The organism is Lysinibacillus sp. KU-BSD001 (assembly GCF_042920265.1).
GTDB lineage: Bacteria > Bacillota > Bacilli > Bacillales_A > Planococcaceae > Lysinibacillus_B.
Genome location: NZ_JBDQZI010000020.1, coordinates 1 through 43192 on the forward strand (window position 1 = coordinate 1; position 43192 = coordinate 43192).

Sequence of the window (43192 nt, forward strand, 5' to 3'; positions counted from 1 at the left end):
TTTTAATACGGATTCTTAAATGATCCCAGGGGCTGTTCGGCTTTCCTTCACTTCTACTATAAAAAAATAGTAGCACAAACCATGGCCGTGGTTTGTACTACTAATGTTAGTATGTTTTTTACGAAATTTTATGGCTATGGACAAAGAGGCAACAGCATCTCGGCCTATTTTAGTTGAGATGTTGCTTTGTAATGGTATCGACTTTTCTGATAATTCATATAGTATAAAAAGGATGGTGGCATGAAAGCATGGCAATGGCTAACTTCGCTTGCTCTATGTATTGTCATATATATCGGATTAAATAGTTCAAATGAATCTGTCAGGCAATTCATTACAAGCGTTGTGTATAGTACAGAGCACATGACAGTGATGCGAAATACAGTAAATGAATTATTTTCTGATGACGAAGTCGTGGAAGTTGCTTCGACGAATCAAAAAGTGCTTGTGAAATTCGTTGCCATTAAGCGATACGATCAAGGATTTAAGTTATCATATGAAGACCCAATTACCATTACGGCAACGCAGTCAGGTGTCATGGTTTACACTGGACATACAGCACGAACAGGAAAGGTCATTTCGATATCTTATGATGATGGGTATACTGTGACGTATGGTTTTATCGATGACTTCTATCATCTACCGTATAGTACAGTTGCACAAGGTGAAGTGATTGCGATGAAGGAACAGGGAGAACTATTTATTCAAATCGAAAAAAATGGTCGTGTACTAAGCTTAGAAGAGACGGTCGAGTGGATTAAGGATCATGGCTAAGATAAAAATTCATCCAGTATTTTTGATGATGTTATTGCTATGGGCGTTGAGTGGAAACATTGCACAATACTTCCTTGTCCTCGTGTCACTTCTTTGGCATGAGGCAGGGCATCTTCTCATTGCAAAATTAGTAGGCGCAAAAGTAAAGGATGTCACGCTATTACCGTTTGGGGCACGGATACAATTTTTTAAAGGACAGGCTATTTCTTATACAGCACTTATATGGATTGCGATCGGCGGTCCTATTTTTACATTGCTTGCCTATTTGATAAGCCCTTTTATCCCATCATTATTTCAAAAAGATTTTGCGACGATTCAATTAGTTCTGCTATGCGTTAATCTTTTACCAATATACCCGCTCGATGGTGGACAAATCCTTTGTAATAGTTTACTAAAATTTAAACCTAAAAAGGCAATTTATGAAGGGTATGTATCTATTTCTTTATGTTTAATCACAATAGCGGTGGGCGCAATGTTACTAATGCTACCACAATCTATTTTTTTCGTTATGTTAAGTCTTCTCCTGTGGAGTGAAATACTAGATGAATGGCGATTCCGAAAATATCGAACAGCATTTGAAAAAGTTATTATGAATCGGTTGACTTAACAATCAGGGCATGATAGTATTTTAATGTTATTGTTTGTAGCACCCGCTACAACCGCGCTGGTAAGGTGCCTAAGTATCACAGAAGGTGATCACCTTTCAATAACAGGCGAGTCTTAGTCTAAGAGGAGGTGCATTTTAATGTACGCAATTATCGAAACTGGTGGTAAACAAATCAAAGTTGAAGCAGGTCAAGAAATCTATGTTGAAAAACTAGGTGTGGCTGCTGACGAAATCGTAACGTTTGACAAAGTTTTATTCGTAGGTGGAGAAACAGTTAAAGTTGGTGCTCCAACTGTTGCTGGTGCAACTGTTACAGCGAAAGTTGTAAAAGAAGGTCGCGCTAAGAAAATCACTGTTTTCAAAATGAAAGCGAAGAAAAACTACCGTCGTAAACAAGGTCACCGTCAACCATACACTAAATTAGTTGTTGAAGCAATCAACGCTTAATTTTGAGGTGAACCGGATGATTACGGTAACTATTTATAGCGATGAAAATCGTAAATCGTATGGATTTGAAATCTCAGGTCATGCACTTTCCGATGTTTATGGGCGTGATTTAGTATGTGCTGGTGCATCTGCTGTTTCTTTTGGTGCAGTAAATGCGATTCATCATATTACAGGAATCGAACCACAGATTGAACAAGGTGCTGAAGGTGGTTACTTAAAAGTAATGCTACCAAATGACTTGGATACTGAAACAGACGACAAATTACAAGTAATTTTGAATACTATGGTTACACAATTTTACACGATGACTGCTAGTTATTCAGATTATATCGAATTAAAATACAAAACGGTGTAGGAGGTGGAACATAATGGAAATGTTATTAACATTAGATCTTCAGTTCTTCGCATCTAAAAAAGGTGTAGGTTCTACAAAAAACGGACGTGATTCTGAAGCAAAACGTCTTGGCGCAAAACGTGCTGATGGCCAATTCGTAACTGGTGGTTCAATTCTTTACCGTCAACGCGGTACAAAAATTTACCCAGGTACAAACGTAGGTCGTGGTGGTGACGATACTTTATTCGCGAAAGTTGATGGCGTTGTAAAATTCGAACGCATGGGCCGCGATAAAAAGAAAGTATCTGTATACCCAGTAGCTCAAGAAGCATAATCTTGCAAATAAAGAGCAATTCTTTAAAGTGTAGACAAAGTCACATGTTGACTTTGTCTACACGTATTTTTAGATCACTCTTGAACAGATTGCTCATGCTGTCTTGAAAACGCTTGCCATACAAGGGCGCGTAGCCAAGGGAAGACGCGAGGTTCATGAGCGGACAAACGAGGCAAGTATCAACAGCCTGAGGGGGGGTGTCCAGAAAGTGAAAACTTTCGGGACACCCCCTTCACTTCTTGATACATATGTACTAAAAAATATGGGTCCAGTAGTAGTCGTAAAGAAGTCACCTTAAAATATCTTTTCAGACGGCTTCTTTTCTTTCGAATGAAGATTGAACTGTTCTAAGTATTACGTTTTAAAGGAAATGTGGAATAAAAATTGTTATACTATGTAAGATAACTTTATTGGAGTGAATAAAATGACGGAACAATCTTTAACGGTACAACAAGTATTACGTTATGCAAACCATGATTTTTTAAATCACCTTCATTTAATTAAGATGAACCTTGACTTAGAGCGTATTGAGGAAGCAAAAGAACTTATTTATGACATTGTGGCCCAATGTCAAAATGTCTCTCAGTTAAATAAAATCGGTCTGCCCAAAATGATTGAATACTTACAGACGTTAAGATGGCGTTATCCTGAATTTCAAATGGAGTTCTCTACCAATATAACAAAAGCTTTAAACGAACAATGGGACGAGCTAATTGTTCAATACTTGGAAGAAACAATCCTTCATGTGTATGACCGGTTAGATCCTTTTTCGGAACAACAGCTACAAATCGATATTGTAGGTGCTGGGGATGAATTTGAAATTACTGTTCATTTTACAGGACAGTTTAACGAGGCACTACATTTTAATAAGGAATTAAATGCACTGCAAATCAAAACGTTGGAACAAACGACAACGTCTTGGAAGTTTGTTATGCAAAATTAGGGAGTGAACGGTATGTTTGTAGATCACGTCAAGATTTATGTAAAAGGTGGAGACGGCGGAGATGGTATGGTAGCCTTCCGTCGTGAAAAATATGTACCAAATGGTGGACCAGCTGGTGGAGATGGCGGTCACGGCGGTAATGTTGTGTTCGAGGTAGAAGAGGGCTTACGTACGTTAATGGACTTCCGCTACAAACGCCACTTTAAAGCTGAACGTGGTGAGCACGGTATGAGTAAAGGTATGCATGGTCGTAAAGCGGAAGATTTAATCGTCAAAGTGCCACCAGGAACGGTTGTAATCAATGCTGAAACAAAAGCTGTTATTGCAGATTTAGTTGAGCATGGTCAACGTGCAGTTATTGCGAAAGCAGGGCGAGGTGGCCGTGGTAACTCACGTTTTGCCACACCAGCAAATCCAGCACCAGAGCTTGCTGAAAAAGGCGAACCAGGTCAAGAATTAGATGTTATTTTAGAATTAAAGGTGTTAGCAGATGTTGGATTAGTCGGCTTCCCATCAGTTGGGAAATCAACACTTTTATCTGTTGTATCCGCTGCAAAGCCAAAAATTGGTGCATACCATTTCACAACAATCGTACCAAACTTAGGAATGGTTGAAACGGAAGATGGTCGCTCATTTGCTATGGCAGATTTACCAGGGTTAATCGAAGGCGCGCACCAAGGCGTAGGCCTAGGCATGCAATTTTTACGTCATATTGAGCGTACACGTGTTATCGTGCATGTTGTGGATATGAGCGGCATGGAAGGGCGCGATCCGTATGAAGATTACGTAACGATTAACAACGAATTAGAGCAATATAATTTACGTTTAACAGAGCGTCCACAACTAGTGGTAGCCAATAAAATGGATATGCCGAATGCGGAAGAAAATTTAGAAGAGTTCAAGAAAAAAGTTGGTCCGGATGTAAAAGTCTTCCCAATTTCAGCTGTGTCTCGTCAAGGGTTAAAACCACTATTATTTGAAATTGCAGATTTATTAGAAGTGACACCTGAATTCCAATTACATGAAGTGGAAGAGGAAGAATCAGACGCAACAGTTCTGTATAAACATGAATCGAAGAAAGACGGCTTTGAAATTACACGTGATGACGATGGTGCATGGATTCTTTCTGGTGGTTCAATTGAACGCCTATTTAAGATGACAGACTTTAGCCGTGAAGACGGTATTCGTCGTTTTGCGCGCCAATTACGTGCAATGGGTGTGGATGAGGCATTACGTGAACGTGGGGCCAAAGATGGCGATACAGTTCGCTTACTCGAATTTGAATTTGAATTTATTGACTAAGGCTTTGAAAAGTGCGGGGGGAAAATTATGAAAAACGTTGCAAATCAACGATATTATTTAGTGCGTGAAGACGTCCTAACAGATGCAATGCAAAAAACGTTAGAAGCAAAACAATTGCTTCAAAGTGGAAAAGTTGCTTCCATTTGGGACGCTGTGAAAGAAGTCGATTTATCACGGAGTGCCTTTTATAAATATCGCGATGCCGTTTTTCCTTTCCACTCCATTGTGAAAGAGCGTATTTTAACTGTGTTTATCCAATTACAGGATCGAAAAGGTGCATTAGCAAAGTTACTTGAAATGGTATCAGATGCACATTGTAATGTGTTAACGATTCATCAAACGATTCCGATTCAGGGGCGTGCAAACGTGACATTATCATTGGATGTAACGAGTATGACGGATGAATTAGATGAATTAATGCGAAGTTTAAAGCATTTAGATTTTGTAGAGGCTGCTGAGGTTATTAGCTCAGGTGCTTTATAACAGAGTAGAGCGCACTATTGCGCTCTCTCTTTTTACATAGCATTAACTGAAAATTTAGAAATGAAAGTGTTTGGAGGATTGGATATGACGGTAGGAGAGCAATGGGGAAAACGGATTGCCTATTTAGGACCAGAAGCATCATTTACATATTTAGCGGCAAAAGGATTATTTGAAAATGAATGGTTGATCCCATGCACAACGATTCCAGAATGTATTGAGGCTGTAGCAGAGGGGAAAGTGGATTTAGCTGTTGTACCAATTGAAAATGCGTTAGAAGGGTCCGTCCCGCTGACGGTAGATTATTTATTTCATGAGGCAACGCTTTTTGTCACGGCGGAAGTATTATCTAAAATACAGCAACACTTAATGGTACATAAAAATCAAGTGAATAATTGGCGCAATATTAACGGGGTTTATTCACATCCACATGCTCTTGCACAGTGTCATAAATACTTATTTTATAATTTCAGCAGTGTGCCATTACATCAATATTCTTCAACGGCAGCAGCGGCTAAACTTGTATCGGAATCACCAGATGAATGTATTGCGGCAATTGGTAACTCGTCTGCCGCGGAGAAATACGGATTAGCAATCGTAGAGAAAAATATTCACGATTTTCATTTTAATCATACACGCTTCTTCGTGTTATCGAAGCAAAATTTACGCTTACCGAAAGAAGAAGCGACAAGTGGTCCGAAAACAACCTTTATGATAACGTTACCGGAAGATGATGTTTCGGGGTCATTGCATCAAGTGCTTTCTGTTTTTGCTTGGCGCAAATTAAATTTAAGTAAAATCGAATCACGTCCATTAAAAACAGGACTGGGTGATTACTTCTTTATTATTGATGTGTCAGCAGATGAGCATGAACCGATGATGAAAGGTGCCGTAGAGGAGCTAAATGCCCTTGGTTGCTCTGTCAAATCACTTGGTACATACTATACGTATAACACACCAGAATGAGAGGATTAAATGCGCATTATTTTGTTTGATGGTGTATGTAATGTTTGTGATGCCAGTGTGCGGTTTATTTTAAAACGGGACGGAGGCATCTTTCATTTTGCTTCTTTGCAAAGTGAAGTAGGGCAGCAACTTGTGAAACAATATCACCTTCAAGGGATCGATAGTGTCGTGCTGATTGAGCATCATCAAGCGTACACAAAGTCAACAGCCGCCCTTCACATCGCCAAAAGTTTGCAAGGATTTTGGCGGTTTTTGTATATTGCCATCGTAGTGCCGCGTCCTATACGGGATAGGCTTTATGCGTTTGTTGCTAAAAACCGTTATAAGTGGTTTGGACAAAAAGAAGTATGCATGCTCCTTTCAAAAGAACAGCAGGCGCGATTTTTGTCGTGATATAATGGCTGTATTAACATAAAAGGTGGGTAATGTATGTGGCAAGAGCAATTAATGAATTATCAACCATTTAATGAGCAAGAAATGGCAGATAAGCAAATCATCATGAAATGCCTGACAACGTTTGATGAGATTTTAACGCGCGAAAATGAAGTAGCACATATGACATGTTCAGGGTTTGTGGTCAATAAAGCACGGACAAAAGTACTTATGGTACATCATAATATTTATAATTCATGGAGTTGGACAGGGGGGCATGCAGACGGGGAAACCGATTTTTTAGCGGTTGCGCTTCGAGAAGTGCAAGAAGAGACAGGGGTATCGAATTTACAACCAGTCACAACCGATATTTTTTCCCTCGATGTATTAACCGTTATTGGGCATGTGAAGAAGGGGAAATTTATTTCACCACATCTCCATTTAAATGTTACATATTTAATTGAAGCCGATGATGCACAAGCATTGACGATTGCAGAAGCAGAAAATAGCGGAGTAGCTTGGTTACCAATTAATCAGTTGGATGCATATTCAACTGAAGAACATATGAAGCCGATTTACCATAAAATAATTAACAAGATGAAAGCATAAAATAGGGCCGTCTCATATTTTTTGAGACGGCCCTATTTTTAGTTTTCGATTAAGTACCCCTTTTCACGAAGGCTTGCTTCTGCTTTATCAAGAAGTGCTTCACTTGGGGCCGAAATCACATGCAAGTGGGTACCATCTGTTAGAGCCGATAGGAAGCTTGCTTTTGTTTGTTCAAGCTTTTCTAAAAACAAATCGACCTCAACACGGTTGGACACTAAAATGGAGGCGGTAATCTCGCCATAAACAGGATGTTCAATAAGAACATTTTGAATCGTTACACCGCAGTCAACAATAGTATACATTTCATCGCGTGTTTCATCTGCAGTGTGCATGCATACAATTTTGCGTTCATAGGAAGCGGTGCTTTGTTCTTTCATATACAAGTAGCCCTGACTAGTCGCCACGATGGGCTCATTACGCGCCTTTAATAAATTCATATCATTGACAACAACTTGGCGGGATACATTTGCATGTTTAGCTAAATCTGTTCCTGTAATCGGTCCATTTTGTTGTTTTAATAGATTTAAAAGTTCGAGACGGCGCTCTTCTCCTAGCATTTTCTTCATCTAAATCACCTCTAAATGTCAAAAAACATTTGTTGTAAGCATAGTGTATCATGATAGCTGTCTTTCCGCGCGAAATTTGTGTCGTTTTTTATAGGTAGGCATATGCTATAGCGAGAAAAGGAGGCAATCGATGCGAGTTCATATTGTGCAAAAAGGTGATACATTATGGAAAATCGCGAAACAGTATGGCATTGGTTTTGATGAGTTAAAAAGACTCAATGCGCAACTAGCGAATCCTGATTATATCGTACCGGGAATGGAAATTTTCTTGCCAGACACTGCTATGGGGACTAAGAAAGAGGATGTCCACAGTGTGAAAACGAAGGTTATGCCAAGCGTTGAAGAAAAAGAAACAGAATGGAAACCGGTTAAAGAATTGCCGCTTGTAGAGGAGTCTATGGAGGCAGAAATGTACCAACCAACTTATAATCCAGCCGCAATGATGCCGCCACAATGGTGCGTGTCCTGTATGTCACCACAACAGCCGCCAATTTATCAACAAACGATTTATCAACAACCGATGTATCCACAAGTCATTTATCAACCACAGATGATGCCACAACTACCAATGATGCCGCAGTTCATGCCGGAACAACAAATGATGCCCCAACAGCCAATGCCCCAACAACCAGTAATGCCAGAGCAACACGTAAAGGACATGATGGATGAAGAATCCATGTATGACCAATCGATGGATGAGGAATCTGTACATGAACAGCCAATGTACCAGCAACCAATGCATGAACAGCCAATGTGGCAGCAACCAATGCATGAACAACCGATGTGGCAACAACCAATGCATGACCAATCGATGTGGCAACAACCAATGTACCAGCAACCAATGTGTTGGTCACCGATGATGCATCATCAATCAATGTGCTGTCAACCGATGCACCAACAACCAATGTGGCAACAACCAATGCATGACCCATCCATGTGGCAACCAATGTGGCAGCAGCCGATGCATGACCAGTCGATGTGGCAACAACCGATGTGGCAGCAGCCAATGCACCATCCGTCTATGTGGCAACCAGTCCCTTGTCAGCAACCCGTAGATGCTTGTGAACAGACTCGTCCACAATGTGAGGATAAAGAGCAGCAAGTACAAGGTTATTATCAAGATATGAGACAAATGGAACAACACACACAACCACCCTTCAACCCGTATTGTCATCCCCATCAACAGCCGCCTTGGCGTTAAGAGATGCAGCTAAAAGAAAATTGTTGGCGCTATGATACGGAAAAGGGTGCATTTTTCGTAAAATACTATGACGATGCATTTATTGCGGATAAGGTGCGCTTTATTCATAAAAAGCTAATGAAAAATCATTTTCCATATATTGCACCGATCACCTCTCAAAAGAGTACACCATATATCGTGCATCAATGGGTACATGGTAGACCTGCGAACTACGAAAAAACGGAAGATCGTACGAAATCATTAGAGATGTTAAAGGCTCTTCATGAAACGAATGTTCTATGGAAAGATGCTTTACTTCCAAGGCAAGATTTACTGAAAAAATGGGAAGTAAGATTTGCTCGTTTTAAAAATAACGAAAAAGAGCTACTCCCTTTAATGGGAAAGGATTTTTATACCATTTCGAATATGACGGAGCAGGCGCTTAGAAAAATAGAGGCTAGTAAAACTTCCAAGTTCACATTGCTTCATGGAGATGTCGTACATCATAATTTTTTGCTTGGTGATCAGCCTGCAATCATTGATTTTGATTTAGCGTGCCTAGGAGATCCTGCTGACGAAGTGATTTTATGGATGCATCGTGTATTACCTCACGTAAATTATGATATATATGCATTATTGAATGAACAACCGTATGCAGAAATAACCCGACAAAAAAGGAATTATTTATTATATCCAAATGAATTGCTACGGGAATGGCTTTATTTATTGCAAGTGAATGAGGCGCAGAAAGAACAGCTGTTGCAATATGTGCGACCATTCACAAATCAAGCATTACAAATGTGGCCAGTCTTAAGGAAACAAATTGATAAAATGTAAATAATGACATGAACCGTCAACTATTTGGCGGTTTTTTGTTTGTTTTATTGTTCGGGGAAAAGGCGAACAGTGTGCTATAATATACAGGTTGAATGTGAGGGGAATAGCAAATGTATGATTATGTAAAAGGACAAGTTACACGTATTACACCGGAATATATCGCGTTAGAGGTGCAGAACATCGGCTATCAATTGTTTACACCGAATCCTTATGCGTTTCGAGTAAATGAGCACATACAGCTAATTTATGTACATATGCATGTGAGAGAAGATGCTCATACATTATACGGTTTTACGAGTTTAGAGCAACGTGAATTATTCCGAAAACTGATTCAAGTATCAGGGATTGGACCAAAAGGCGCTTTAGCCATTTTAGCTTCGGGGGCACCAACGCATGTGATCCAAGCAATTGAGATGGAAGATGAAGCCTTTTTAGTGAAGTTTCCAGGGGTAGGCAAAAAAACAGCACGCCAAATGATTTTGGATTTAAAGGGCAAACTAGGGACATTAATGGATGTAGTAGAGCTACCAAGCACAGAGGACGAGCTACCGCTATTTGGAGTAAATCCGCATACGCACGAGCTAGAGGAAGCCATGTTAGCACTTATCGCTCTTGGTTACTCTGAAAAAGAGCTTGCGAAAGTAAAACCTCAGCTTGAGGAGGATGAAGCTTTAACGACAACTGATGCATATATGAAGCAGGCATTAAAAGTATTATTGAAAATGAAGTAGGAGGGAACGAGCGATGACAGATCGTTTATTATCAAGTGAATCGAACGCTTTTGATGAACAATTTGAATTATCACTACGACCTCAACGGCTTTCCCAATATATCGGTCAGCAGCAAGTAAAGGACAATTTAAAAGTTTTTATCGAAGCAGCGAAAATGCGAGAGGAAAGTCTTGACCATGTGTTATTATATGGTCCTCCGGGGTTAGGAAAAACAACGCTAGCGGCTGTTATCGCGAATGAGATGGGCGTCAATATTAAAATGACAAGTGGTCCTGCTATCGAGCGTCCAGGTGATTTAGCGGCCATTTTAAGTTCACTTGAGCCGGGTGATGTCCTTTTTATAGATGAAATTCACCGTCTGCCACGCGCCATCGAAGAAGTACTCTATCCCGCAATGGAAGACTTTTGCTTAGATATTGTGATTGGTAAAGGACCAGAAGCACGTTCTGTTCGACTGGATTTACCACCGTTTACATTAGTTGGTGCAACGACACGGGTAGGGGCGTTGTCGGCACCGCTTCGTGACCGTTTTGGTGTCCACCTACGCTTAGAATATTATGACGAGGAGTCGCTTGCTCACATTGTGGTCAGAAGTGGACACCTATTTAACGTAGAAATTGATGACCAAGCCGCTTACGAGATGGCACGTCGTTCTCGGGGGACACCGCGTATTGCCAATCGTCTGCTAAAACGTGTGCGCGATTATGCACAAGTGCTAGGGGACGGGACGATTACGCTTGCTTTATCCAAACAAGCACTTGAACTATTGCAAGTAGATCCTCGCGGTTTAGATCATATTGACCATAAATTAATGATTGCACTCATTGAACGCTTTACAGGTGGTCCGGTTGGCTTAGATACGATTTCTGCGTCCATTGGGGAAGAACGTATTACGATTGAGGAAGTGTATGAGCCTTATTTATTGCAAATTGGCTTTATGCAACGAACACCAAGAGGGCGCGTCGCAACAAATTTAGCGTATGAGCATTTTGGCTATGCGTACCCACAACAAAATTAAATGATAGGAAGTTACAAAGATGAAAGTAGAAGATTTTGATTTTTACTTACCGGAAGAATTGATTGCTCAAACGCCGCTTCTTGACCGAACAGCGAGTCGTTTAATGGTTGTCAATCCACATACAAAAGAAGTAGAGCACCATCAATTTGCTCATATTGTCCATGAATTACAGGCAGGCGATTGTCTCGTACTCAATGATACACGTGTACTACCAGCACGTCTTATGGGGGAAAAAGAAGATACGGGGGCCAATATTGAATTGCTTCTGTTGAAACAAACGAATGAAGATGAGTGGGAAACACTTGTCAAGCCTGCGAAGCGCGTCAAAGTAGGAACGGTTGTGACATTTGGCGACGGCTTATTAAAAGCGACATGTACGGGTATGCTAGAGCATGGAGGACGTACATTTACATTTGAATATGACGGCATTTTTTATGAGATTTTAGATCAGCTTGGTGAGATGCCACTCCCTCCGTATATTCGTGAAAAATTAGATGACCAAGACCGTTATCAAACGGTATATGCTCGTGAGCGCGGCTCAGCTGCAGCACCGACAGCAGGTCTTCATTTTACAGAAGACTTGCTCGAGCAAATTAAAGCAAAAGGTGTTGAAGTCGTGTTCGTGACATTGCACGTTGGACTTGGCACATTCCGCCCTGTCAGTGTAGATTCAATCGAAGAACATGATATGCATTCTGAATTTTATAGTGTAACGGAAGAAGCCGCACAAACGATTAACCGAGTAAAACAAGCAGGTGGTCGTGTTATTTCAGTTGGGACAACTTCGACGCGTACGCTTGAAACGATTGCGAGTAAATATAACGGTGAAATTCGAGCAGAGCAAGGCTGGACAAATATTTTCATTTATCCTGGTTATGAATACAAAGCGATTGACGGACTCATTACAAACTTCCATTTGCCAAAGTCTACGCTTGTAATGCTTGTGAGTGCATTAGCTGGAAAGGAAACGATTTTATCGGCATATGAGGAGGCAGTCAAGAAACGTTACCGCTTCTTTAGTTTTGGCGATGCGATGTTTATTCGTCCGAAGAAATAGTTTGCAAAACGTTGTCAGACAACCTAAAATTAAGACTTATGTGCTTGTTATCAATATGTAGCAGGCCATTAAATTCGAAGTACTGTTTTTACTTTAGAAATGAGAGGACTTTTATTTATGACACAACCACCAATTCGTTATGAATTAATTAAAACTTGTGCCCAAACAGGTGCGCGCCTTGGGATTGTGCACACACCACACGGATCGTTTGAAACGCCAACATTTATGCCAGTTGGGACACAAGCAACCGTAAAAGCGATGAGCCCAGAAGAATTAAAGGAAATGAATGCCGGCATTATCCTGTCCAATACGTATCACTTATGGTTACGTCCAGGCAATGATATCGTCAAAGAAGCAGGCGGATTGCATCAATTTATGAACTGGGATCGTCCCATTTTAACAGATTCAGGTGGCTTCCAAGTGTTTTCACTTAGCCAATTCCGTAAAATTGAAGAGGAAGGCGTTCATTTCCGTAATCACTTAAATGGCGATAAATTATTTTTATCTCCTGAAAAAGCGATGGAAATTCAAAATGACCTTGGCTCAGATATTATGATGGCGTTTGATGAATGTCCACCGTTTCCAGCGACGTATGAGTATATGCTAGCGTCTGTAGATCGTACAACACGCTGGGCAAAACGTTGTAAAGAAGCACATCAGCGTCCAGATGAGCAAGGCTTATTTGGGATTATTCAAGGGGGAGAATATGAAGACTTGCGTCGTCGTTCAGCAGAAGCGTTAATAGAGCTAGACTTCCCAGGCTATGCAATCGGTGGTTTATCCGTTGGGGAGCCAAAAGACATTATGAATAAAGTATTAGACTTTACAGCACCATTAATGCCAGCAGACAAGCCGCGTTATTTAATGGGGGTTGGTTCACCTGATTCGCTGATTGATGGTTCTATCCGTGGGATTGATATGTTTGACTGTGTATTACCAACGCGAATTGCCCGTAACGGTACATTAATGACATCAGAAGGACGTATGGTCATTAAAAATGCGAAATATGCACGTGATTTCCGTCCGATTGATGAAACATGTGATTGCTACACATGTAAAAACTATACACGTGCTTATGTGCGTCATTTATTACGTACGGAAGAAACATTCGGTCTACGCTTAACGTCGTATCATAATCTACGCTTCTTAATTAAGCTCATGGAAGATGTGCGTCAAGCGATTCGAGAAGATCGTCTTGGGGATTTTAAAGAAGAATTTTTCGAAAAATACGGTTATAATAAACCGAATGCGAAGAATTTCTAATCGTTTTTGTAGAAATTCCTTTCTTATGATAGAAAAATTCAAGAATTCGATAGAAAATCTCGCCATATAATGAGAATTTATACTATACTAGTAAAGATAAGATTTTCGAAAGGAGTCTATATAATATGGATGCAGCATATGGACAATTGATTATGATTGCTTTGATGTTTGTTGCGATGTGGTTTATTTTAATCCGTCCAGCACAAAAGCGACAAAAAGCAACAGTTGCGATGCAAAACGATCTAAAAAAAGGTGACAAAGTCATTACAATTGGTGGCTTACATGGCGAAATTGATGCAATTGAAGATACAGCGATTTATTTAAAAATTGCTAATAATACAACTGTAAAATTTGAACGCCAAGCAATCGGCAGAGTTGTAGAATAATAAAAAGGAGGGTGGTGGCATGTTGATGCGACCACCCCATGAGCAATATTTCGTAATGGATATTGACAAGGGGATGTTCAGAAAGTAAAAGCTTTCTGGACATCCTCTTCCTTTTTTCTGTATAATGCCTAACTTGTTCGCCCACACTGAAATGAAAAAGGGGTGTGGGAAATGGCTGAGTTTTGGATCATTGCTTTTCGTACGATTGTGTTATATATTATCGTGCTCCTTGTTTTTCGCTTGATGGGAAAACGAGAAGTAGGAGAACTAAGCTTGCTTGATTTTGCTGTATACGTCCTCATTGCTGAAGTAGCGTCATTAGCAATCGATAATTTAGATCGGTCATTAGTGTTAGCTGTTGTACCGATTGTTTTACTATTTACCATTCAGTATTTAAACGCCCTTTTTATTTTAAAAAATAAGAAAATGCGCGATACGATTGATGGTGATCCGACAATTATCATTCGGGACGGTGTGATTGTAGAAGCTGAAATGCGTAAACAGCGCTATAATTTAGATGATTTATTTCAACAGTTACGTGAACAAGGTATTTCATCTGTACAAAGTATTGCTTATGCTTTTCTAGAACCGTCTGGTAAACTATCAGTTTTTAAAAAAGGCGATGAACCGTTCATCCTGCCAATCGTCATAGATGGATATGTCGATGACAAACATTTGAAATTTATCGGTAAGGATCGAAAATGGTTAGAAGATCAGTTACGTGACGAAGGTGTGCATACTACGGATGAGGTGTTTTATTGTTGTTATGAAGGTGGGAAGATTCATTATCAGTTAAAGGCGCGAAAAAAGTAAACGGACGTAACGGAAATCAGACAGGTTAATTTGTTTTGTTAAGGCAAGTAAAATGGTTAATAAAGCAAATGTTATTACGATACTTGTAATCATGGAATTGTAAGAAATCATGGATTGCACAATACATGTGACGACAAAGCAACCATAGGATGCAGCAAATAAACGGAAGCCCACTTCAATTTTTGGGTTGTTACGAACGGATGCAATATGTAAAAACGAAGTAAGTAAAACACCAAACCCGATCGCAATAATAGCGCCGTACTGTTGTAGCATTGGCTGTGCCGCCAACACGAGCATTAATAACAGCTTCCCAATTCCACCATAAATCGAATTCATCATCGCCACGCGGGCTTGGTCCAATGCCTGTAAAATGGACAGGAGCGGACTTTGAATATAATAAAAATAAAAAATAGGTGCCAGTATTTTCATGTAGTTTGTTTCATCTTTTAAGTGAAATAGTTCTACTGCAAGAAAATCACCGTATAACAAGAAAAACGTCGCGGCATAACACCCTATTAGTGAGCAAAGGCGCAATGAAATCGTAATCCGTTGATTGAGTAATCGAACGTTTTGAACAGCTGCGGCATTACTAATCGCAGGAATGAGAATAATCGCGAGTGCTGCCGGTATAAATGCTGGGAAGAGCAGGAGGGGGATATGTACCCCTGAAATCACCCCATATAAAGTAGTCGCCGCTGTTGCCGTTAAACCTGAAATTGTGAGTGCTTTTAAAAACACAATAGGCTCTAAAAACCACGTAAATGTACCGAATAGCTTGCTGCCTGCTGAAGGTAATGCAATACGAAACAGTGGTCCACTGCGGTAAGTACTTACCTTTTTATCTGTTCGTATTTTCACGAAATGATAGTGGATCAGTAAGTAAATAAAGGCAGCACATTCACCAAGCGCGGTCATGCCCATTGCAAATGCAGCATTTGTCGTACTGGAATCGGTTAATAAGTACGGCAGAGCAAAGGAAATAGCAGCAATGCGAATCGTTTGCTCTATTAAGGAAGACCAGGCAGTAGGTGTTGTTTTCCCTAACCCGAGCAAATAAGCTTTAATAATCCCCGCATACACCACGATGGGTACAGTATAAATCGCGACTATTAGTGGATAGCGTGTCCCCTCACTTTGTAATAAAGTTTCCGCAATCGTTGGTGTAATAAACCAAAGAACCGGTAATAAAACTAAAATGGAAACGGTAGAAATACGTAGGCACGTTTTTAGGACGCTTTTTGTATCTGTAATTTTCCCTTTGGCATACAGTTCTGCTACCACTTTTGTTAAAGCAATTGGTAAGCCGAGTTGCACTAAAGAGATAAAGAAAATAAAAGCAGGGTAGGCCGTCATATAAATACCGACAACTTCTTCTCCCGCAATGCGCATAAATTGCATGCGATAAACAAAACCAAATAGTTTAGATAAAAAAATAACGACGGTCAACAGAAGCGTGCCTTTAACAAAAGAAGCCATGAGCAGTGCAATCCCTTCTCTTTTTTTTATGTTTCATATACAATATTGGTATGCGAATACACCGACCATTAAAACTAACGATTAGGGGTGGATTGTCGTGGCAGTTCCTTATGAGTCGCTTTATCGTAAAATGCAATTAGTTTTACAAAGCAAACTGGAAGAGTTTGAACTTTATGAATATGATGCCATTACAATGGAACAGTTATGGCAATATTGTGTTGAAAAGAAATGGCGCAAAAAAGTAGTAGAGGAACTTCCCTTACATGTAGTAGTATCAACGATTTTTTCAATCACCCCATCAGAACTGTTAAACCATGTACAAATAAAAGAACTACAGTTCAATGATGGAATCATTGACTTAAATGCAGAAGAGCTGGAAGCATTACTAGGACCTAAGAAAAAAGAATAACATTTTAGTAAAAAAATGCTTATTTATGGAATGTTCATTTGACAGCGAACGCGACCTATTTCATAATAAGCTTATTGCACGTTTCTTTTACAAATTTTTCTGTTAATCAACACCGCTATTCTTATTTTTGGAATAGTGAGGTGAAGGGAAAAGTATAGCTTAGCAGTAATATTTGCTACATAAGTAAAAGAAAGAGCGCAAATCATTTTGCGCTCTTTCTCGTGTGCGTCAGCATGCATTTTGAGGAGGATTTACAGATGAAATTAGCAAACCGTATCCTGACCTTTATACTTGTCGTAGGGCTACTATTCGCAGGTATGGGTACAACGGTACAAGGTATTTTAAAAGACGTAAAACTAGGCCTAGATTTACAAGGCGGCTTTGAAGTACTTTATGAAGTCGATACACTGGACGGACAGGATGTTACAGAAAAAATATTGACTGATACGACAACCGCTTTAGGTGATCGTATTAACCGATTTGGTGTGAGTGAGCCAAGCATTCAAGTAGAGGGAGAAGACCGTATCCGGGTACAACTTGCCGGCTTAGATGATCAGTCATCCGCTCGTGAGCTATTATCAAGTACGGCGGAGTTAACGTTCCGTGATGTGAACGATAACGTATTACTTGATGGGACAGATTTAAAAGAGGGCGGTGCTGCTTCGGCATTTGACCAGCAAAATCAACCAATCGTAACATTAAAATTAAAAGATGCAAATAAATTTGCTAAAGTAACACGTGAACTTGCTTCACGTCCTGCTGGCGAAAATTTATTAGTTGTATGGTTAGACTTTGAAGAAGGTGTAGATTCATACGCAGCTGAAGTGGAAAAAATGTCTCAAGGCATTGAACCAAAGTATGCATCAGCAGCTACGGTTTCACAAGTCATTGATTCAACAGATGTTCAAATTTCAGGAAACTTTACTGTAGAAGAAACGAAAACGCTAGAAAGTATTTTAAACTCAGGTTCATTACCTGTTAAATTAACAGAAATTTACTCTACCTCAGTCGGTGCACAGTTCGGGAAAGATGCACTCAATGATACAGTATTTGCAGGAATTGTCGGTGTCTTAATCATTTTTGTATTTATGTTATTGTACTACCGATTACCAGGTTTTATTTCGATTATTACATTAGCAGTCTTTACGTATTTAGTATTAGCTGTATTTAATGGCATTAATGCCGTACTAACATTGCCAGGGATTGCTGCCATCGTACTTGGTATTGGGATGGCTGTAGATGCCAACATTTTAACAGCAGAACGTATTCGCGAAGAATTACGTGTAGGACGTACAGTAAAAGAGGCTTATCAACTTGGCTCAAAACAATCGTTATCAGCTATTATTGATGCACAGTTAACGACGTTATTAGCAGCTGTTGTGTTATTCGTATTTGGTACAAGCTCGGTTAAAGGGTTCGCAACGATGTTAATCATTACGATTTTATTATCATTCGTTACGGCGGTATGGGGTTCTCGTATCCTACAAGGCTTGCTCGTAAATAGCGGTTATTTCAATAATCCTGCTTGGTTTGGTATTGCGAAATCGAAGCAACATAAGCCAGAAGAAAATATCAATACACTCGATTTAACAACGAAATTTGATCGCCTTGATTTTGTGAAGAACCGTAAAAAATTCTACGCATTCTCGTTGATTATTTTATTAGTTGGTTCTGCTATTATCGGGATGTATCGTTTAAATCTAGGCATTGATTTCTCAAGTGGTACTCGAGTAGATATTGAAACAAATCAAGCTGTCACAAAAGAAGAGATGGTTACTTATTTAGATTCAATCGGTCACCCAACTGAAGATGTAGTCATTTCAGGTGAGGAACAAAATGTGGCTGTGGCACGTTATAAAACAGACTTTACACAAAAAGAAATTTTAGATTTCAAAGCACAAGTGCTAGAAGATCATGGTCATGAGCCAAATGTCAGCACCGTATCGCCAACAGTAGGGAAGGAGCTTGTAAAAAATGCAATTAAGGCATTATTGATTGCTGCAGTGGGTATTATTATCTATGTAGCGGTTCGCTTTGAATGGCGTATGGGTCTAGGGGCTGTTGTTTCCTTACTACATGATGTCTTCTTCATTGTCGCAGTTTTCAGTTTCTTACGTTTAGAAGTAGACATTACATTTATCGCTGCTGTTTTAACGATTGTCGGTTACTCCATTAATGACACAATTGTAACGTTTGACCGTATTCGTGAAAATGTCAATCGTTCAGAAAAAATTACGACGAAAGAGGATTTAGCGTTAATTGTTAATAAATCACTTCGTCAAACAATGGGGCGTTCTGTGAATACCGTATTAACGGTTATTATCGTTGTTATTGCGTTAATTGCATTAGGTGCTCCGTCTATTCAAAACTTCTCGATTGCGTTATTAATTGGTTTAGTGACAGGTATGTATTCATCAATTTGTATCGCTGCTCAAATTTGGTACACATTAAAATCACGTGAAATGAGCAAAAAAGGTACAGCAGTTGTGAAAAAAGAGAAAAAACAATGGGGTTCAGACGAGCCAGTTGTATAATACGTAGTAAAGTGTGTCAGGATTGTTTCCTGGCACACTTTTTTCTTTTTATCATTACATATTGAGTGAATAGATATGCATATAGATGAAGGAGGGGAGCGTTTTTATGAAGATACAATGGACCATATTAGCGGGACTTCTTTTTGCTCTTATAATTGCCGTATTTGCTTACGTTAATATAGAAAAGGTATCTGTGAATTATGTATTTGGGAAAGCAGAGTGGCCATTAATTTTTATTGTATTAGGTTCAGCATTGATCGGGATGTTGATGTCAGCCTGTTTTTCAGCTGTTCGTCTGTTCGCAATGAAGTATAAACTGAATCAGCTAAAAAACGAGCTACACACAATGGATCGCAAATTAACAGAAAAAAATGCCGAGTATATTAGCTTAAAATTACAAATGACAAAGATGCAAGAGCAATTGGACCGTGATTATCACAACCCGTTTTTAAAGTGAAATCGTGTAGATAGAAGATTATACGGTGCGGTAAAATCTAGTTTATAGGATTTTACCGCTTTTTTTATGATTGAAAAGGTTATATACATACTTATAACGAGCAAATTCTAAAATATATATTCCCCTCTGAGTAACCGTTGCTTTCCGCTCCGGCACTCGCTTTCCACGGGCGAGATCAAGCCTCCTCGTCGCTCATGCTTCGCTCCTGCGGGGTCTTGATTGTCTCGCTTTTCCCGTAGGAGTCTCGTGTCTGCGCTACAAGCAACTATTGTTCAATATAATAATTAGCTGCTCAAAAATAATGAAAAATTCTCATTGACGAAAGTAAAGGTTGGGCGATTATACGTGCAAACGGAAAGAAAATGATTTCTTTTAAAGAAGAGAAATATTTTTCTAGCATATCGAGAAGCATTGACTTTTGCCGTAGCGCGCCATAGCCACAGGAGCCGTAACAGGAGATCCAAACAGGCCACGCCTGTTTTAGCTCCTGTGTAGGCTGTGGCAAAGCGCGGAGGCTACGATTATACTTTCGTTTAATATCTTTTACTATTTACCAGGTATTTTTAGGATTCATTTTTGCTCATTACGAGTACATATTTTAAAAAGCGCTAAATCCATCTACAACAATTTTAAGGTGAGGGATGTTTTTCTAATCACAATCTATTCATATTTCCCCTATTTAAAATAAAAAACCGCTATAATGGACATCATAAAGGAAGTGAAAGAATGATAGAATCAGCAAAAAAATGGATTGTGCAACGTCCGAACGCACATGTAGTGCAACAGTTACAAAAAAATCTAGGGATTTCAGCAATTGCAGCAAAAATTTTAGTAGCTCGTGGCTGTACATCAGAGGAGCAAGCAGTATCACTGCTTCAAACCGATGAACGTCATTTTCACGACCCGTTTGCCATGCATGGGATGGAACAGGCAGTAGCACGTATCAATCAAGCGCTTGAAGAAGGCGAAAAAATAGTAGTATATGGTGACTATGATAGCGATGGCATCACAAGTACGACGGTTATGCTTAATGTATTATTGGATTTAGGCGCAGATGTCGATTTTATGATTCCGAATCGTTTCACACACGGATATGGTCCACATGAAGAATTATTCCGCCAGGCGTATGAAAATGGCGTAAAGTTAATTATTACAGTCGATAATGGGATTAGCGGGATTGAACCGATTCGTGTAGCGAAAGAGCTTGGAATGGATGTGATTGTGACCGATCATCATGAGGCAGGCGATGTGTTGCCACCAGCAGACGTCATTTTGCATCCTCGTGTACCAGAAGGGCATTATCCATTCGGAGAGCTTGCTGGTGTAGGGGTTGCGTTTAAGCTTGCTCATGCTTTATATGGTGAAGTACCGGATCAGTTATTTGAATTGGTTGCCATTGGGACGATTGCCGACTTAGTACCGTTAAAAGGGGAAAATCGATATTTCGTCAAGCGCGGCATTGAAGCACTGCACACTTCACAAAGTCCGTGGGTAAAAGCAATATGTGAGGCGTCAGGTGTAAAGCAAAAAGAAATCAATGAGGAGTCGATTGGCTTTTATTTTGGACCACGTCTCAATGCCATTGGTCGCCTAGGTGACGCAATGCCTGGAGTTCAGTTTTTAATGAGTGAAACAAAACAACAAGCAGACGCATTAGCGAAATTACTCAATCAGAAAAACGATGAGCGAAAAGAAATCGTGAGTACGATGACAGAAGAGGCCATGGTGATGATTGAATGTGACGAAGCCATTAAAAATAGCCTTGTATTAGTCGTAGCAAAAGAGGGATGGAACGCCGGTGTTGTAGGAATTGTTGCATCCAAGCTTGTGGGGAAATACTATAAGCCAACGATTGTACTTTCACTTGATCAAGAAAAAGGAACAGCGAAAGGTTCTGCTCGTAGTATCGAAGGTTTTCATTTATATGATGAGCTAGCGAAAAACCGTGATATTTTACCGCATTTTGGTGGGCATCCGATGGCGGCTGGTATGACGTTGCCACTTGAGCATGTCGATGAATTGCGTACACGTCTTCATCAACAGGCAACAGCGGTGTTAACGGAAGAGCAGCTTGTACCAAAACTTTATATTGATGTACCCGTTGATTTAAGTGAAGTGTCCATCGAAGCAATTGAAGAAGTTCGTAAGCTCGGCCCATTTGGTACAGAGTTTGCAAAGCCAGTATTTGCGTTAGAAAAAATGAATGTGGCGTCAATGCGTCGGATTGGTACGCAAGAAAACCATTTAAAAATGGAACTTGAAGATGCGTATGGGAAAGTGGATGCTATTGGATTTGGCAAAGGGTATTTGTTTAATGAAATTTCCTATGATGTACAAGTCTCGTTTGTCGGAGATTTGCAAATAAACGAATGGCAAGGCATCAAAAAGCCGCAATTTATGATCGAGGATGTGCAGACGGAAGAATGGCAATTATATGATTATCGAGGGAAAAGTCAAGCGGCCAATTGGTTATCGAAGTTACCAGTTGAGCAAGTTGATTTTGTCGCGTTCCAACAGCAGACAATCAGTCAGTATGAAGCTGTAATCCAGCATGCCATTCACTTAATCGAAAATGAAACAGCGTATCAACAGCTTGGTCCTTATATTGTGATTCTTGATTTACCCGTAAATGTAGAATTACTAGAAAACATGTTGAAAGAAAAGCAATTCAAACGCATTTATGTCCATTTTTATACAGCGAATTCACAGTATTTCAATGGGATGCCTACTCGACAGCACTTTAGTTGGTATTATGCATTTTTGAAAAAACGTCCGACATTTAACTTAAAAGCGCATATTGAACAATTATCGCAACATATTGGACTAAATATTGATGTAATTAAGTTTATGACAAAGGTGTTTTTTGAGCTGGGATTTGTTAAAATAGAGGATGGTTTGACGACTGTTGTCGAAAATGCACCAAAACAAGCATTAGAAGAGGCACCGTCATATAAAATGCGTTCAGCACAATTAGAATTAGAGCAAAAGCTTTTATATGCTACATATACAGAGCTGAAAAATTGGTTCAATGAACGAATGAAGGGCTAAACCCTCAAGGAGGAAAAATAATGGATTTAAAGCAATATGTAACAACAGTTGATAACTGGCCAAAGGAAGGCATCAGCTTCAAAGATATTACAACGATTATGGATAACGGTCCCGCTTACAAATACGCAACCGATCAAATCGTTGCTTATGCAAAAGAAGTAGGTGCAGAAATTATTGTTGGTCCAGAAGCACGTGGTTTCATTATCGGCTGTCCTGTTGCTTATGCACTTGAAATTGGCTTTGCTCCAGTACGTAAGCCAGGAAAATTGCCACGTGAAGTCATTACGGCTGATTACGGCTTAGAATATGGAACGGACACATTAACGATGCATAAAGATGCTGTAAAACCAGGTCAAAAAGTGTTAATCTGTGATGATTTGCTTGCAACAGGTGGCACAGTAGAAGCAACGATTCGCTTAATTGAGCAATTAGGCGGAGAAGTGGTAGGGTGTGCATTTTTAATTGAATTATTAGAGCTACAAGGTCGCGAAAAAATCGGCAAATACCCAGTGAAAACATTAATCCAATACTAATCGCAAAAGCAGTCTCTTTCAGGTTGAGACTGCTTTTTTAATAAAAAACTCTTAATGAGCGAAAATACACCCTAAAAGTACCAGTTAAATAGTAAAAGATATTAAATGAAAGCGTAATCGTAGCCTCCGCGCTTTGCCACAGCCTACACAGGAGCTAAAACAGGCCTGGCCTGTTTGGATCTCCTGTTCCGGCTCCTGTGGCTATGGCGCGCTACGGCGAAAAAGTCACTACTTCTTAATGTTTTGAAAATGGATTTTACTTATTATCTTAAGGGAATTTTCAATAAAATATGTAATTAATTGCACATACCTTTACGGATGGACACTTACCCTGAGCTTGGCTTCAGCTCAGGGTAACATGATGTTGCTCACAAAGGCATCGGACTCGTGAAGTAGCGGCCTTATCTTTTGTTCTTATATCCCGTAGGAAGCTATATGCTCTACGGCGAAAAGTAGATGTTATTACTTACACTTACCGCCCTTCACTCCATGCGCTTTTAGAGCTCTGTCTTTTAATCAACAACATATTTTGGTATTGCACCTCTTAAAGAAATCATTTTCTTTCAATTTGTGTATATCATCGCCCGGTCTCTACCGTAATTAATGAGAATCTTTCATTATTTTTGAGCAACCGATTATTTTATGTAACACTAGTTGCTTGTAGCGGAGGCACGAGACTCCTACGGGAAAAGCGAGACAAGCAAGACCCCGCAGGAGCGAAGGATGAGCGACGAGGAGGCTTGATGCTCGCCCGTGGAAAGCGAGTGCCGGAGCGGAAAGCAACGGTTATTTAGATGGTGATATATGTTTAATGATTTGCTCATTATAAATAAACAAGAAAATTCCATAAAAATGTTTCAATTTCACTGAATTTCCATATATTATTATTGCAGTGAAGTATACACTAGTATGTCTTTACAATTTGTACGACTATTTTATACAATTAAAGTTATGATACTTAATAGAGAAAAAAATCGGGATAAGGTGGACAAATTATGGCGAAAGAACAAATTTTAGCGCCCGAAGATGTTTTCGAGCTCGTTAAATCGTATATGAATGATGAGCACGTTGCTTTTGTTGTAAAAGCATATGAAGTAGCGAAGGAAGCACATAAAGAGCAATTCCGTAGTTCGGGAGAGCCTTATATTATACATCCTGTGCAAGTAGCAGGGATTTTAGCGGATTTACAAATGGATCCGGAAACGGTTGCTGCTGGATTTTTGCATGATGTAGTAGAGGATACAGCGGTAACACGTGAAGATTTAGTAAGTGCATTCAATGAAGAAGTCGCGATGCTCGTTGATGGTGTAACGAAGCTCGGGAAAATTAAATATATGTCGAAAGAAGAGCAACAAGCCGAAAATCACCGAAAAATGTTTGTGGCCATGGCACAAGATATACGCGTTATTTTAATTAAACTGGCAGACCGTCTGCACAATATGCGGACGCTAAAGCATTTACCAGCAGAAAAACAACGTCGTATTTCAAAAGAGACGCTCGAAATTTTCGCACCACTTGCGCATCGTTTAGGGATTAGTACGGTAAAGTGGGAGCTTGAAGATACAGCGCTCCGCTATTTAAATCCACAACAATATTACCGTATCGTTAGTCTAATGAAAAAAAAGCGCAATGAGCGTGAGGCGTATTTAGATAATGTCATCGATGAAATTAAATCGCAGCTTGCGGATGTTGAAATCGATGCAGATATTTACGGACGACCAAAGCATATTTACTCGATTTATCGTAAAATGGCGTTGCAAAGAAAGCAGTTTAATGAGATTTATGATTTGCTAGCAGTCCGTATTTTAGTTGATAGCATTAAAGATTGCTACGCTGTCATTGGCATTGTTCATACGCTCTGGAAGCCGATGCCTGGTCGTTTTAAAGATTATATTGCGATGCCGAAGCAAAATCTTTATCAGTCCTTGCATACAACAGTCATTGGTCCATATGGTGATCCGCTAGAGGTACAAATTCGTACAAAGGAAATGCATAAAATTGCTGAGTATGGGATTGCAGCACACTGGGCTTATAAAGAAGGCAAAAACGTTGAAAACAAACGTGAAAGCATTGACCAAAAATTAACGTGGTTCCGTGAAATTTTAGAGTTTCAAAATGAATCATCCAATGCAGAAGAATTCATGGAATCTTTAAAATTTGATTTATTCTCCGATATGGTCTATGTTTTTACGCCAAAAGGTGACGTCGTTGAACTGCCAGCTGGTTCAGTACCGATCGATTTTGCGTACCGTGTACACTCAGAGGTCGGGAACAAGACAATTGGTGCGAAGGTAAACGGCAAAATGGTTCCACTTGATACACCGCTTAAAACAGGCGATATTGTAGAAGTACTAACATCCAAACAATCATTCGGTCCAAGCCGTGATTGGATTAAAATTGCTCAAAGCTCACAAGCGAAACATAAAATTAAGCAGTTCTTCAAGAAAAACTTACGTGAAGAAAATGTCGTTAAAGGTCGCGACTTAGTTGAAAAAGAAATTAAAGCTCAAGAGTTTGATTTAAAAGAAGTATTAACGACAGAAAATATTAAACGGGTCATTGAAAAACTCAATTATACACATGAAGATGATTTATACGCTGCCGTGGGAGTGGGCGGTATTACAGCGCAACAAATTGTGAATCGTTTGGCTGAAAAAATGCGTAGAGAGCGTGAACATGAGGAAGCGCTTGAAAAGATTGCAAAAGAAATGGCGAAACCAGTTCAGCAAAAACGAACAGAAACAGGCGTTGTCGTGAAAGGCATTGATAATTTATTAATTCGCTTATCACGCTGTTGTACACCGGTTCCTGGGGATGACATTGTTGGTTTTATCACAAAAGGTCGCGGTGTTTCTGTACACCGAGCAGATTGTCCAAATATTCAAGAAGATGAAAATGCCGACCGCTTAATTGAAGTGGAATGGGAAAATGGTAGAGCAGAGCGCAAAGAATATCCAGTAGATATTGAAATTTCTGCATTCGATCGACCAGGCATTTTAAATGATGTCATGATGGCAGTAAGTGATGCAAAAACAAACATTTTAGCCGTATCGGGTCGCGCGGATCGTGACAAAATTGCCACAATTCACTTAACGATATCCATTACGAACATAACAGGACTACATAAAGTAGTCGACCGCATCAAACAACTACCGGACATTTATTCGGTCCAACGTGTTATTAATTAGACTTGCTTAAAACTAATATTAGTGATTAAAAAAAGATAGAAGGTACGAAAGATGAAAGTTGTGATTCAACGATCAAAACAAGCATCGGTCACAGTAGATGGAGAAGCGACAGGTGCGATTGATAAAGGATATGTTTTATTAGTAGGTATTACACATACAGATACACCGGAAGATATTGCTTATTGTGCAAAAAAAGTAGCGGAACTTCGTTTATGGGAAGATGAAGAAGGGAAGATGAACCACTCTATTTTAGAAACGAGTGGTGCTATTTTATCTGTTTCACAGTTCACATTGTATGGGGACACGAAAAAAGGGAGACGACCAAGCTTTATCGAGGCGGCACGTCCCGAACAAGCAAAGCCGATGTGGGATGCGTTTAATGAAGCCTTAAGAGCATATGGTTTACATGTTGAGACAGGTGTTTTTGGTGCTATGATGGATGTTGCACTGATCAATGATGGACCAGTAACCATTGTCATCGATTCTGCCAAGTAAACTTTTCCTATATCCCTTCATACAATGAAAGTGAGAGTATATTTGAAGGGGTAGGGGGAATCAATCGATGCAAGTATCCAATCCATACTTATTTGAGACGTTAAAAGGTTTAATGAGGCAACCAATTGTCGTGCAAACAGGGAACAATATTCAGCAGGGCGTTCTGACGTCCGTATTACCTGATCATATCGTTATTGAAATTTGCAAAACACCATTCTTTATTCGAATGGATGAAATTGTTTGGATTACGCTAGCTAGGGTTTCAAATTAATACGTATAAGCACTTTCGGCTTGTCATATGTTACACAGAGACAAGACGGAGGTGTTTTTTTATGTTTCAACGTGTCAATCGTTTAGCGATTGATTTACCGAATGTCGAATATGGTGATGCGAATGCTGCAAGTGCCGTACAAGAGTTACTAGGTGGTAAATTTGGTGAGATGTCTACATTAAATAATTACATGTATCAATCGTTTAACTTCCGTGGAAAGAAAAAATTAAAGCCTTTTTATGACCTAGTCGCAAGTATTACTGCTGAGGAATTTGGGCATGTTGAGCTCGTTTCAACAACGATTAATTTACTCAATAAAAGTAGTTCCTTTACAGCACCACCGGATTTAACGCCACTACAAAATGCTAAAAATATGCGTAATACACAAAGTTTTATTGCAGCAGCGCAAGCCTCACTCCCAGTCGATTCGATGGGAAAGGCGTGGACGGGGGAAAATGTATTTTCAAGTGGCAATTTAGTACTCGATTTATTGCATAATTTCTTTTTAGAATGCGGAGCACGTACCCATAAAATGCGAGTATATGAAATGACCGATCACCCTGTAGCCCGTGAAATGATTGGTTATTTATTAGTCAGAGGTGGTACACATATTGTTGCTTATGCAAGAGCGCTTGAAATGGCAACAGGGGTCGATGTGACCAAGATGCTACCTATTCCAGATCTCGATAACCGGGTTTTTGATGCGGCACGAAAGTATGAGGATCGTGGGTACGGTAATGTCTTATTCACATGGAATTATGAGGGAGATTACAAGGATATTGATAAGATTTGGAAAGGTTGTCACCCAACGACAAACGCACCGCTCATCGTCGTGGAAGGTATACCTGAGGGTGGGAAAATGCCAGATTTAGATGATTTGCCTGAACAATTTGCACCAGGTATTGGACCAGAAGAGTTCCAAATGATTGCGAAAAGGTTATTATCAAATATGTAAAAAGTAGGTTCATGGCTCATATAAAGAAAAGAATCTGCACCGCTTTCATTTAGAAAGCGAGCGGATTCTTTTTTTTTATTATAACTCATAACGAGCAAATCTCTAAACATATATTACCAGTTGAGTAACCGTTGATTTCCGCTCCATTCGGCTCGCTTTCCACGGGCATGGCTTCAGCCTCCTCGTCGCTCGTACCTCGCTCCTGCGGGGTCTTCAGCTCATGCTATTCCCGTAGGAGTCTCGCCGATTCCGCTTCAATCAACTGGCAAGTCATTTTTGATTACGTTTTGCGTAAAAATACGCTTCTATAAAGGGAATATTTTGTTAATCAACACACTTGGCTAAAAATAAAGAAAGATGCTCATTCATGACGGTAGAGGCTGGGTAATTACACTTGCAAATAGAAAGAAAATGATTTCTTTTAGATAAGAGAACTATTTTTCTAGCACATCGAGAAGCATTGACTTTTGCCGTAGCGCGCCATAGCCACAGGAGCCGGAACAGGAGATCCAAACAGGCCATGCCTGTTTTAGCTCCTGTGTAGGCTGTGGCAAAGCGCGGAGGCTATGATACAAACCTTTCACTATTTAAATGGTATTTTTAGGATGCATTTTGCTCATTTAGAGTTATAATTGTGCATCAAAGTAGTTTAGTATACCTTGATAAATGCCTAGTGTAGCTTGTTCACGATAGTAGTCTGTTGTAATGCTACGTTCTTCACTTGGGTTACTTAAAAAGCCTAGCTCTATCAAAATGGCTTCTTGCCTATTTTCACGCAATACTAAATAATTTCCTGGCTGGACACCACGGTCACGAATCGATACTTTCTTTGATAGACCCGCATGTACGTATTCAGCTAATTGTTTTTGATAGCTATTCATGTAATACGTTGTTACACCTGAAACAGAGCTATTTTCCGTTGCATCATAATGAATACTAATAAAAGCATCTGCCTCTACTTGATGTCCCATTGCTACACGCTTTCGCAAATCGACATAAACATCGGATTCACGTGTAAGGACTACATCCGCACCTGCCGCTCGTAGTTTGGATTTTAAAAGTTCGGCTGTTTTTAACGTAATTTCCTTTTCATCTGTTCCACGAACGCCTGTTGTTCCGTGGTCATTTCCACCGTGACCGGGGTCAATGACGATTGTTAGTCCTCTTAATGTGCCTTTTTTTCGGTCACTACTATCTTTTTTTGTAGACGATACAGGTTGAACCGTATTAGTTAACGAGACAACCCAGTTTGCCACGAAGGCTGCTTGTCCATCTTTCAGCGCAATTTTATACCAATCGCCCTCTGTAGAGAGAATAGGGTATGTTTCTCCTACGTTTGCACGATGGACAATGGCAGCTGAGGTGGAAGCTTCTTCACGTAAGTTAGTCCCTTCATGAAGAATTGTTACACTTTCATCAGAAGTTTGTCCATTTGATGAGGAAGAGCTTTTGTTCGTCGAAAATGTACCGTAAAAGCTATAAATCCAACCTTTCGTTTTATCTGCATATTGAATTTGCACCCAGTTTTGTGCTTGGTCGAGCACGGTAAATTGCTCACCGTTATAGGCTACGCCAATTCGTTTCGATGTTAAATCAGCCTTTTTCCGTACATTTACGGCATCGACTGTGACTGTAAATACATTTTCTTTTGAAGTTGATGTCACAGGTGATGCATTACTTTCTACAACATGATCTTTTACTGTTATATATTGAGAAGATACCCAACCTGTTACCGTGCCAAATTGAATTTGAATCCAATCATTTTCTGACTTTATGTAATTCGCTTCATTCCCTAAAAAGAGTTGGGCTAATACTGCTGCAGAAAGAGATGGTTCAGCTCGAACATTCAAATGATCCACCTGTGAGACGATTATTTTGGACGTTTCTGCACTTTCTTTTTCGGTAAGTGGCTGCGTTAACCAGCTAGCAACCCAGCCCTCCGTATTTCCTGATTTGACATGGATCCAGTCGCCTGACTTTTCAATGGTAGAAAGTGTATCGCCCTCTTTTAATTCATCTAAAATTGGATAAGATAACCCTGGACCTTCACGTAAATTTAGGATTTTTCCAGTGACGACTAAATCGTCGCTTGCAGCATTTGAAAGCTTTGGCATAGATATGGACACAATAAGTACAAGCGCAATCAGCAATTGAACTGTTTTTCTCATAAGATGCCTCCTCTCGAGAGAATAATTTTTTGAGGATGAGAAAATAATCCCACATATGTAGTTCTTTAACGAATCATATTATATCTATTTTAAAAGCAATGATATAGTAAAATCTATAGTTTTTTTGGCGTATAGGCAGTCATTAAGGCATGAATTTATGGAGAAAGAAGATACGATATTCCTACTACATTCGTACTGTTGGACTATGTCTTACTAAAAAACAGTTGACAAGAACTTTACTCGACATTAAGATTATGTATAATCTAAAACGAAATGCTAACGATCAAGCAAGTAGTAAATACCGCTACTGACAAGAGAGGGAAAATCCTAGGCTGCAAATTTTCCTACAGTATGTATGATGCGAATAACACTTGGGAGGCTTTTTCCTGAACGGTTTGCTTATTAGGGAAAAACGGAATCGGCCGTTATCCGATTATGAGGTGGATGCATACGCATCAACTAGGGTGGAACCGCGGAAGTAACAAGCTTTCGTCCCTTGCAAATACGCAAGGGGCGGAAGCTTTTTTATTTTCGTTTAATAATGGAGAGAAAGGAAGTGTCATACATGAGCTTTAAAGTACCTCGTGGAACACAAGATATTTTACCAGGTCAATCAGAAAAATGGCAGAAAGTAGAAGAGGTTTTACGTGAACTTTGCCATGTGTACCGATACAAAGAAATTCGTACACCGATTTTTGAGTCAACCGAATTATTTCAACGTGGTGTTGGCGATACAACGGATATTGTACAAAAAGAAATGTACACATTTGAGGATCGTGGAGGACGTTCATTAACTTTACGCCCAGAGGGAACGGCTGCTGCTGTTCGTTCTTACGTGGAGCACAAAATGTTTGGTCAGCCAGATCAACCCGTGAAGCTTTCTTATATGGGGCCAATGTTCCGCTATGAGCGTCAGCAAGCGGGTCGTTATCGTCAATTCGTGCAGTTTGGGGTGGAAGCAATTGGCTCAGCAGACCCAGCAATCGATGCAGAAGTCATTGCTTTTGCGATGGACATTTACAAAAAAGTAGGGTTAAAAGATTTAAAATTAGTCATTAACTCATTAGGGGACAAAGAGACGCGTGACGCACACCGCACAGCGCTAATCAATCACTTTGAGCCATCTATTGGGGAGTTCTGTTCTGATTGTCAAAAGCGCTTAGAGAAAAACCCTTTACGTATTTTAGATTGTAAAGTAGATCGTGAGCATCCATTAATGGCAACAGCTCCTGCTTTAACAGATTACTTAACAGCTGATTCGGCTGCATATTTTGCGAAAGTGAAAAATTACTTAAATCTTTTAGGGATTCCATATGAAGTCGATCCGAATTTAGTACGTGGCTTAGACTATTACAATCACACAGCATTTGAAATTATGTCTACAGCAAGTGGCTTCGGTGCGATTACAACACTTTGCGGTGGTGGACGCTACAATGGTTTAGTTGAAGATATCGGTGGACCAGATGTACCGGGCATCGGCTTTGCATTATCCATCGAACGTTTACTATTAGCACTTGAAGCAGAAGGGGTAGCGCTTGAAACGAACGAAGCCCTTGATATGTATGTCGTCGTAATGGGGGACGAGGCAAAAGTGAAAGCCATCGAGCTAGTGAGCCAATTCCGTGCAAACGGTATTTCAGCAGATATGGAATATGCGGACCGCAAAATGAAAGCACAAATGAAGACAGCAGATCGTCAAGGAGCAAAGTATGTCATCGTACTAGGAGACGCAGAGCTTGAGGAGCAAGCAGTCAATGTAAAAGAAATGGCAACAGGTAATCAAGAAAAGGTTGCTTTTAATGAATTAGTTACGTATTTACAAAAATAGATAGAAGTTTTGGAGGAATAGTAATGGCACAACGCACACATGCTTGTGGTGAAGTAACAGCTGCTCACCATGGTCAAGAAGTAGTATTAAAAGGATGGGTACAACGACGTCGTGATTTAGGCGGACTGATTTTTGTAGATATGCGTGACCGTACGGGCATCGTACAAGTCGTTTTTGGTGATCAAGCAAAAGACGCACTTGAAGTAGCAGATAAAGTACGTAACGAATACGTCATCGAAGTAACAGGGAAAGTCGTGCTTCGTGACGATGCACAAGTAAACAAAAATATTAAAACAGGTGAAATTGAAGTTCTTGCGGATTCTTTAACGATTATTAATGAAGCAAAAAACCCACCGTTTGCAATTGAAAATCGCGTAGAGGTAGCAGAAGACTTACGTTTAAAATATCGTTATTTAGATTTACGTCGTCCAGTGATGTTTGACACATTCAAAATGCGTTCGGACGTAACGGTAACAATCCGTAACTTCTTACAAAAAGAAGGCTTTTTAGAAGTGGAAACACCAATTTTAACAAAATCAACACCAGAAGGAGCACGTGACTATTTAGTCCCTTCTCGTGTACACGATGGTGAATTTTATGCGTTACCACAATCACCACAGCTATTTAAGCAATTATTAATGGTATCTGGTTTCGAAAAATACTTCCAAATCGCACGCTGTTTCCGCGACGAAGATTTACGTGCGGATCGTCAACCAGAGTTCACACAAGTCGATATTGAAACATCATTTATGACGATGGATGAAATCATTGAGATGAACGAGCGCTTAATTCAAGCGGTTATGAAAGATGTGAAAGGTGTAGACGTAACAGCACCATTCCCACGTATGAGCTACAAAGAAGCGATGGATCGTTTCGGTTCAGATAAGCCAGACGTACGTTTCGGCTTAGAATTAGTACAGCTTTCTGATATTGTGAAAGACTCTAGCTTCAAAGTATTCACTGGTGCAATTGAAGCAGGCGGCGAAGTAAAGGCAATCAACGTAAAAGGTGCAGCGGAGAAATTCTCTCGTAAAGATATCGATGCACTTGGTGAGTTTGTTGCCATTTATAAAGCAAAAGGTCTTGCTTGGTTAAAAGTAACAGACGAAGGCTTAAACGGACCAATCGCGAAATTCTTCGAAGGTGAAATGGCTGACAAGTTAATCGAGCGTATGGGTGCTGAAGCAGGCGACTTATTATTATTCGGTGCAGATAAAGCAAACATTGTGGCAGATGCATTAGGCGCACTTCGTTTAAAATTAGGGAAAGAATTAGAGTTAATTGATGAATCTCAATTTGCATTTTTATGGATTGTCGATTGGCCATTATTCGAATATGACGAAGAAGAAGGGCGCTACTATGCGGCGCACCACCCATTCACGCGTCCATTCGATGAAGATCTTGAGCTAATGGATACAAACCCAGCAGCAGTGCGTGCACAAGCTTACGATATCGTGTTAAACGGTTATGAGCTTGGTGGTGGTTCTTTACGTATTTATGAGCCAGAGCTACAAAACAAAATGTTCAAGCTTTTAGGCTTTACAGAGGAAGAAGCACGCGAGCAATTCGGTTTCTTACTAGAAGCATTTGAATACGGCGTGCCTCCACACGGCGGTTTAGCATTCGGTCTTGACCGATTTGTGATGTTACTAGCAGGTCGCACAAACTTACGCGACACAATTGCATTCCCGAAAACGGCGACAGCAAGCTGTTTACTAACATCTGCTCCGTCAAACGTATCAGATGCACAACTTGAAGAATTAAACTTACGTGTTACAGCCGTTAAACGATAAAGCAAAAGGACTTGCCTTGTGCAAGTCCTTTTAATTTATGAGCAAAGATTTGTCACTATGTAAACAAATACGTGTTTAATAATTTTTAAGTTTTTTTGATTTTTTTAGTTTGAAAATTCAGATTAATGATGATAAAATAACAATAACAGCCCTAAAGTGTACGTTTTTAAATAATACCTATCAGTTTTGACCGAACATAAGATAATTGGGAGTTCGATATTTTCTTGTGGCAAACATGCCCCATTGGAGCGGGACGTTTAAAGTAAGAGTGAGGACACCTCCCTGCTAAAGAGTGGGTTCAAGACGATATTATATAGAACGGCACATTTAGGGTTTGTCTATACAAATAATTGTTCACTCTTCTACAAATAGTAGAAGGGTTTTTATTTTTTGTTGCAGGACGAATCGTTAGTGTGTATAATTCCGAGTAGAATAATAAAGATTGAGGCAATCGATAAGCACTTTTGTTTCAATGTATGTACAATAGTACTTATTAACAAAGCGTTTTCAAATAACTTTCAAAATAAATGGAGTGAGAGGTTTCCACATGTTACATCAATTTTCACGAAATGAGTTAGCGATTGGTCAAGAAGGACTTGAAAAATTAAAAAATACGACAGTAGCCATTTTAGGTGTCGGAGGTGTTGGATCATTTGCTGCAGAGGCTTGTGCCCGCAGTGGAGTTGGCCGAATCATTTTAGTAGATAAGGACAATGTTGATATTACGAATGTTAATCGTCAGCTCGTTGCTTATCTTTCGACAGTCGGTAAATCGAAATCAGCTGTCATGAAAGAGCGTATTGCTGATATTAACCCTGATTGTGAAGTGATTGATATGCATATGTTTTATACAGAGGAAACATATGAACAGTTCTTTGCACAAGGGATTGACTATGTTATTGATGCATCAGATACAGTGATGTACAAAATTCATATTATGAAGGAATGTTTACAGCGCGGTATTCCGATGATTTCGAGTATGGGCGCCGCAAACAAAATGGACCCAACGCGTTTTAAAATCGCCGATATTTCCAAAACACATACGGACCCACTTGCCAAAATTATTCGGACAAAACTGAAAAAAGAGGGCATTAAAAAAGGCGTAACGGTTGTCTTTTCGGATGAATCGCCGATTGTTGTTCGCCCAGATGTAGTGGAAACAGTAGGAAATCCTAATGCGGATATTCGTAAAGCGAAAATGCCGCCGTCATCCAATGCATTTGTCCCATCTGTTGCGGGGTTAATTGCTGCGAGCTGGGTCATTAACCAAATTGTAAAAGATATAAAAATTACACGTGTACAAGGATAGCGCTGTTTCAAAAGGTTTAGTTAAATTTTTTATTAGATGATAGCTATCAGTCTGCTTTCTATTGAAAAGTAGCGATTTGCATAAGGCAGATCGCTACTTTTTCGTTAACTTCCTGTAATACTTAAAGCATTGTGGTAAGTTTCTTCGATATTTTTAGTGATGATTTGCTGTTCGTCATTGACTTTTTGTAGCATCGTGTTTAGTTGATCTACAGCTTGGGAGCTTTCTTCAATAATGGCTGCAAACTCATTTGTGCTCATTTGAATCGATTTACTGTTTACTTCAATTTCTGTTGTCGCTTTAGAGAACTTCTCTAAATCAAGTTGTAATTTTTTCATGGCATGAAATAACTCGCTAAATGTACGATTGACTTCATCTGTGACGGTTACTTGCATCTTAATCTGATCTAGTCCATTTTGCAATTTTTGTAATGCATCTTGATTATAGCTATTTACATTATTTAAATTGTTGTCAATTTTAATGAGTGTTTGGGCTGTCATTTGTGCTAATTTCCGAATTTCTTCTGCTACAACGGCAAATCCTTTCCCGTGTTCACCAGCACGAGCTGCTTCAATGGAAGCATTTAGTGCAAGCAGGTTTGTTTGTTCCGTTATTTTTTTGATATCCGTAGCAAAGTGATTCGTTTCGTTAATCGTACTTGAAAGCGCAATAAAAGTGGTATGCAGTTGATTGAAAAATGCTGTAAATGCATCCATTTCATGCTTCATCGTATGCATTGCTTTTGCCCCGTTTGATGCATTAGCACTTGCCCCTTCTGCTTCCTCCACAATTTGCTCTAGCTGGTTGACCATTTGTTCAATTTCATTTGTTGTGGCTTGTGTATTTTGCACAATTTCTTGGACATGTTCCGTTTGACGATGAGCACCAATACTCACTTCTTGAACGGCATTCATCATATTTTGCTGTGCAATACAGGCGGTATTTGTACCTTCAATAATGAGCTCTAGCTTCGCTGTCATCGTTTGCACAGCAGCATCAAGGTGAGTATGGAGATCTTCTTCTTTCTGAGCTTTTTCATGGGCATCAATCATGAGTTCTTCAATATTGTGAAATAGACGCTTGCTTTGTCGTACTTGAAGCGCGATGGCCAGTGTCATTAATGCTTGCGTCACAAATACATTCGCAGGGTCTACCGCAAATCCTTTTGTATCAAGCGTGAAGTTGAAAATTAAACCGATTGTAGAACCAATATAGCCTGCAGCAAGTACAGAATACTTTCCGTGTATAGTACTGATAATTAGCACGAAGAAGCTAAGTACGATTGTAGCGAGCGTTACATGATTTGTAACAATTGCTCCGTATGTTGTAACGGTCCCAGCAATACATACTACAAAAGGGAAAAGGGGGCGTATTTTTTCAACTTTCCGTTGTAAAACGTAAATCCCTAAAGTAATGAGTGCAGGAATAAATAAAGATAAAGCAATACCGATCGGACGACCAAGGATGAGTTGAGCAATGGCACCTAAATTGGCGGCTAATCCATAGACAAGCATTAATATAGTATTTTTCTCTATTAAATCTTTCCCATGTAATCCTTTCGCTTCCATGATGAATTCCCCCTATTATTTTTCTTAATAGTTTAACGAAATAATAATTTACTATATTTTCTCTTTTATATATTAAATTTTCTTGATTGTCACGGAAAATCGTTCGCTAAAATTCGTATGATATAATAGGATGTTATGATTATAAAAACAATTTTATTGAATAAGTGAGGTAGGTAAAAAGTGCAATTAAGTGAGATGGAATATAAAGGGTTAAATTTACTAGATGAAGTTTGTTCGGTTGAAATCGCGTTAGATGAGGTATTAGACGTTGTACACATATATGATACGAACTATGTAGTAGAACCGACCTATAATTTTAAACAGAAAAATTACGAGTTAAGTGAAGGCTTTTTTCAGCTTGCAGAAGTATTGAAGCAAAAGTATTTTTTTGTAGAAAAAAGAAAATCAAATATGAATGAGTGGATGAGTAGTTTGACGTGGCAATTTTACAGTTCAAACAAATCAGTCAAATGCTTTGATGGACAGGATATTACGGTAATGGGAATCGCAGATTTGTTACAGAAAAGTGAGCAGGCATTAATCGAAGCGAAGCTATATCCAAAGTATGTTTATAGGCTAGCAGAGCATGTCTAGATATTCCTAATAAAAAAATTTCGAATATAGGGATAAATGTCATCCTTTCATTTATACAAAATTTTACACAAATATCGCATATTTTCTGTTAATTATAATTTTTGAATTATCTAGAAATTTTTTTTGATATAGTTAATTGTGTGTACAAAATGTATACTTAGGGGATTTGAAGGGGGAAAGAGAATGGTGATGAGTATTCAAGTAACAAATAAGATTTTAAACTTAGCGGATTTACAGGAAAAGCTAGATCGTACAGTTTTTGATTATGTAGATACGACGCAAAATTGGCGAAAAGCACAGGAAAATCTGCACATGCTCTATGCACAAGTTAGGGAATATTTTGAAGTACATGTAGATAGCAATGGTGGTGCTATACCAAACAGTAACCCTTACTGGGTGTTGTTTATGGATATATCAGCCCGTTTAGTATACTTTAACGGCCTCGCTAAACAACATATTGTATCAGATTTAGATGAAGCAACTCGAAGTGATATTGCGAGAGCTTATGCAGTAGCCGCAAAGATTTTACCGAATAAGCAATTTGAAGAAAACGAAGAGCTATTTGAAGAAATTAATAAAAGCTTGCAGCAAATTTCGAATGGTAACTACGCAGTCGAAAAGGTTTCGTATCCATTAACAGAATGCTTACAAAACTTTTATGATTATATAAAAACGCTATAATAATATATTTTAAACTGTCCTCATTGAATGGACAGTTTTTATTTTAGAAAAATATAATTCCCTTATTTCAACGGTGGATGATTAATAGGATTTATGTACCGTATAGATGTGAGGGAGAAAAAAATTTTTATTTTTATTTTGGTGAACTGTAGTAAGTGGAAATGACTTAAACCCTCTAGAATCAGTACATAACACAACGATGTTTAGCATTGAAAACGTTGTATATGTTGCCTACAATTTACATTATACATGTGTGAAAAGTTGTATTGAATTGGATAAGAGGGGGAGTTTCTATGAGTCTATTTGGATGGTTGGATTTTAAAGAAGGCTTACCACTTTGGTGGTCATATACATTAAATAAACAGACGAAAGCGATAAAAGAGGAGATTTTTGAAAGTATTGCAAAAACGCGAGTTCGTTTATTACATTCGTGGACAATGGATCGCTGGGTATCGCTTGATTCACGCGCGGAAGAAATGATTCGCTATGATGAATTTCCAGAACAATTGGCTTCTTTTTTAATACAATCTAAAAATCGCAGTTCCTATTTTACGGAGCTTTTTTTAATTAATCGCGATAGTGAAGTGTTTGCTTCAAGCTATCCTGAGCATATTGGCAAATGCTACAATACAGCTACTACGCCTGTTTACCAGAAAGCGATTCAAACGGTATGGCAAACAGGAAAACCACTTTTATACGGTCCGTTTATCGATGCACTTACATTGCATATCGGTCCTCGCAGTTCAAAATTTCATGATGAAGTGACACTCCTATTTTTACAACCAATCTTTAAACATCAACAATTAGCGTATATACTGGCAGCCCGTGTACCAAATGACGTCATATCTGATTTAATTCAGCGGGAGGCAGGACATATTTATCCAGACTCGGGTGATAATTATCTATTTATGACAAAATCAAATTTAGATCCTACCATTCAAGAAGGGATTGCTCTTTCTCGCAGTCGTTTTGAAGATGAAACGTTTACCCTTGGGGAAAATTTAAAGACAGGTGTCCATACAAAAGAATGGGGCATCGTCAAAATAAAGCGTCATACAGAATTTGAAATTCGCTTCACAGCCCCCGCAACAAAACAATTGCATCCGGGGGTAGCGAACACGATTAAAAATGGCTCCAATTTATTTGTTGCGTTTCCAGGCTATTCAGATTATCGCCATATTCCGGTCATTGGTAAAGGTGTTACATTCCAACTGCCACATAGCCCTGATGTGTGGGGGATGATGTGTGAGGCGGATTTAGAGGAAGTATACCGCACACGTTCCATCGGTCTTCGACTAGGGACTAGCTTTACTGTATTTATGCTGATAAATATTTTGCTATTTCAAATGTTAACGGCCTTTCAGTTTATTTCGCCACTAGCTGTGCTAGGCATTAATCTACTATACGGATTAGGTAGTACATATTACTTTATGCATCATCAAATTAAACCCATTACTGAACGGATCAATCGTGTAACAGGTATGATTCAAAAAATTGCAGAAGGTGAGGGCGATTTAACGATTCGTATAGATAAAAATATGTTATCCAATGACGAAACAGGTGAGATGGGACGTTGGGTGAATAATTTTGTTGATACGCAAGCAAGTTTAATGGTAAAAGTGCAAATCTCATCTAGTGATGTACAGCGAACGAATCAGCAACTACGGGAACGTACGTCAAACGTTGAGTTGCACGCTATGCATGTGATGAATCAAATGAATGAAATGCTCAGTGCCATTGAAAGACAATTACAAGATGTACGAGAAGCTATGACAACGATAGATCACATTTCGATGAGGATGGATGAAATGGAAGCAGTCTCCGTTGAACAATTAACCGAAGCACAACAACAAGTAGAAGGCATTAACAATAAAATGAATGACATCGTACAAAAAGTGAAAAATACGATTGCTTTAACGTCTACATTTACAGATTCATCTGCCAGCATTAGTAAAGTAGTCATTTCGATTAATGCGATTGCGGAACAAACAAATTTACTTGCACTAAATGCATCGATTGAAGCGGCACGGGCAGGGGAACACGGTAAAGGGTTTGCGGTTGTAGCAGATGAAATTCGAAAGCTAGCAAATCAAACGAAAACAGCAACAGAAGAAATTGACGAAACATTAAAATTGATTGAAAATAGTTCGACACTCATTGAACAAGCCATTCGAACAAACAGTGATGAGGTAGAGCAGGGAGCGCAATACATTCAAGTGGTGAAAGAAGTGTTATATGCGATGTCAGCAGGAACGAATGGACGGGCAAATGGCACAGATGAAATGCGAGATATTATGCAAAATATTGCTGCAAGTAGTGAGCAAAATGTGCGTGTAGTAGGGGCTGTAGAGGATGCAATGAAAACAATGAGCGATTTAACACAGCAAGCACGTTACGATACAGAACGGAGCTCGCTTGTGATTGGGACACTTGCACAGGCTGTGTCGAAATTCCATATTAAAAAATGAGGAGCTCTACTCTGAGCTTCTCATTTTTTAAAGGATTTTAACTTTTCATAAATAGCCGCCATACGTTTTTCTTCCCCGGCGATAACCGGTTGATAAAACTCCGTATCCATTAAATGATCAGGTAAATATTGTTGGTTAGTCCAGCCGCCAAATGTACCGATGGGTGTATCGTGTGGATACTTGTAGCCTGTATGACCAAGCATAGAGGCGCCCGCATAATGGGCATCTTTTAAATGATTTGGAATATCCCCTACGTGACCTTCGTGTATGGACTGAATAGCTGCATCAAGTGCTTTATAGGCAGAGTTGGATTTGTCACTTAAGCACATCTCGACAACGGCTGTTGCAAGTGGAATACGTGCTTCTGGCATCCCGAGTCGCTGTGCGGCATCTGTGGCTGCTGTGACATGTGCACCAACAGCAGGGTTAGCAAGACCAATATCTTCATACGCCATTACGAGTAATCTTCTACAAACCGCCACTAAATCACCGGATTCGAGTAAGTGGGCTAAGTAATAAAGGGCTGCATTTATATTAATATTTTTGATAAAAAAATAAAATTTAGAGATAAAATAACTCTGAAGCCTTATATAGCGTATGATTAGTTTTTAACAGAAAGAAAATTAACTGATATTAAATAGGAACATAAGATGTAGATAATATTTTTTATTTCATGTTCAATATTTGATAAAATAAAAAATAGTTTATAAAAGAATTATGGCTCTTCACCAAAATATGTACTTGACCGCACATTCCGTTACGGGCGGACGCTTTCCGCGGGCTTGGCTTCAGCCTCCTCGACTCGCAAATGCTCGTCTGCGGGGTCTTCAGCTCAAGCTATTCCCGCAGGAGTCGCCGCCCTTCACTGCATGTGCTTTTAGATCAATATCAAGAACAGATTCTAGTATTGAACCAGAATTTTAAATACAAATATTAAAGAAGGGGGATTATTTTGTTATTTGATGCATTTATTAAAGAGCCTTTACCATACAGAATGAGACCTCAGAATATAGATGAAGTTGTTGGACAAAAACATTTATTAGGTAAAGGAACTGCTTTATATAAAATGATAAAGAATGATTATGTTCCATCAATGTTACTATATGGTCCTCCGGGTGTAGGGAAAACTTCAATTGCTAAAGCAATAGCAGGAACCATAAAGACGCCGTTTGAAGCAATTAATGCAACTACTGCTGGTAAAAAAGATATTGAAGATGCAGTACATATTGCCAAACAGGAAGGGAAATTAATACTGTTTGTGGATGAGGTACACAGGTTTAACAAAGCACAGCAGGACTATTTATTACCGCATGTAGAGAGAGGTTTAATTACTCTTATTGGAGCAACGACAGAAAATCCATTTCATGATGTGAATCCAGCGATTAGAAGTAGATGTGGTCAAATTAAAGAATTGAAGCTACTAAGTTCAGACGACCTCAAGGAATTATTGTATAGAGCCTTGAAGGATGAAGAAAGAGGCTTAGGACGAATGGAGATTAATATCTCAGAAGAGTCAATAAATGTTATAGCATCGAGTACAGGAGGAGACGCTCGTTCTGCTTTAACTGTTCTTGAAGAAGTAGTCCATGCGTCAATTGAAAGTAGTCTAGAACCGATAAATGTTGATATAGAAGTTGTAAAAGATTGTGTAAAGGGGAAAGGGTTTTCACATGATAGGAACGGGGACATCTATTATTCGTTGCTCTCTAGTTTCCAGAAATCAATAAGAGGTAGTGACGTTTCAGCAGCACTACATTATCTAGCAAGGTTATTAGAAGGTGGGGATTTGACTTCTATTTGTAGGAGGTTAATTGTAATAGCTTATGAAGATATTTCCTTAGCAGCCCCTGATATCGGTATGAAAACCGTTGCTGTAGTTGATGCAGTAGAGCGCTTAGGACTTCCAGAAGCTCGTATCCCACTTGCGAATATTGTTATTGAGCAATGTTTGTCTCCGAAGTCAAACAGCGCATATAAAGCCTTAGACGAGGCTATAGAGGATGTTAAGCATGGTATGGTTGGTGAAATACCAGCTCATTTAAAAGATTCTCATTATGATGGGGCGGCTAAATTAGGGCATGGAGTAGGTTATAAATATCCTCATGATTATCCAAATTCGTGGGTTAAACAACAATACTTGCCGGATAAATTAATAAATAAAAAGTATTATAAACCAAAGGAATCAGGTAATGAAAAATATTTATCTAGAGTAGATTCAAGGTTAGATGAATTAAAAAGACTAAATAAAAGTTAGAAGGATAAACTACATTATCCTTCTAACTTTCAGACTGTAGACAAACTCGAAAATTTCGAGTTTGTCTACAGTCTTTTTTCTTTATAAAATAAAATTAAAAGATATTCTTGAAAATAAAATTAGCACTTACTACTAGAGGTGATAGAT

The 43192-nt window shown here is 39.2% G+C and carries 39 protein-coding genes, 1 other RNA gene, 1 pseudogene and 2 other annotated features; of the genes and pseudogenes, 36 read left to right on the plus strand and 5 right to left on the minus strand.

What is annotated here, in order from left to right:
* Window positions 1-240: 240 nt before the first annotated feature.
* The 11 genes from AAGS61_RS19280 to AAGS61_RS19330 all read left to right on the plus strand — a co-directional run bounded on the left by AAGS61_RS19280 (window position 241) and on the right by AAGS61_RS19330 (window position 7165).
* Window positions 241-771, plus strand: coding sequence for a M23 family metallopeptidase (locus tag AAGS61_RS19280; RefSeq protein WP_391375828.1), 531 nt, complete (start codon window positions 241-243; stop codon window positions 769-771).
* Complete coding sequence (locus tag AAGS61_RS19285; protein ID WP_391375831.1) at window positions 764-1378, plus strand: M50 family metallopeptidase; 615 nt, start codon at window positions 764-766, stop codon at window positions 1376-1378. The genes AAGS61_RS19280 and AAGS61_RS19285 overlap by 8 nt, the downstream gene beginning before the upstream one ends.
* 40 nt (window positions 1379-1418) lie before the next feature.
* Window positions 1419-1502, plus strand: a sequence feature (ribosomal protein L21 leader region).
* Window positions 1503-1516: 14 nt separating this feature from the next.
* Window positions 1517-1825 carry a 50S ribosomal protein L21 gene (gene rplU / locus AAGS61_RS19290; RefSeq protein WP_293920766.1) on the plus strand — a complete coding sequence of 103 codons (309 nt, stop codon included), beginning with the start codon at window positions 1517-1519 and terminating at the stop codon, window positions 1823-1825.
* A 16-nt stretch (window positions 1826-1841) separates the two neighbouring features.
* Entirely contained in the window at window positions 1842-2180 is a 339-nt protein-coding gene (locus AAGS61_RS19295; RefSeq protein WP_391375835.1) for a ribosomal-processing cysteine protease Prp, read from the plus strand.
* A 19-nt stretch (window positions 2181-2199) separates the two neighbouring features.
* On the plus strand, window positions 2200-2493 hold the full coding sequence (rpmA, locus tag AAGS61_RS19300; protein WP_391375923.1) for a 50S ribosomal protein L27: 294 nt from the start codon (window positions 2200-2202) through the stop codon (window positions 2491-2493).
* 424 nt (window positions 2494-2917) lie between these two features.
* Window positions 2918-3436 (plus strand): Spo0B domain-containing protein, encoded by a 519-nt coding sequence (locus tag AAGS61_RS19305; RefSeq protein ID WP_391375838.1) that lies wholly within the window; start codon window positions 2918-2920, stop codon window positions 3434-3436.
* Window positions 3437-3448: 12 nt separating this feature from the next.
* Complete coding sequence (gene obgE, locus AAGS61_RS19310) at window positions 3449-4738, plus strand: GTPase ObgE (RefSeq protein WP_391375841.1); 1290 nt, start codon at window positions 3449-3451, stop codon at window positions 4736-4738.
* Window positions 4739-4765: 27 nt separating this feature from the next.
* Window positions 4766-5221, plus strand: a complete 456-nt coding sequence (locus tag AAGS61_RS19315) for an ACT domain-containing protein (RefSeq protein ID WP_391375844.1) — start codon at window positions 4766-4768, stop codon at window positions 5219-5221.
* Window positions 5222-5305: 84 nt separating this feature from the next.
* On the plus strand, window positions 5306-6184 hold the full coding sequence (gene pheA, locus AAGS61_RS19320; RefSeq protein ID WP_391375846.1) for a prephenate dehydratase: 879 nt from the start codon (window positions 5306-5308) through the stop codon (window positions 6182-6184).
* A gap of 9 nt (window positions 6185-6193) precedes the next feature.
* On the plus strand, window positions 6194-6577 hold the full coding sequence (locus tag AAGS61_RS19325) for a thiol-disulfide oxidoreductase DCC family protein (RefSeq protein ID WP_391375847.1): 384 nt from the start codon (window positions 6194-6196) through the stop codon (window positions 6575-6577).
* 36 nt (window positions 6578-6613) lie between these two features.
* Window positions 6614-7165, plus strand: a complete 552-nt coding sequence (locus AAGS61_RS19330) for an NUDIX hydrolase (protein WP_391375849.1) — start codon at window positions 6614-6616, stop codon at window positions 7163-7165.
* A gap of 38 nt (window positions 7166-7203) precedes the next feature.
* On the opposite strand, the gene AAGS61_RS19335 is transcribed toward AAGS61_RS19330, so the two are convergent.
* Window positions 7204-7731, minus strand: a complete 528-nt coding sequence (locus AAGS61_RS19335) for a transcription repressor NadR (protein WP_391375851.1) — start codon at window positions 7729-7731, stop codon at window positions 7204-7206.
* A 130-nt stretch (window positions 7732-7861) separates the two neighbouring features.
* Between AAGS61_RS19335 and safA the strand changes: the two genes are divergently transcribed.
* The 8 genes from safA to AAGS61_RS19375 all read left to right on the plus strand — a co-directional run bounded on the left by safA (window position 7862) and on the right by AAGS61_RS19375 (window position 15016).
* Window positions 7862-8932 (plus strand): SafA/ExsA family spore coat assembly protein, encoded by a 1071-nt coding sequence (gene safA, locus AAGS61_RS19340; protein ID WP_391375853.1) that lies wholly within the window; start codon window positions 7862-7864, stop codon window positions 8930-8932.
* A gap of 3 nt (window positions 8933-8935) precedes the next feature.
* The gene (locus AAGS61_RS19345; RefSeq protein ID WP_391375855.1) at window positions 8936-9748 is read left to right on the plus strand and encodes a phosphotransferase; all 813 of its coding nucleotides are present in this window, start codon (window positions 8936-8938) and stop codon (window positions 9746-9748) included.
* A 110-nt stretch (window positions 9749-9858) separates the two neighbouring features.
* On the plus strand, window positions 9859-10479 hold the full coding sequence (ruvA, locus tag AAGS61_RS19350; protein ID WP_391375857.1) for a Holliday junction branch migration protein RuvA: 621 nt from the start codon (window positions 9859-9861) through the stop codon (window positions 10477-10479).
* A gap of 13 nt (window positions 10480-10492) precedes the next feature.
* Complete coding sequence (ruvB, locus tag AAGS61_RS19355; protein WP_391375859.1) at window positions 10493-11497, plus strand: Holliday junction branch migration DNA helicase RuvB; 1005 nt, start codon at window positions 10493-10495, stop codon at window positions 11495-11497.
* 19 nt (window positions 11498-11516) lie between these two features.
* The gene (gene queA / locus AAGS61_RS19360) at window positions 11517-12554 is read left to right on the plus strand and encodes a tRNA preQ1(34) S-adenosylmethionine ribosyltransferase-isomerase QueA (RefSeq protein ID WP_391375861.1); all 1038 of its coding nucleotides are present in this window, start codon (window positions 11517-11519) and stop codon (window positions 12552-12554) included.
* Between the two features lie 117 nt (window positions 12555-12671).
* On the plus strand, window positions 12672-13817 hold the full coding sequence (gene tgt / locus AAGS61_RS19365; RefSeq protein WP_391375863.1) for a tRNA guanosine(34) transglycosylase Tgt: 1146 nt from the start codon (window positions 12672-12674) through the stop codon (window positions 13815-13817).
* 125 nt (window positions 13818-13942) lie between these two features.
* Window positions 13943-14203 carry a preprotein translocase subunit YajC gene (gene yajC, locus AAGS61_RS19370; RefSeq protein ID WP_391375866.1) on the plus strand — a complete coding sequence of 87 codons (261 nt, stop codon included), beginning with the start codon at window positions 13943-13945 and terminating at the stop codon, window positions 14201-14203.
* A gap of 171 nt (window positions 14204-14374) precedes the next feature.
* On the plus strand, window positions 14375-15016 hold the full coding sequence (locus AAGS61_RS19375; protein WP_391375869.1) for a DUF421 domain-containing protein: 642 nt from the start codon (window positions 14375-14377) through the stop codon (window positions 15014-15016).
* On the opposite strand, the gene AAGS61_RS19380 is transcribed toward AAGS61_RS19375, so the two are convergent.
* Window positions 14996-16492, minus strand: a complete 1497-nt coding sequence (locus AAGS61_RS19380) for a putative polysaccharide biosynthesis protein (RefSeq protein ID WP_391375872.1) — start codon at window positions 16490-16492, stop codon at window positions 14996-14998. The two genes, AAGS61_RS19375 and AAGS61_RS19380, sit on opposite strands and share 21 nt — an antisense overlap.
* A 97-nt stretch (window positions 16493-16589) precedes the next feature.
* On the opposite strand from AAGS61_RS19380, the gene AAGS61_RS19385 reads away from it, so the two are divergent.
* From AAGS61_RS19385 to AAGS61_RS19425, 9 genes are all read left to right on the plus strand, one after another.
* A complete protein-coding gene (locus AAGS61_RS19385; protein ID WP_391375875.1) occupies window positions 16590-16901 on the plus strand; it encodes a post-transcriptional regulator in 312 nt (103 codons plus the stop codon).
* Between the two features lie 257 nt (window positions 16902-17158).
* Window positions 17159-19435, plus strand: a complete 2277-nt coding sequence (gene secDF / locus AAGS61_RS19390) for a protein translocase subunit SecDF (protein WP_391375877.1) — start codon at window positions 17159-17161, stop codon at window positions 19433-19435.
* Window positions 19436-19541: 106 nt separating this feature from the next.
* Window positions 19542-19892: a LapA family protein gene (locus AAGS61_RS19395; RefSeq protein WP_391375880.1), complete on the plus strand. Its 351-nt coding sequence runs from the start codon at window positions 19542-19544 to the stop codon at window positions 19890-19892.
* 726 nt (window positions 19893-20618) lie between these two features.
* Window positions 20619-22940 (plus strand): single-stranded-DNA-specific exonuclease RecJ, encoded by a 2322-nt coding sequence (gene recJ / locus AAGS61_RS19400; protein ID WP_391375882.1) that lies wholly within the window; start codon window positions 20619-20621, stop codon window positions 22938-22940.
* 20 nt (window positions 22941-22960) lie between these two features.
* Window positions 22961-23473: an adenine phosphoribosyltransferase gene (locus tag AAGS61_RS19405; RefSeq protein ID WP_391375885.1), complete on the plus strand. Its 513-nt coding sequence runs from the start codon at window positions 22961-22963 to the stop codon at window positions 23471-23473.
* Window positions 23474-24468: 995 nt separating this feature from the next.
* Window positions 24469-26661 (plus strand): RelA/SpoT family protein, encoded by a 2193-nt coding sequence (locus tag AAGS61_RS19410; RefSeq protein WP_391375888.1) that lies wholly within the window; start codon window positions 24469-24471, stop codon window positions 26659-26661.
* 51 nt (window positions 26662-26712) lie between these two features.
* Window positions 26713-27156 carry a D-aminoacyl-tRNA deacylase gene (gene dtd / locus AAGS61_RS19415; RefSeq protein WP_391375891.1) on the plus strand — a complete coding sequence of 148 codons (444 nt, stop codon included), beginning with the start codon at window positions 26713-26715 and terminating at the stop codon, window positions 27154-27156.
* 67 nt (window positions 27157-27223) lie between these two features.
* On the plus strand, window positions 27224-27427 hold the full coding sequence (locus AAGS61_RS19420; RefSeq protein WP_391375894.1) for a DUF2642 domain-containing protein: 204 nt from the start codon (window positions 27224-27226) through the stop codon (window positions 27425-27427).
* A gap of 61 nt (window positions 27428-27488) precedes the next feature.
* Window positions 27489-28382, plus strand: a complete 894-nt coding sequence (locus AAGS61_RS19425; protein ID WP_391375897.1) for a manganese catalase family protein — start codon at window positions 27489-27491, stop codon at window positions 28380-28382.
* Between the two features lie 626 nt (window positions 28383-29008).
* On the opposite strand, the gene AAGS61_RS19430 is transcribed toward AAGS61_RS19425, so the two are convergent.
* Entirely contained in the window at window positions 29009-30550 is a 1542-nt protein-coding gene (locus AAGS61_RS19430; RefSeq protein WP_391375899.1) for an SH3 domain-containing protein, read from the minus strand.
* Window positions 30551-30820: 270 nt separating this feature from the next.
* Window positions 30821-31050: a binding site (T-box leader), on the plus strand.
* Window positions 31051-31115: 65 nt separating this feature from the next.
* Between AAGS61_RS19430 and hisS the strand changes: the two genes are divergently transcribed.
* The 4 genes from hisS to AAGS61_RS19450 all read left to right on the plus strand — a co-directional run bounded on the left by hisS (window position 31116) and on the right by AAGS61_RS19450 (window position 35480).
* Complete coding sequence (gene hisS / locus AAGS61_RS19435; RefSeq protein ID WP_391375902.1) at window positions 31116-32378, plus strand: histidine--tRNA ligase; 1263 nt, start codon at window positions 31116-31118, stop codon at window positions 32376-32378.
* A gap of 23 nt (window positions 32379-32401) precedes the next feature.
* On the plus strand, window positions 32402-34171 hold the full coding sequence (gene aspS / locus AAGS61_RS19440; protein ID WP_391375905.1) for an aspartate--tRNA ligase: 1770 nt from the start codon (window positions 32402-32404) through the stop codon (window positions 34169-34171).
* 145 nt (window positions 34172-34316) lie between these two features.
* A non-coding RNA gene (gene ssrS / locus AAGS61_RS19445) (6S RNA) lies at window positions 34317-34509 on the plus strand.
* A 209-nt stretch (window positions 34510-34718) separates the two neighbouring features.
* Window positions 34719-35480, plus strand: a complete 762-nt coding sequence (locus AAGS61_RS19450; protein ID WP_391375908.1) for a tRNA threonylcarbamoyladenosine dehydratase — start codon at window positions 34719-34721, stop codon at window positions 35478-35480.
* A 104-nt stretch (window positions 35481-35584) separates the two neighbouring features.
* On the opposite strand, the gene AAGS61_RS19455 is transcribed toward AAGS61_RS19450, so the two are convergent.
* Window positions 35585-37048 carry a methyl-accepting chemotaxis protein gene (locus tag AAGS61_RS19455; RefSeq protein ID WP_391375911.1) on the minus strand — a complete coding sequence of 488 codons (1464 nt, stop codon included), beginning with the start codon at window positions 37046-37048 and terminating at the stop codon, window positions 35585-35587.
* A gap of 180 nt (window positions 37049-37228) precedes the next feature.
* Here AAGS61_RS19455 and AAGS61_RS19460 point away from each other — a divergent pair, with 180 nt between their 5' ends.
* The 3 genes from AAGS61_RS19460 (at window position 37229) to AAGS61_RS19470 (ending at window position 40791) form a co-directional block, all read left to right on the plus strand.
* Window positions 37229-37642 carry an aminopeptidase gene (locus tag AAGS61_RS19460; protein WP_391375914.1) on the plus strand — a complete coding sequence of 138 codons (414 nt, stop codon included), beginning with the start codon at window positions 37229-37231 and terminating at the stop codon, window positions 37640-37642.
* Between the two features lie 183 nt (window positions 37643-37825).
* Window positions 37826-38323: a hypothetical protein gene (locus AAGS61_RS19465; protein WP_391375917.1), complete on the plus strand. Its 498-nt coding sequence runs from the start codon at window positions 37826-37828 to the stop codon at window positions 38321-38323.
* Window positions 38324-38616: 293 nt separating this feature from the next.
* Window positions 38617-40791 carry a methyl-accepting chemotaxis protein gene (locus AAGS61_RS19470; RefSeq protein ID WP_391375920.1) on the plus strand — a complete coding sequence of 725 codons (2175 nt, stop codon included), beginning with the start codon at window positions 38617-38619 and terminating at the stop codon, window positions 40789-40791.
* 20 nt (window positions 40792-40811) lie between these two features.
* On the opposite strand, the pseudogene AAGS61_RS19475 reads toward AAGS61_RS19470, so the two are convergent.
* Window positions 40812-41324: pseudogene (locus AAGS61_RS19475) on the minus strand (replication-associated recombination protein A); the annotation flags it as partial.
* A gap of 461 nt (window positions 41325-41785) precedes the next feature.
* Here AAGS61_RS19475 and AAGS61_RS19480 point away from each other — a divergent pair.
* A complete protein-coding gene (locus AAGS61_RS19480; RefSeq protein WP_391375926.1) occupies window positions 41786-43045 on the plus strand; it encodes a replication-associated recombination protein A in 1260 nt (419 codons plus the stop codon).
* Window positions 43046-43192: the final 147 nt, after the last annotated feature.

Bases quoted from the DNA above. Each gene is read 5' to 3' on its own strand.
- pheA (WP_391375846.1), top strand. From the start codon at position 5,306: ATGACGGTAGGAGAGCAATGGGGAAAACGGATTGCCTATTTAGGACCA.
- AAGS61_RS19280 (WP_391375828.1), top strand. From the start codon at position 241: ATGAAAGCATGGCAATGGCTAACTTCGCTTGCTCTATGTATTGTCATA.
- tgt (WP_391375863.1), top strand. From the start codon at position 12,672: ATGACACAACCACCAATTCGTTATGAATTAATTAAAACTTGTGCCCAA.
- queA (WP_391375861.1), top strand. From the start codon at position 11,517: ATGAAAGTAGAAGATTTTGATTTTTACTTACCGGAAGAATTGATTGCT.
- AAGS61_RS19325 (WP_391375847.1), top strand. From the start codon at position 6,194: ATGCGCATTATTTTGTTTGATGGTGTATGTAATGTTTGTGATGCCAGT.
- yajC (WP_391375866.1), top strand. From the start codon at position 13,943: ATGGATGCAGCATATGGACAATTGATTATGATTGCTTTGATGTTTGTT.
- AAGS61_RS19330 (WP_391375849.1), top strand. From the start codon at position 6,614: ATGTGGCAAGAGCAATTAATGAATTATCAACCATTTAATGAGCAAGAA.
- dtd (WP_391375891.1), top strand. From the start codon at position 26,713: ATGAAAGTTGTGATTCAACGATCAAAACAAGCATCGGTCACAGTAGAT.
- recJ (WP_391375882.1), top strand. From the start codon at position 20,619: ATGATAGAATCAGCAAAAAAATGGATTGTGCAACGTCCGAACGCACAT.
- AAGS61_RS19395 (WP_391375880.1), top strand. From the start codon at position 19,542: ATGAAGATACAATGGACCATATTAGCGGGACTTCTTTTTGCTCTTATA.
- AAGS61_RS19380 (WP_391375872.1), bottom strand. From the start codon at position 16,492: ATGGCTTCTTTTGTTAAAGGCACGCTTCTGTTGACCGTCGTTATTTTT.
- AAGS61_RS19470 (WP_391375920.1), top strand. From the start codon at position 38,617: ATGAGTCTATTTGGATGGTTGGATTTTAAAGAAGGCTTACCACTTTGG.
- hisS (WP_391375902.1), top strand. From the start codon at position 31,116: ATGAGCTTTAAAGTACCTCGTGGAACACAAGATATTTTACCAGGTCAA.
- rplU (WP_293920766.1), top strand. From the start codon at position 1,517: ATGTACGCAATTATCGAAACTGGTGGTAAACAAATCAAAGTTGAAGCA.
- AAGS61_RS19305 (WP_391375838.1), top strand. From the start codon at position 2,918: ATGACGGAACAATCTTTAACGGTACAACAAGTATTACGTTATGCAAAC.
- rpmA (WP_391375923.1), top strand. From the start codon at position 2,200: ATGTTATTAACATTAGATCTTCAGTTCTTCGCATCTAAAAAAGGTGTA.
- AAGS61_RS19410 (WP_391375888.1), top strand. From the start codon at position 24,469: ATGGCGAAAGAACAAATTTTAGCGCCCGAAGATGTTTTCGAGCTCGTT.
- AAGS61_RS19425 (WP_391375897.1), top strand. From the start codon at position 27,489: ATGTTTCAACGTGTCAATCGTTTAGCGATTGATTTACCGAATGTCGAA.
- AAGS61_RS19465 (WP_391375917.1), top strand. From the start codon at position 37,826: ATGGTGATGAGTATTCAAGTAACAAATAAGATTTTAAACTTAGCGGAT.
- safA (WP_391375853.1), top strand. From the start codon at position 7,862: ATGCGAGTTCATATTGTGCAAAAAGGTGATACATTATGGAAAATCGCG.
- AAGS61_RS19315 (WP_391375844.1), top strand. From the start codon at position 4,766: ATGAAAAACGTTGCAAATCAACGATATTATTTAGTGCGTGAAGACGTC.
- AAGS61_RS19295 (WP_391375835.1), top strand. From the start codon at position 1,842: ATGATTACGGTAACTATTTATAGCGATGAAAATCGTAAATCGTATGGA.
- aspS (WP_391375905.1), top strand. From the start codon at position 32,402: ATGGCACAACGCACACATGCTTGTGGTGAAGTAACAGCTGCTCACCAT.
- AAGS61_RS19450 (WP_391375908.1), top strand. From the start codon at position 34,719: ATGTTACATCAATTTTCACGAAATGAGTTAGCGATTGGTCAAGAAGGA.
- AAGS61_RS19345 (WP_391375855.1), top strand. From the start codon at position 8,936: ATGCAGCTAAAAGAAAATTGTTGGCGCTATGATACGGAAAAGGGTGCA.
- AAGS61_RS19405 (WP_391375885.1), top strand. From the start codon at position 22,961: ATGGATTTAAAGCAATATGTAACAACAGTTGATAACTGGCCAAAGGAA.
- ruvA (WP_391375857.1), top strand. From the start codon at position 9,859: ATGTATGATTATGTAAAAGGACAAGTTACACGTATTACACCGGAATAT.
- AAGS61_RS19420 (WP_391375894.1), top strand. From the start codon at position 27,224: ATGCAAGTATCCAATCCATACTTATTTGAGACGTTAAAAGGTTTAATG.
- AAGS61_RS19285 (WP_391375831.1), top strand. From the start codon at position 764: ATGGCTAAGATAAAAATTCATCCAGTATTTTTGATGATGTTATTGCTA.
- AAGS61_RS19335 (WP_391375851.1), bottom strand. From the start codon at position 7,731: ATGAAGAAAATGCTAGGAGAAGAGCGCCGTCTCGAACTTTTAAATCTA.
- AAGS61_RS19375 (WP_391375869.1), top strand. From the start codon at position 14,375: ATGGCTGAGTTTTGGATCATTGCTTTTCGTACGATTGTGTTATATATT.
- obgE (WP_391375841.1), top strand. From the start codon at position 3,449: ATGTTTGTAGATCACGTCAAGATTTATGTAAAAGGTGGAGACGGCGGA.
- ruvB (WP_391375859.1), top strand. From the start codon at position 10,493: ATGACAGATCGTTTATTATCAAGTGAATCGAACGCTTTTGATGAACAA.
- secDF (WP_391375877.1), top strand. From the start codon at position 17,159: ATGAAATTAGCAAACCGTATCCTGACCTTTATACTTGTCGTAGGGCTA.
- AAGS61_RS19430 (WP_391375899.1), bottom strand. From the start codon at position 30,550: ATGAGAAAAACAGTTCAATTGCTGATTGCGCTTGTACTTATTGTGTCC.
- AAGS61_RS19455 (WP_391375911.1), bottom strand. From the start codon at position 37,048: ATGGAAGCGAAAGGATTACATGGGAAAGATTTAATAGAGAAAAATACT.
- AAGS61_RS19480 (WP_391375926.1), top strand. From the start codon at position 41,786: ATGAGACCTCAGAATATAGATGAAGTTGTTGGACAAAAACATTTATTA.